56 protein-coding genes, 1 tRNA gene and 2 pseudogenes (1 of these 59 running past the window's edge) are annotated in these 57671 nt (G+C 44.9%); 37 read left to right on the forward strand and 22 right to left on the reverse strand.

Annotated elements, in window-relative coordinates; all coding sequences use genetic code 11:
• The first annotated feature begins 236 nt into the window (after positions 1-236).
• From JGK20_RS20000 to JGK20_RS20010, 3 genes are all read left to right on the forward strand, one after another.
• Positions 237-881: a cell division protein SepF gene (locus JGK20_RS20000; protein ID WP_293187004.1), complete on the forward strand. Its 645-nt coding sequence runs from the start codon at positions 237-239 to the stop codon at positions 879-881.
• Positions 882-1193: 312 nt separating this feature from the next.
• Entirely contained in the window at positions 1194-2039 is an 846-nt protein-coding gene (gene proC, locus JGK20_RS20005; protein ID WP_293231917.1) for a pyrroline-5-carboxylate reductase, read from the forward strand.
• Positions 2040-2050: 11 nt separating this feature from the next.
• A complete protein-coding gene (locus tag JGK20_RS20010) occupies positions 2051-2638 on the forward strand; it encodes a Uma2 family endonuclease (RefSeq protein WP_293187003.1) in 588 nt (195 codons plus the stop codon).
• A gap of 281 nt (positions 2639-2919) precedes the next feature.
• Here JGK20_RS20010 and plsY read toward each other — a convergent pair whose 3' ends face one another.
• The 4 genes from plsY to JGK20_RS20030 form a co-directional block, all read right to left on the reverse strand.
• The gene (plsY, locus tag JGK20_RS20015) at positions 2920-3600 is read right to left on the reverse strand and encodes a glycerol-3-phosphate 1-O-acyltransferase PlsY (RefSeq protein ID WP_293226695.1); all 681 of its coding nucleotides are present in this window, start codon (positions 3598-3600) and stop codon (positions 2920-2922) included.
• A gap of 190 nt (positions 3601-3790) precedes the next feature.
• Positions 3791-5110 (reverse strand): DUF3086 domain-containing protein, encoded by a 1320-nt coding sequence (locus JGK20_RS20020; RefSeq protein WP_293187001.1) that lies wholly within the window; start codon positions 5108-5110, stop codon positions 3791-3793.
• Between the two features lie 59 nt (positions 5111-5169).
• Positions 5170-5562: a DUF3119 family protein gene (locus JGK20_RS20025; protein WP_293187000.1), complete on the reverse strand. Its 393-nt coding sequence runs from the start codon at positions 5560-5562 to the stop codon at positions 5170-5172.
• Between the two features lie 64 nt (positions 5563-5626).
• On the reverse strand, positions 5627-6421 hold the full coding sequence (locus JGK20_RS20030; protein ID WP_293186999.1) for an MlaE family lipid ABC transporter permease subunit: 795 nt from the start codon (positions 6419-6421) through the stop codon (positions 5627-5629).
• Positions 6422-6605: 184 nt separating this feature from the next.
• On the opposite strand from JGK20_RS20030, the gene JGK20_RS20035 reads away from it, so the two are divergent.
• From JGK20_RS20035 to JGK20_RS20065, 7 genes and pseudogenes are all read left to right on the forward strand, one after another.
• Positions 6606-6893, forward strand: coding sequence for a hypothetical protein (locus tag JGK20_RS20035; RefSeq protein WP_293186998.1), 288 nt, complete (start codon positions 6606-6608; stop codon positions 6891-6893).
• Between the two features lie 470 nt (positions 6894-7363).
• Positions 7364-7802, forward strand: a pseudogene (locus tag JGK20_RS20040) (Hsp20/alpha crystallin family protein); the annotation flags it as partial.
• A 46-nt stretch (positions 7803-7848) separates the two neighbouring features.
• The gene (locus JGK20_RS20045; RefSeq protein ID WP_293186997.1) at positions 7849-8130 is read left to right on the forward strand and encodes a hypothetical protein; all 282 of its coding nucleotides are present in this window, start codon (positions 7849-7851) and stop codon (positions 8128-8130) included.
• Complete coding sequence (locus JGK20_RS20050) at positions 8123-8518, forward strand: hypothetical protein (RefSeq protein ID WP_293186996.1); 396 nt, start codon at positions 8123-8125, stop codon at positions 8516-8518. Before JGK20_RS20045 ends, JGK20_RS20050 begins: the two co-directional genes overlap by 8 nt.
• Before the next feature lie 226 nt (positions 8519-8744).
• Positions 8745-9146, forward strand: a complete 402-nt coding sequence (locus tag JGK20_RS20055; protein ID WP_194011615.1) for a fasciclin domain-containing protein — start codon at positions 8745-8747, stop codon at positions 9144-9146.
• 204 nt (positions 9147-9350) lie between these two features.
• Positions 9351-14489, forward strand: coding sequence for a PAS domain S-box protein (locus tag JGK20_RS20060; RefSeq protein WP_293231919.1), 5139 nt, complete (start codon positions 9351-9353; stop codon positions 14487-14489).
• Positions 14490-14908: 419 nt separating this feature from the next.
• Positions 14909-15136: a hypothetical protein gene (locus JGK20_RS20065; protein ID WP_293148799.1), complete on the forward strand. Its 228-nt coding sequence runs from the start codon at positions 14909-14911 to the stop codon at positions 15134-15136.
• 119 nt (positions 15137-15255) lie between these two features.
• Here the strand turns inward: JGK20_RS20065 and JGK20_RS20070 are convergent, their stop codons facing one another.
• A complete protein-coding gene (locus tag JGK20_RS20070; RefSeq protein ID WP_293201250.1) occupies positions 15256-15402 on the reverse strand; it encodes a hypothetical protein in 147 nt (48 codons plus the stop codon).
• Here JGK20_RS20070 and JGK20_RS20075 point away from each other — a divergent pair.
• The 11 genes from JGK20_RS20075 (at position 15354) to JGK20_RS20125 (ending at position 25809) form a co-directional block, all read left to right on the forward strand.
• Positions 15354-16436: an amino acid ABC transporter substrate-binding protein gene (locus JGK20_RS20075; protein ID WP_293186995.1), complete on the forward strand. Its 1083-nt coding sequence runs from the start codon at positions 15354-15356 to the stop codon at positions 16434-16436. The two genes, JGK20_RS20070 and JGK20_RS20075, sit on opposite strands and share 49 nt — an antisense overlap.
• 370 nt (positions 16437-16806) lie before the next feature.
• Positions 16807-18021, forward strand: a complete 1215-nt coding sequence (locus tag JGK20_RS20080; protein WP_293231875.1) for an ABC transporter permease subunit — start codon at positions 16807-16809, stop codon at positions 18019-18021.
• A gap of 87 nt (positions 18022-18108) precedes the next feature.
• On the forward strand, positions 18109-18717 hold the full coding sequence (locus JGK20_RS20085) for a hypothetical protein (protein WP_293186316.1): 609 nt from the start codon (positions 18109-18111) through the stop codon (positions 18715-18717).
• A gap of 19 nt (positions 18718-18736) precedes the next feature.
• Positions 18737-19969, forward strand: a complete 1233-nt coding sequence (locus JGK20_RS20090) for an amino acid ABC transporter permease (protein ID WP_293226464.1) — start codon at positions 18737-18739, stop codon at positions 19967-19969.
• Positions 19970-20130: 161 nt separating this feature from the next.
• Positions 20131-20883: an amino acid ABC transporter ATP-binding protein gene (locus JGK20_RS20095; protein ID WP_293186314.1), complete on the forward strand. Its 753-nt coding sequence runs from the start codon at positions 20131-20133 to the stop codon at positions 20881-20883.
• 17 nt (positions 20884-20900) lie between these two features.
• A complete protein-coding gene (locus JGK20_RS20100; RefSeq protein ID WP_293186312.1) occupies positions 20901-21263 on the forward strand; it encodes a papain fold toxin domain-containing protein in 363 nt (120 codons plus the stop codon).
• A gap of 31 nt (positions 21264-21294) precedes the next feature.
• On the forward strand, positions 21295-21648 hold the full coding sequence (locus tag JGK20_RS20105) for a hypothetical protein (RefSeq protein WP_293186311.1): 354 nt from the start codon (positions 21295-21297) through the stop codon (positions 21646-21648).
• A gap of 62 nt (positions 21649-21710) precedes the next feature.
• A complete protein-coding gene (gene uvrC / locus JGK20_RS20110; RefSeq protein WP_293231877.1) occupies positions 21711-23795 on the forward strand; it encodes an excinuclease ABC subunit UvrC in 2085 nt (694 codons plus the stop codon).
• A 138-nt stretch (positions 23796-23933) separates the two neighbouring features.
• A tRNA-Gly gene (locus tag JGK20_RS20115) sits at positions 23934-24004 on the forward strand.
• Positions 24005-24355: 351 nt separating this feature from the next.
• On the forward strand, positions 24356-25072 hold the full coding sequence (locus tag JGK20_RS20120) for an actin-binding WH2 domain-containing protein (protein ID WP_293231879.1): 717 nt from the start codon (positions 24356-24358) through the stop codon (positions 25070-25072).
• A gap of 29 nt (positions 25073-25101) precedes the next feature.
• Positions 25102-25809, forward strand: coding sequence for a hypothetical protein (locus tag JGK20_RS20125; RefSeq protein WP_293213105.1), 708 nt, complete (start codon positions 25102-25104; stop codon positions 25807-25809).
• A gap of 118 nt (positions 25810-25927) precedes the next feature.
• Here JGK20_RS20125 and mutS read toward each other — a convergent pair whose 3' ends face one another.
• On the reverse strand, positions 25928-28555 hold the full coding sequence (gene mutS / locus JGK20_RS20130) for a DNA mismatch repair protein MutS (RefSeq protein ID WP_293186320.1): 2628 nt from the start codon (positions 28553-28555) through the stop codon (positions 25928-25930).
• 714 nt (positions 28556-29269) lie between these two features.
• Between mutS and JGK20_RS20135 the strand changes: the two genes are divergently transcribed.
• The 3 genes from JGK20_RS20135 (at position 29270) to JGK20_RS20145 (ending at position 30199) form a co-directional block, all read left to right on the forward strand.
• Complete coding sequence (locus tag JGK20_RS20135; protein ID WP_366039216.1) at positions 29270-29458, forward strand: hypothetical protein; 189 nt, start codon at positions 29270-29272, stop codon at positions 29456-29458.
• A 27-nt stretch (positions 29459-29485) separates the two neighbouring features.
• Positions 29486-29701, forward strand: coding sequence for an acetyltransferase (locus tag JGK20_RS20140; protein ID WP_293231881.1), 216 nt, complete (start codon positions 29486-29488; stop codon positions 29699-29701).
• A 297-nt stretch (positions 29702-29998) separates the two neighbouring features.
• The gene (locus JGK20_RS20145; RefSeq protein WP_293231883.1) at positions 29999-30199 is read left to right on the forward strand and encodes a hypothetical protein; all 201 of its coding nucleotides are present in this window, start codon (positions 29999-30001) and stop codon (positions 30197-30199) included.
• Here the strand turns inward: JGK20_RS20145 and JGK20_RS20150 are convergent, their stop codons facing one another.
• Both JGK20_RS20150 and JGK20_RS20155 read right to left on the reverse strand, forming a co-directional pair.
• On the reverse strand, positions 30200-31369 hold the full coding sequence (locus tag JGK20_RS20150) for an AAA family ATPase (RefSeq protein WP_293231885.1): 1170 nt from the start codon (positions 31367-31369) through the stop codon (positions 30200-30202).
• Between the two features lie 85 nt (positions 31370-31454).
• Complete coding sequence (locus JGK20_RS20155) at positions 31455-32243, reverse strand: RNA ligase family protein (RefSeq protein WP_293231887.1); 789 nt, start codon at positions 32241-32243, stop codon at positions 31455-31457.
• 144 nt (positions 32244-32387) lie between these two features.
• Between JGK20_RS20155 and JGK20_RS20160 the strand changes: the two genes are divergently transcribed.
• Positions 32388-33257: a prohibitin family protein gene (locus JGK20_RS20160; protein WP_293198819.1), complete on the forward strand. Its 870-nt coding sequence runs from the start codon at positions 32388-32390 to the stop codon at positions 33255-33257.
• 236 nt (positions 33258-33493) lie between these two features.
• Positions 33494-33913 carry a peptidylprolyl isomerase gene (locus JGK20_RS20165; RefSeq protein WP_293198821.1) on the forward strand — a complete coding sequence of 140 codons (420 nt, stop codon included), beginning with the start codon at positions 33494-33496 and terminating at the stop codon, positions 33911-33913.
• Positions 33914-33984: 71 nt separating this feature from the next.
• Here the strand turns inward: JGK20_RS20165 and JGK20_RS20170 are convergent, their stop codons facing one another.
• From JGK20_RS20170 to JGK20_RS20180, 3 genes are all read right to left on the reverse strand, one after another.
• Positions 33985-35130: a restriction endonuclease gene (locus JGK20_RS20170; RefSeq protein ID WP_293198823.1), complete on the reverse strand. Its 1146-nt coding sequence runs from the start codon at positions 35128-35130 to the stop codon at positions 33985-33987.
• 4 nt (positions 35131-35134) lie between these two features.
• Positions 35135-35986 (reverse strand): adenine-specific DNA-methyltransferase, encoded by an 852-nt coding sequence (yhdJ, locus tag JGK20_RS20175; protein WP_293186295.1) that lies wholly within the window; start codon positions 35984-35986, stop codon positions 35135-35137.
• A 65-nt stretch (positions 35987-36051) separates the two neighbouring features.
• Positions 36052-37176 carry a THUMP domain-containing protein gene (locus JGK20_RS20180; RefSeq protein WP_293231889.1) on the reverse strand — a complete coding sequence of 375 codons (1125 nt, stop codon included), beginning with the start codon at positions 37174-37176 and terminating at the stop codon, positions 36052-36054.
• Positions 37177-37825: 649 nt separating this feature from the next.
• Here JGK20_RS20180 and JGK20_RS20185 point away from each other — a divergent pair.
• From JGK20_RS20185 to JGK20_RS20195, 3 genes are all read left to right on the forward strand, one after another.
• Positions 37826-37978 (forward strand): hypothetical protein, encoded by a 153-nt coding sequence (locus JGK20_RS20185; protein WP_293186292.1) that lies wholly within the window; start codon positions 37826-37828, stop codon positions 37976-37978.
• Positions 37979-38137: 159 nt separating this feature from the next.
• The gene (locus JGK20_RS20190) at positions 38138-39286 is read left to right on the forward strand and encodes a cupin domain-containing protein (RefSeq protein ID WP_293192573.1); all 1149 of its coding nucleotides are present in this window, start codon (positions 38138-38140) and stop codon (positions 39284-39286) included.
• A gap of 73 nt (positions 39287-39359) precedes the next feature.
• On the forward strand, positions 39360-40421 hold the full coding sequence (locus JGK20_RS20195; protein ID WP_293226271.1) for a sucrase ferredoxin: 1062 nt from the start codon (positions 39360-39362) through the stop codon (positions 40419-40421).
• A 29-nt stretch (positions 40422-40450) separates the two neighbouring features.
• Here JGK20_RS20195 and JGK20_RS20200 read toward each other — a convergent pair whose 3' ends face one another.
• Both JGK20_RS20200 and JGK20_RS20205 read right to left on the reverse strand, forming a co-directional pair.
• On the reverse strand, positions 40451-40930 hold the full coding sequence (locus JGK20_RS20200; RefSeq protein WP_293192577.1) for a GNAT family N-acetyltransferase: 480 nt from the start codon (positions 40928-40930) through the stop codon (positions 40451-40453).
• Positions 40931-41135: 205 nt separating this feature from the next.
• Entirely contained in the window at positions 41136-42482 is a 1347-nt protein-coding gene (locus JGK20_RS20205; RefSeq protein ID WP_293231891.1) for a TldD/PmbA family protein, read from the reverse strand.
• A gap of 69 nt (positions 42483-42551) precedes the next feature.
• Here JGK20_RS20205 and JGK20_RS20210 point away from each other — a divergent pair, with 69 nt between their 5' ends.
• Positions 42552-42680, forward strand: coding sequence for a hypothetical protein (locus JGK20_RS20210; protein ID WP_293192581.1), 129 nt, complete (start codon positions 42552-42554; stop codon positions 42678-42680).
• Here JGK20_RS20210 and JGK20_RS20215 read toward each other — a convergent pair.
• Entirely contained in the window at positions 42658-44136 is a 1479-nt protein-coding gene (locus JGK20_RS20215; protein WP_293186282.1) for a TldD/PmbA family protein, read from the reverse strand. The two genes, JGK20_RS20210 and JGK20_RS20215, sit on opposite strands and share 23 nt — an antisense overlap.
• Positions 44137-44180: 44 nt before the next feature.
• A complete protein-coding gene (locus JGK20_RS20220) occupies positions 44181-45635 on the reverse strand; it encodes a hypothetical protein (protein WP_293192585.1) in 1455 nt (484 codons plus the stop codon).
• Positions 45636-46118: 483 nt separating this feature from the next.
• Between JGK20_RS20220 and tnpA the strand changes: the two genes are divergently transcribed.
• Positions 46119-46562 carry an IS200/IS605 family transposase gene (tnpA, locus tag JGK20_RS20225; protein WP_293192587.1) on the forward strand — a complete coding sequence of 148 codons (444 nt, stop codon included), beginning with the start codon at positions 46119-46121 and terminating at the stop codon, positions 46560-46562.
• A 237-nt stretch (positions 46563-46799) separates the two neighbouring features.
• On the opposite strand, the gene JGK20_RS20230 is transcribed toward tnpA, so the two are convergent.
• From JGK20_RS20230 to JGK20_RS20255, 6 genes and pseudogenes are all read right to left on the reverse strand, one after another.
• Positions 46800-49109, reverse strand: coding sequence for a CHAT domain-containing tetratricopeptide repeat protein (locus JGK20_RS20230; protein WP_293231893.1), 2310 nt, complete (start codon positions 49107-49109; stop codon positions 46800-46802).
• Positions 49043-49597 carry a tetratricopeptide repeat protein gene (locus JGK20_RS20235; RefSeq protein WP_293231895.1) on the reverse strand — a complete coding sequence of 185 codons (555 nt, stop codon included), beginning with the start codon at positions 49595-49597 and terminating at the stop codon, positions 49043-49045. The genes JGK20_RS20230 and JGK20_RS20235 overlap by 67 nt, the downstream gene beginning before the upstream one ends.
• A 411-nt stretch (positions 49598-50008) precedes the next feature.
• Positions 50009-50368, reverse strand: coding sequence for a DUF5615 family PIN-like protein (locus JGK20_RS20240; RefSeq protein ID WP_293206068.1), 360 nt, complete (start codon positions 50366-50368; stop codon positions 50009-50011).
• Entirely contained in the window at positions 50365-50700 is a 336-nt protein-coding gene (locus JGK20_RS20245) for a DUF433 domain-containing protein (RefSeq protein ID WP_293186907.1), read from the reverse strand. The genes JGK20_RS20240 and JGK20_RS20245 overlap by 4 nt, the downstream gene beginning before the upstream one ends.
• A 146-nt stretch (positions 50701-50846) precedes the next feature.
• Complete coding sequence (locus tag JGK20_RS20250; RefSeq protein ID WP_293231897.1) at positions 50847-52151, reverse strand: aspartate aminotransferase family protein; 1305 nt, start codon at positions 52149-52151, stop codon at positions 50847-50849.
• A 206-nt stretch (positions 52152-52357) separates the two neighbouring features.
• Positions 52358-53309 (reverse strand): annotated as a pseudogene (locus JGK20_RS20255) (adenosine deaminase).
• A gap of 450 nt (positions 53310-53759) precedes the next feature.
• On the opposite strand from JGK20_RS20255, the gene JGK20_RS20260 reads away from it, so the two are divergent.
• From JGK20_RS20260 to JGK20_RS20285, 6 genes are all read left to right on the forward strand, one after another.
• Positions 53760-55100, forward strand: coding sequence for an adenylosuccinate synthase (locus tag JGK20_RS20260; RefSeq protein ID WP_293186910.1), 1341 nt, complete (start codon positions 53760-53762; stop codon positions 55098-55100).
• A gap of 186 nt (positions 55101-55286) precedes the next feature.
• Entirely contained in the window at positions 55287-55493 is a 207-nt protein-coding gene (locus JGK20_RS20265; protein ID WP_293186911.1) for a hypothetical protein, read from the forward strand.
• Positions 55494-55517: 24 nt separating this feature from the next.
• Complete coding sequence (locus tag JGK20_RS20270; RefSeq protein WP_293192599.1) at positions 55518-55736, forward strand: hypothetical protein; 219 nt, start codon at positions 55518-55520, stop codon at positions 55734-55736.
• The gene (locus JGK20_RS20275; RefSeq protein ID WP_293203406.1) at positions 55736-56107 is read left to right on the forward strand and encodes a hypothetical protein; all 372 of its coding nucleotides are present in this window, start codon (positions 55736-55738) and stop codon (positions 56105-56107) included. Before JGK20_RS20270 ends, JGK20_RS20275 begins: the two co-directional genes overlap by 1 nt.
• Positions 56108-56174: 67 nt before the next feature.
• Positions 56175-56369 (forward strand): hypothetical protein, encoded by a 195-nt coding sequence (locus JGK20_RS20280; RefSeq protein WP_293186914.1) that lies wholly within the window; start codon positions 56175-56177, stop codon positions 56367-56369.
• 238 nt (positions 56370-56607) lie between these two features.
• Entirely contained in the window at positions 56608-57207 is a 600-nt protein-coding gene (locus tag JGK20_RS20285) for a 50S ribosomal protein L25/general stress protein Ctc (protein WP_293186915.1), read from the forward strand.
• Between the two features lie 121 nt (positions 57208-57328).
• Here JGK20_RS20285 and JGK20_RS20290 read toward each other — a convergent pair whose 3' ends face one another.
• Positions 57329-57671 carry the 3' portion of a Uma2 family endonuclease gene (locus tag JGK20_RS20290; RefSeq protein WP_293206062.1) on the reverse strand. Its footprint extends 113 nt past the window's final position, so the window shows 343 of its 456 coding nt (coding positions 114-456); the start codon falls outside the window, past its right edge — the gene reads right to left on this strand; it ends in the stop codon at positions 57329-57331.

Genomic DNA, 57671 nt, shown 5'->3' on the forward strand with positions numbered 1-57671 from the left:
GCGACCGCTAGAATTGTTTTTTGGATTAGGATGGGCTACATCCGAATTTACGCCTGTGGACAAGTTGCGAGCCGACTCCCTTGGGTGAAGCAGGAAGCAAACCCTTCAAGAGCAATCTTGATTGAATAGTGAGACTTGAGAAAGTTTAGCTAAGTTTTGTGTAGCAGTAGTTAACGACCCGCGGCTAACCCGCAACGCGAGTATAGTCGGGGCAGCACAGTCGTGAAGGAGCTTAAATGGTGAACATTTTTTCTAAGCTACGAGATTTTGTAGGCTTCAACAATGAGCCTGAATACGATTACGAGTACGACGAAACCGAAAGCGAGCGCTTTGCGAACGCCTACCAACAGCCTGAACCAAACTCCGCCACTTCCACTTCTGCTGCTGCTGTCGCCGCAGCAGAAGAAGAACGCCGCCAAAATCGCAGAATGCGGGAGCGGTCAGTAGTAGGATCGACAGGTACAGATGTTGTTGCACCAACCGGGGGAGTAGGATCAGTAATGAATAACGTGATTGGAATGCCTGGATCTATGAACGGGATTTCGGAAGTAGTAGTAATGGAGCCGCGCACTTTTGAAGAGATGCCGGCAGCAATTCGAGCTCTTAAAGAACGCAAATCTGTTGTTTTGAACCTAACGGTGATGGATCCAGACCAAGCGCAAAGAGCTGTGGACTTTGTGGCGGGCGGTACTTATGCCCTTGACGGTCATCAAGAGCGTATTGGCGAAAGCATTTTCTTGTTTACGCCTAGCTGCGTGCAAGTAAGAACTCAGTCTGGTGTGGTTCACGAAGTGCCCCCAGCTCAAGGCCGCCCGCGCCCTGCTGCGGCTGCTCCCGCACCGACAGTCTGGCCGGCTGAACAAGCTCAAATGGCTCAGTAGTCAGTTGACAGTTGACAGTTGACAGTTGATTCCGAAAGCTGTTGGCTGTTGACAGTTGACTCCAAAAGTTGTTGACAGAAATTCATTCAAAAAACCAGTATAGTAAGGTGCGTCGCTACCAGATGAGAAATGGAAGTTTTAGATAGTCGAAAGTGACGCATCCTACAAACAACGCACTGTTAACTAATAACTAATAACTAATAACCAATAACTAATAACTAATAACTAATAACCAATAACCAATAACCAATAACTAATAACTAATAACTAATAACCAATAACCAATAACCAATAACCAATAACCAATAACCAATAACTATGATAAAATTTGGTACGATCGGCGGCGGAGTAATGGGAGAAGCTCTCTTATCCCGCTTAATAGCACAAAAAGTTTATTTACCATCAGAAATATTGGTGAGCGATCCGCAACCGCAACGGCGCGAATTTTTGACGGCAACCTACGGAATTGGAACAACAGCCAGCAATCTAGAAGTTGCTACCGCTACAGAAGTGCTGTTTTTGGCGATTAAACCGCAAATTTTTGAGAAAGTAGCTTTGGAATTGGCCGTGGGGATCGATCGCCAACAAGGAAATAATGGAGAAACAGCTAATTCTCAGCCAGAAGCTGCGATCGTGTCGATTTTGGCAGGAGTTCCCCTGAGCAAGCTCGAAGCAGCGTTTCCGGGGCGAGTAGTGCTGCGGGTGATGCCAAATACTCCGGCAACGGTAGGCGCGGGAATGAGTGCGATCGCCCCAGGAAAACTTGTGCAACCAGCCGATTTAGAATTGGTAAAGCGGATCTTTGAGGCTGTGGGAGAAGTGGTCGAAGTGCCCGAAAGTATGCTGGATGCGGTGACAGGGCTTTCGGGTTCCGGCCCTGGTTATGTGGCGATTTTTATCGAAGCCTTGACAGATGGCGGAGTTTGTGCTGGACTGCCGCGGGCGATCGCCTCCCAATTAGCCATCCAAACAGTATTCGGTACAGCGAAGCTATTGCAAGAAACGGGGATGCACCCAGCAGAATTGAAAGATCGGGTGACAAGTCCCGGCGGCACAACTATTGCCGGAATTGCTAAATTAGAGAGCAGTGGCTTTCGTTCTGCCGCGATCGAAGCAGTGAAAGCAGCTTGTTTGCGCTCTCAAGAATTAGGGAAATAGGTGTTAATGCCATGATGACTTTAAAATTAGATTTAAGTCCGTGGATCGAGTTAACAGACGATCAGTTTTACGAACTGTGCCAACATCACCGCGATTATAAATTTGAACGAAATGCCAAAGGAGAACTGCTGATGGTTCCACCGACGGGAGGAGAAACGGGAAATCGCAATATGGATTTATCCTATCAACTGCAATCCTGGAGTCGCCGAAATCCAAATTTAGGAATTGCTTTTGATTCTTCTACTTGCTTTAAACTGCCAAATGGTGGTAATCGCTCTCCCGATGCTTCTTGGGTAAAACGCGAAAGGTGGGAAGCTTTAACTGCTGAGGAAAGAAGAAAATTTCCCCCACTGTGTCCTGATTTTGTTGTGGAATTGCGCTCTCCTACTGATTCTATCAAAGAAACGCGAGAAAAAATGCAGGAATATCGGGAAAATGGCGCTTGTTTGGGGTGGTTGATTGACCCGCAAACCCGGAGTGTGGAGATTTATAGGAGCGATCGAGAAATAGAAATATTGCAGTCTCCTGTTACGCTCTCAGGGGAAGATATTTTGCCCGGATTTGTGCTGGAATTACGGTCTGTTATGGGGACTAATTGATATCTAATCCGCTAACTAGGGAATTATACCACAGTGCGATTCTCCTCGCTCGCGAGGATGACAGCCGCGAGATATAGCCTTTCTAAGTAACAGTGCGGTGCTCATAGGGTATGGGCATTGACCAAATAGGGCGAAGCGGAGGGATTGGGCGAAGCGAAGCGGAGGGATTGGGCATACCTCATTTATTTGAGAAAGGCTATATTAAGCTCACACTGCATTCGGAATGATATTATTCCTATGACAGCAGAAACGATATAAAAAGCGATCGCACTCTGGTCTAATTAATCGCTAGCTGCTGTTTCCAGTTTCTGTCCAATTTTCGGTTCCGTACCATTTAACAGACGCTGAATGTTGCTGCGGTGCCGCACGATTACAAATACGCCGCCCGCCAGTCCAAACAATACATAAGCTAGCGGCTGATTTAACACAAACATCAATCCAGCTACGCTAATTGATCCGACAATCGAACTCAAAGAAACAATTCGCGATAGGGCAAAAACTATCCCGAAAATTCCGAAAGTTCCCAAGCCGACTGGCCAGTACAAACCGAGCAAAACTCCCAAACTTGTAGCGACAGATTTGCCGCCGGTAAACCCCAGCCAGATTGATTTGCTGTGGCCCAAAACTGCAAATAAACCCGCTAAAGTTGCCATCCAAGGAATGACTGTTGCTGTATTTTCTAAATGGGCGCCGATCGCGAGCTGACTGGTAAACTCTAGAGAGTAGATGTAGCGGATCAGAGCGATCGCACTTACGCCCTTCAACACATCAACCAGCAACACCGCCAACCCCGGCCCCTTCCCCAAAGTCCTGAGTACATTAGTCGCCCCCGTCGAACCAGAACCTACTTCCCGAATATCAATCCCCAGCATCCATTTACCCAAAGCGTACCCAGTTGGAATCGAACCCAGCAAGTAAGCTGCGATTAACAATGCTGCATTTAAACTCAACCACACACCCATAATAAATTCCCTCTTTCATTACTTTTGAGGACTAAAGTCCTCACTACAAACTTAACGATTATTCTTTAATCTCCCGCCCTCTGACATCTCCCTAAATTAATTTTTAGTTATTGGATAGCAAGAAATTAAAACTAATTTCTGAAGATGTCTTTTCTTCCTTCTTCCTTCTTCCTTCTTCCTTCTTCCTTCTTTAAAAATCCTTAGAAGTCGTTAAAGTTTGCGGATCGGAAGCAAAGGCCAACCACAGCGGAAATTGCAGCATCGACAAACTGATTAAATCTTCTGTTTCGTCTATCACAATTAAAGGCAACTTACCATCTCTCACGAGTCGATCGGCTTTTTGGGCCAAAGCCTCCGCAGACTCAAACATAATAATGCCACCTTCCGGGCCAAAATCGGTGCGAGTAATCCCCAAACAATCCTGCAAACCCCGGCGCCACTCACCCAAACGTTCGGGACTGTTCGCGAGCACCAATGTCCGCACCCGTGGGCCGTAGACGCTTCTGAGTACAGAAATAATCGTCGAACTAATCAAGATATTTTGCAACCGCGAACCCATTGTTCGCAATGCACCCCTTCCTCCTTGGGTGAAAAACCAGTTAGAAACTCGTTCGGCGTGGATGGGCTCAAAAGTGCGCCGGAGTTGCCAAGGCGGGCCGTAATAGTCGGGGAGAGTGCGATATTGGTCTAGGGTGCGGCGAATTTGTTTGGCTTGTTCTTGAAATCCTTGTTCAGCAAATCTGGGATTTACGGGGGAAGAGGATTGAGACTCCTCAACAGAGATTTGCTTGGAAGTTTCTTGCACCGGCGGCGTCATATCTAAGAGTTCGGCGGTAGCTGCTAAATCCTGCAAACTGCCGACTAGATAGTCTTTGAAACCTTGAACTCTGATTGCTAAATCTTGGGAAACTCCGGCGAAAGTAGTTCGCATTTCCTTTTGAATTCGATCGCGCCTGCGTTCGAGTTTTTCTACTTCAATTTGCAGCGCTTGTTTGCGATGATCTAGCTGTATCAAGCCGTCTTGTACCAAACGCCCGATCGATGCTTGAGCCTCGCCCAATGCTTCTAACGCCTTAGCTTTGTCAGCTTCCAAGGTGGCAATTCTGGCGGTCAAATCTTGTTCTTGCTGTTGCAATGCTTTGACTCTATTTGCCAAACTTTCGGTAACATTTTCTGGTACGGGCGTTACCGTTTCTGCGGTTGCTGTTGGCTGGGAGTCTGTTTCGGGTTCGATTCGATCGATCGCACTTTCAGATTCGCTATCCTCAGTTTCTGGCGAACTTTGGGCAATCGCGCCCGCTTCGTCCACCACAGGGGTGATTTGGGGGTTTTCCTCGTCCCAGGGGTCTATTTCGGGAGGAATTTGCGATGTGAGATCGTTTTGGGCGATCGACAATTTCCGTATTTGAGATGGCAATTGGTTTTCCGTCTCATTCACGGGCAAATTTGGTTCGCCATCAGCGGCTGGTTGCGATTGCGGTTTTTGGGTGGGAGATTCGTCTGAATTCATAGGAAATTTGTTCGGCGTGGGGCACAGAAGAAGTTAAAAATTTAAAATTAACAACTTGTTTAGTCTTGACGGGGACAGCGCTGTTCTAAGCAGGTCTGTAGCATTTTACGATCGAACAGAACCGGCAGAAAGTGAATGCTGTTAATTTCTTTGAAATAGAACAAAATCGGCACAGCAGGCCAAAATATCCGCCAATTTTGCCATTGTCGGTAAGGAAAGCGGCGGATTAAGTTTTGCGATCGATAAATGTCCAAATCCGTTGGAGTAAACTGTAGCCGGATAGTGGCGGCTTGGTACATCAGAAACAAGCCGAACACCGAAAGCGGCAAACTCACCCACTTCTGCACGAACAGCAGCGGTACAGAGGCCAGTACCAGCACTAGGGGAATCGCATAACTCGGTGCAAGTTCGATCGTATCTGTGGGCGCAGTCCCAGAGGTAGTTGTAGTCACGGGTTTAAATCAGGGGGTAGTAAAGTAATGTTGCCAATTATTTATATTTTATCCATTTCCTAGCTTACAAGCCTTTGAGTACGCTAGAGCCAGTACCCTGAAACATCAGCCAAGTCAGGAAAAAGTTAACAATAAAAATAGCCAGCAAAGCCGTCACCACCGCTGTGGTAGTCGATTGGCCGACGCCTTTGGCGCCGCCGGTAGTCGTCAAACCCCAGCTAGTGCCGATGACAGCAATCAAACCACCGAACACAAAAGCCTTAATACCAGCGCTGCAAATGTCCCACAGACTCAGGAAATGGCGGACTGATTCTAAAAACACATTTTGAGAGATGCCGTACATTGTCGTCGCAATCAGCATCCCGCCGGCGATGCCCGTGACGAGGGACAATATTGTCAGAATTGGCAGCATCAAGCAGCAAGCTAAAACGCGGGGAATTACTAAATAGTCGATCGGGTCTGTTCTGAGCATCAGCATGGCATCTATCTGCTCTGTGACTTGCATCGTGCCAATTTCCGCAGCAAAAGCCGAACCAACCCGTCCCGTAACGATTACGGCTGTTAACACCGGGCCGAGTTCGCGAGTCAAAGACAAAGCCAAAACGCCACCGACGACATTACCGGCACCGAGGTTAATAAACTCCCTGGCTACCTGAACCGTAAATACCATGCCGACAAAACCCGCAGTCAGCAAAGAAATCAGCAGCGATTCCGGGCCAACTGCTGCCATTTGGTCAAGGGTGTTGCGACGGTTAATTTTGCGAGTTAGCAAGTGCAGCATGACTTGGCCGCCCAATAAAATGGCTGCCAGTAACCGCTGACTCCACAAACTGAGGCTTGATGGTGTAGTTGTGCTCAAGGGACTTTGACTGTAGAACAACTGCAAAAATGAAATCTATCTACAAATCTTAAACAAGTTTCTTCTCTAAGATTTAAGATTTCTGACAGAATTGGCCACTGAGGGCGATCGCTGCCTATCGTAGAAAAGGACAAGTTTATTTTACTTGCACCTTTCGGCAGTTTAGCTGAATTTACTGACTCTTATGAGCATATTTCCTAATTTTCTTCGCTCTTTACTGCTGACGGGCCTCTTGAGCTTTGTCGCTCCCTTATTGTTAATCGGCGCGGGATTGACTAGCTTTTCGTTGATCGGTCTTGTGCCTGCTTTGCAAGCAGTCGGTCGTTCTGGAGAAGACCAGATTTTGCAGTTTTTAGCCACTTTCGGCAGCGGCTGTCCTCTCCAGGGATTTTTGGTGATTGGTCTAGCTTTTAGTTTAGTGGGTGCTTTGTTTGATACCTACGCTTCTTATCAGCATTCACGGTGGGGTTAATGGTGTTTCTATTTGAAATCTGGGATTTGAGATTTTAGGTGGGGAATTCTCGATCGCGCATCTAAAATCTCAAATTGTTGGGTTGCGCTGCGCTTGAATCGCGCCGCCTGCTGCGAAAAATTCTAGATGGAATTTCCTCGTCCTTTGATTCAGCAGTGGAGTCAAATCTTAAATCGACTGACTTCGCCTAAAAACGGATACTTGCTTTCCCACAGGAGTCGTGGAGAGCCAAAATGAGAGAGTTCAGTTCCAGCTACCAGATTCATCAGTCGAGTCACTGCTAAAATCTAAAATCTAAAATCTAAAATTGTTGGGCTGGCTCAGCATTAACCATCGCAAATGTTCGGAAATGCGATCGGCAAATTCCAGAAAACCGCATCCCACAGTTTCTGGATCTTAAATATATTAGATACAGGTTGAATCAAGTGTTTCTCAACCTTTAGAAACTTAAGAGATTTGAGGTATCAATTATGGCACTTATTCGTTGGGAACCTTTGCGGGAAATGGACTCCTTGCAGCGAGAAATGAATCGGTTGTTTGATAGCTTAACTCCGGCAACCGATCGCGCATCTAACGGTGTGGCTTTTGTACCGGCCGCCGAACTCGATGACCAAGAATTTCACAGGTGGTATCCGCCACGTGATTTATCCGTGGAATCAATCCCAAATCGAAAATCTAAAATCCTCTCTTCCCCCGAATTTATCCGTGGGGTCGCCTCTAAAATCTAAAATCCACCTTAAGTTAGAAATTCCGGGCATGGAAGCTTACGGTTCCTTCCGCCGGGTGATTCCCCTACCTGCACGAGTTCAAAATGACAGCGTACAAGCTGAGTACAAAAATGGGGTTTTAAACCTGACTTTGCCTAAAGCGGAAGCGGAAAAGAACCGCGTAGTCAAAGTTGAACTAGGGAGTTGGATGAAATGGAACTGCATCGGAATTTGGAGACTTAACCGGAATGACTCGCCAAGAAGTCGATGACTTTTTGCGTGGACTGGGTGCAGAAATCAGAACTACTAGAGATGGCTATGTTGCATATAAATTTCTGGATAAGTCAACACTCGCGATCCGTCCTAACGGTGAAGTGATTAGAACGCCAGCACCGAAATATGCCTCAGACGGCAGAAATATCAACAAAGGTTTCCGTCTCGATCGAGATGGTCATTTATTGCGAACGCGAGACGAATTTGGCAATTTCATTCCAGGTACTCACAATACGGGAGAAAAATTAAATGAATGATTGGAAGGATGACTATAACTTACTTGGTTTGGGTGGTTTTACATCTTTAATTACCAATGTCAAGGTCTCTTCGTGGGGAAACGAGGTATCGATCGAATGCGTCTACAATCCAGAAGAAAGATTGCCTTATGTTCTGGCATTTAAGGACTGTCGCGATATCGGGTGGACTGTACACGATGAAGAGGAAGTTGGCGAACTTGAAGCAGAATTTTTAGGAATTTCTTTGGGCGAACCGGAACACCGCAAGCCTGCTGTAATTACTACAGACATTTTTGAAATTTCAATTTTGTACGGCAGTTTCAGCATTTACAAGGAAGAAAACCTAAATTCTGAAATAGCAGATTTAGCAACAGAGATCTTGGTATCCCAACCGCAAGCAGTCTTGTAGCAATTTCAAAGTATCGCGCCGTTAAAGTGCAAATTGGTTAGTAATTTTATGTGTAAAATAACCATTATTAGGTTCGTAGTGAGGACTTCAGTCCGCAAAAAAAGAGAGGACTGAAGTCCGAACGATCAAACGAATTACAAAATTTTCAACAAATACAGTAGGTATTGTTGCACGCATCAGTTTACGATACTTAATAGAACTTTTTTGCCAAACGAGGTAGAACCAAATGCCTGATATTGTTGATATTGCCGTAGGTGCGGGTTCGTTCCAAACCCTGGTAACGGCGGTGCAAGTAGCTAATTTAGTAGATGCGCTCAAAAGTCCGGGCCCTTTCACTGTCTTTGCACCTACTGACGATGCTTTTGCGAAATTGCCACCGGGAACTATCACAACCCTAGTGCAGAATGTCCCCCAACTGAGCAGGATTTTGATGTTTCACGTCGTCTCCGGCAAGTTTATGAAGGCAGATTTGGCAAAACTCGGTTTTGTTACTTCCTTAGAAGGTTCGCCGATTAAAATTGATTGTTCAGACGGTTTTGAGGTGAAGAATGCTACTGTTGTCGCGGCCGATATCGAAGCTGACAACGGTGTCATTCACGTGATCGATAACGTGATTTTAATGGGATAATTTCGCCTTTAAACCTCGCTGCTGGAGCGAAGCAGGTGCCTTGCGGTGTCGCTTCGCTCCCGATCGCGCTTTTGGTTTTTTAGCAATTAAAAGTTATATAAATATAAAAAAGTTGTCTTTTTGCCGGATGTATTTTAAGATGATTGTTTAAAAAACTTTGAAGATGAATAATTATAATATAAGGAAACCAGTGTGGTGAGCACTATGCAAATCCTAGCCGCCAGCCTCAAGGCCAAAGTCCGCCAGCGTACCTTGGAACTGCAAGTTCTCAACGAACTTACGGAGAATGTACAACTTGCTGCGGTTGCTGATGAAATTTGGTCTGCTTGTCTGGCACATCTCGGGCGCCTGATTCCTGCTGAGACGATCCTCTTCGAGGGCTTCGCTAACGCACTTTTAACTCTACCGGACGATCGCATCTACCTGCAACACTTACACCCGTTAACTGAATCGGTCAAATCTGAAATAGCAGCCTGCTTGCAAGCTACTCGCACCCAATGGCTGGCCGGAAGTCGAGACTGGGCGTACAACATCGCTGGCGGGCCAATTGCTCAGTTTAAGTCGGTGTTGATGGCACCGGCTAACCCGGAGGACAGTGAAGAATTGTTGGGAGTATTTTTCATCGGTGCAGAGCAGGGAACTGCTTTTAATTTTGAACACCTTTGTTTGCTCCACACTGTCGCTCAAATTTGTGTTAAATCGTTAACTAATTTAGCAGCTAAACAGACGGATGTCAAGGGAACTGTTCAAAATAATTTTGCTCTAGATGGGTCAAGCCAAGAGCTATTGTTGCGGGCTTTAATGGACGGTGCGCCGGATAGAGTTTTTGCGAAAGATCGAAATTTTAGATACATTTTTGTCAATCAAAGTTTTGCTGCATATTTGGGGAAAAAGGTTGAAGAAATTATTGGCAAAGATGATATCGAATTAGGTTTTTCAGAACCAGCAGTATTTGGCGATCGCCACGGCTCAATTAGAGGCATTCGCGAGGACGATCGAGCTGTGCTGGGGGGGGAGACGGTTCGCAATCCCTACCAGGCGATCGCCTGTGCAGGTGGCAAACAGCAGGTCTTTGACACGCAAAAACTGCCCCTGCGCGATGCGGATGGCAGTATATTTGGGATTTTGGGTATTTCTCGGGAGATTGCTCAATTGCAGGCGACAGATGAAGCCCGGAATCAAAGCCAAGCCAAACTGCAAAAAATTACTGCTAGCGTACCCGGTACGGTATATCAAGTTGACTTGCATCTAGATGGCTCGATAGCCTTCTCGTTTGTGAGCGCGGGCTGCCGAGAATTGTATGAAATAGAACCGGAGGTGGCTCAGCAGGATATTCGTGCAATTGTTGACATGATTCATCCCGAAGATAGAGATGATTTTCGGAACTCGGTAAGGCTGGCTGCGGAAAATTTGCAGCCTTGGCGGTGGGAAGGCAGAATTATCACTCCCTCTGGAAAACTTAAATGGATTCAAGGGGCTGCACAACCGGAAATGCAAGGATCGGGAGAGATAGTTTATTATGGCTTGTTCACGGATATTAGCGATCGCAAACAAGCTGAGTTAAAACTGCAACTTTATCAAGAAATATTTTTAAAGTCTAACGATGCGATCGCCATTTTAGACCCGCAAGGCTATTATTTGGAAACAAATCAAGCTCACACGGCTTTGCTGGGTTACAGTGAATCAAAATTGTGGGGTAAAACCCCTGCAATTCATACGGGAGAAGAGACATTTGCATCGGTGCTGCAAATCTTGGTCGCAACAGGGAGTTACCGAGGCGAAATGACCTGTGTTAAGGATTTGCAAGGGGGAATAGTTGAGGTGGAACTTTCGGCTTTTGCGGTTCTCAATGATGCTGGGGAAGTAGTTTGTTACGTCAGCGTCAAAAGGGATATCACCGAACGCAAGCAAGCTGAGGAAAAACTCAAACTTTACCGAGAAATATTTTTAAACTCCAACGATGCGATGGTGATTATCGATGCTGATGGGTTTTTCCTGGAACAAAATCGCGCTCACCAATCGCTATTAGAATATACAGACGCCGAATTAGAAATAGAAACGCCGCCGCTGGTGGCGGGGGAACGCTTTTCTGCGATTTCCAAAAGTTTAGCGAAAACTGGAACTTTTCGGGGCGAAATTACTAACTTTACTAAAAAAGGTCGCACGCTGGCGATCGAGGTGGCGGCATACTCTGTGATTAACAACAGCGGCGATATAATTTGTCACGTCTGCGTTAAGCGCGATATTACTGAACGCAAAAAAGGTGAAGAAGAACGACAAAAATTTGTGTCGCTGATTGAAAATAGCAGCGATTTTATTGGTATGGCTACTCTCGAAGGGCAAACGCTGTTTGTTAATGAAGCCGGACGAAAACTGGTGGGAATAGAGAATATTTCGGAATTGCTTTATACGGAAATATGGGATTATATCGGCGAAACTTTTAAACAGGAATTTAGTCAAGAGATTTTGCCAAAAATTATCAGTCAGGGTCAGTGGCAAGGAGAAGGTAAAATGCAGCACTTGCGTACTGGAAAACACATTGATGTTGTGATGAATGCTTTTCTGGTCAAGCACCCTCAAACCAGCGAACCGCTGTGCTTTGCTGCGGTAATTCGCGATGTCACAGAACGCAAGCAAGCTGAAAGAATGCTGCTGGAACAGGCAGAACAGGAACGGCTAGTTTCGGCGATCGCCCAGCGAGTGCGACAGTCTCTCAACCTCACTCAAACTCTGAGCACGGCTGTACAAGAGGTACGGCAATTACTGGCAACCGATCGCACGGTAATTTATCGTTTTGATTCCGATGACACAGGGATTGTGGTTGTCGAATCTGTAGGATCTGATTGGATGCCTATGCTGGGCAGAAAACTTCAGGAAAAATCTTTTGGGGAAAGTTACAAAGCGATGTACCGGGCTGGCAAGATTCAAGCAGTTGAAGATATTTATAATGCTAATTTGAGCCAGATTCACCGAGATTTACTGGTGAAATTGCAGGTAAGGGCTAATTTAGTTGTACCAATTTTTATCGGCGACGAAAGTCAGGAATTAGCAATAGAATATTCGCCAGAAACTCCTAGAATTAAGTCGCAGATCGAGAGTTTGGACAAGCGTCAAAATCGGTTGTGGGGGTTGCTGGTTGCCCACCAGTGCAGTGCCCCGCGCGCTTGGACTGATTCTGAGGTGGATTTGCTGGGAAGGTTGAGCGTGCAGTTGGCGATCGCCATTCAGCAATCTACTCTGTTTGAGCAAGCGCAGCAAGCCCGAGAAGCCGCTTTGGAAGCGTCTCGAATGAAGTCACTATTTTTAGCAAATATGAGTCACGAAATCCGCACTCCGATGAATGGAGTGATGGGGATGACAGATTTGCTGCTGAAAACAAATCTTACTCCCGAACAGCTAGACTTTGTGCAGACGCTGAAACTCAGCGGTCAAAATTTGCTGTCCATCATTAACGATATTCTTGACCTTTCCAAACTGGAAGCTGGAGAAATGCGCTTAGAAACCATCGAATTTGACCTCAGTATCTGTCTGGATGAAGTGCTGGATTTGTTGGCAACTCCCGCACAAACTAAAGGTATAGAATTGGTGGCGCTGATTGATACCGACGTGCCGCTGCAAATTAAAGGGGATGCAGCACGATTGCGGCAAATCCTCACTAATTTAATTAACAATGCGATTAAGTTCACGGAAGCAGGAGAAATAGTAATTGAGGTTTCAACTGGCAGGATTCCTGGGATATTGGCAGCCAGCGACGACCAGAAAAAATTAGAGAATATCCAACCATTAAAACTAGGAATCAATCGCTCGCTATTCCTACTGTTCAAGGTCACAGATACAGGGATTGGGATTGCTGCCGAAGACCAAAAAAAGCTGTTTCAATCTTTTACTCAAGTTGATGCTTCTACTACGAGAAAGTACGGTGGAACAGGTTTGGGTCTGGCTATTTCTAAGCAGTTGGTGGAGCTGCTAGGGGGTAAAATTGGTGTGGAAAGTACCCCCGGTAAAGGCTCGACTTTTTGGTTTACTGTGCCGGCACTTAAGGAAAATTTAACTGGGGCTGGGACAGCGTGCTCAGTGAATTTGCAAACGGTGCTGGCGGGGCAGAAAATGTTAGTTGCTAGCGACAAGCCCACAGTGCGAAAAGTGCTGCTGAGAATGGCTGTTTTGTGGGGGATGGAAGTTGATGAGGTTGAGAATGGTTGGATGGCGATCGCATCTCTGTACAAAGCTGTCAGCATAAAATCCCCTTACGATATTGTTTTGGTTGATATTCAGTTGCCGGAAATGGTGGCGGGAAGTCTGGAACGTTTGATGATTGCTGAGCCGGCAATGCAGCAGACGCATTGGGTGGTGCTGACTTCAATTACTCAGACATCGGAGGCTAAACGTTTGGTAGATATTGGTTTTAGCGGTTATTTAACTAAACCTGTGAAAGCTCACCGGCTGTTTGAGTGCTTGGTAAATGCGATCGCCCCGGGTGCAGTGGTTGACTCGCGGCTGGCAAATCCAACGACAAATCCAGACTCCTCTATTGACAACCGGGAGTTAGCTAGCTTAAAGATTTTGTTAGTTGAAGATACTCCGATCAATCAAAAAGTTGGTCTGAATCAACTCAAGGTTTTGGGATGTGCGGCGGATGTGGCAAATAACGGCGCTGAGGCGCTATCCATGCTGGCTATCAAAAAGTATGATATTGTGCTGATGGACTGTCAGATGCCGATTTTGGACGGTTACGAAGCTACGCTGGAATTGCGCCGCATGGAAGCGACAGGCACTGCTGCTGGTTCGAGGGAGCCCGATCGCAAGACGGTGGTGATTGCGATGACGGCAAATGCTTTGAAGGGCGATCGGGAAAAGTGTCTGGCGGCGGGTATGGATGATTATATTAGCAAACCTATTTCCATCGAAAAGTTAAAATCTGTACTAGAAAATTGGTCGGTACAGTTAAAAGTTGAAATTCCTCAGTTTAAGGGTGAGGAAGTCCAAAACTCTGCTTCGGATCTAGAATGCGTAGTTGATATGGCACGCTTGCACGAAATTGCCGGCACTGATTTAGATTTTGAGCGGGAAATACTGCAAGCTTTTGTGGTGGATACTGGCAGTTATTTAGAATCTGCTAAAAGTGCGATCGCCTCGGGAGACTTGGAGACACTGGCCCGCCGCGCGCATCAAATTAAAGGTGTCAGCGCTACGGCGGCGGTGCGGTTAATGCCCCAGATGGCTGCTCAGCTTCAAACTCTGGCCGAATCCAACGATTTGGAGGGCGCTACGAAAATCATCGCTGAATTAGAAATAATTCTAGCGGGGGTTAAAAAGTTGGCCGCTGCTGAATTATCTGCTTAATCGCTCAATTTTCTCAGGACGGCGGTTGGAAACCGCATCTACACAAACGATGTCCGCCTCCGCGGACGGAATTTGAGAGAATGTGCGTGCGATGGATGGATCCCCGCTACGCTACGACTCTTCAACCCGCGTCGGCGGGTTTTGTTTGTGTAGACGCGGTTTCAACCGCCCGGTCTTTATGTAAAGATTCTTAAAAATTTATCAAGATATTTATCTCTATGTGACGAGATTGGAAATTCTTATAACATCTTGTGTGTTGTAGCTTTTGACACTACTATATTAAGTTATTGTGGTCAAATATAAAATAATCATTAAGCCGATGACAAGACGGCTACTTTTCGTCTATCGGCTTGAAACACTAAGACCAACCCATCGCCCAGCCAGCCCACTAAGTGCGTATTTACGCTCAACGAGGTTTTATGACTCCAGTCATGTTACGCCAACTCTGGTCTTTAATTGAAACTACCCAAGCGACTCTGTTAGTCAATTTGGACGATGCAACCCTGGTACAGTGGCTGCTGAAGCAATTGAAGATGAACTCTGCGCTCAATGGCAACGAAACAGATTTGTTGAACGAGTACATCGAGTCTCGGCTGTCGCTAATCCGCGATTTAGCCGAGCAGCGCCTAGCACCAGAGCGGTTCTGAGCGCATTAAATCAAAATTGGATAAATATTACAGGAAAGGTCGATCGCCCGCAGCGGGCAAAAAAATAATAGGCGGTTAGCCGGTGCGCTTTTCAGGGTGCGACACCGGGTTGAGAATGGTTAATTTGAAATGGTGAGGTTTTCTAGATTGCCGATCGCAACAGTTCTCGACACCGACAAGTTAGGATCGTCGAGAAAGTGTTCTACTGGTAAAATGTATGCGTAAATTGGGATTTCTGTTGCTGGCAAGTGTGTTGTTTGTGGCACCGCTGGCATCTTGTAGGGATCGATCGGCACAAGTCGGTCAAACACCAGCCACCACTGCTGAAGGCAAATCGCAACAAGGCCCGAGTCGCATAGATACAATTGTCAGCCGCGGCAAATTGATTTGCGGCGTTAGTGGCGAACTGCCGGGTTTTAGCTTTGTAGACGAAAAAGGCAAATACTCCGGCTTGGATGTAGATGTTTGCAGGGCGATCGCTGCGGCTATATTTGACGATCCCGAAAAAGTCGAATACCGAAAGCTCAACGCCAAAGATAGGTTTACAGTTTTGCAGGCTGGAGAAATCGATATTCTCAGCCGAAATACCACCTACACGGCGAGTCGCGACAGCACTACCGGCTTGGAATTTGCCCCGATAATCTTTTATGACTCTCAAAGCATCATGGTCAAAAAAGATAGCGGCATTAAAAGTTTAAAAGATTTTGCGGGCAAATCTATCTGCGTGCAGACAGGTACGAGTACCGAACAAAATTTGTCCGACCAAATGCGAAAATTAGGAGTTAAATACACTCCTGTGGTGTTTGAAGATGCGAATACTACCTTTGGCACTTATCAAGAAGGTCGCTGTCAAGGTGTTACAGCCGATCGATCGCAACTCGTGTCGAAGCGCACAACTCTACCGAATCCTGAGAATAATGTTGTTTTGCCGATCGTAATGTCAAAAGAACCGTTAGCCCCAGCGGTGAAAAGCGGCGATCCGAAATGGTCGGATGCGGTGAGATGGATTATTTTTGCGGCGATTGAAGCTGAAGATTTAGGAATTAATTCAGGAAATGTAGACCAAACTGTCGCCAGCACTACAGACCCAAACGTCAAACGTTTGCTAGGAAAAGAAGGAGATTTAGGTAAAGGTTTCGGACTCCCCAACGACTACGCTGTCCGCGTTGTGAAGAAAGTGGGGAATTACGGGGAAATGTACGATCGCAACCTCGGCCCGAAAAGTACACTTAAGTTAGACCGGGGTCAAAACAAACTCTGGAAAGATGGCGGTTTACTGTACTCGCCACCCTTCCGCTAATCAACAGGTTTGTAGTTGCGCTTGAGCCCTGTTGTCTGCGCCACTACAAACAGAAAAATCCACTTAAACAAAGGTAAGTAGTTGCGCTTCAGCGCTCTTAGGTAAGTAGTTGCGCTTCAGCGCTCTTAGGTACGTAGTTGCGCTTCAGCGCTCTTAGGTACGTAGTTGCGCTTCAGGCGCTCTTAGGTAAGTAGTTGCGCTTCAGCGCTCTTAGGTACGTAGTTGCGCTTCAGCGCTCTTAGGTACGTAGTTGCGCTTCAGCGCTCTTTGGTAAGTAGTTGCGCTTCAGCGCTCTTAGGTACGTAGTTGCGCTTCAGCGCTCTTTGGTACACAACATACGCAGCAGATTGAATGAAATATAATTTAAGTTATGAATACAGAACCTCAACCGGGCAAATCCGAGAAATCATCCAAAATTAAAGATATATCAACACTGCTGCGGGACGATCGCTTCTGGAAAATAACCGGACAGGCGATCGCCCTAATTTTAGTAATAACAGTCATCGCTATTCTTTGGGACAACCTCACCGCCAATTACGCGCAACTAGGAATTGCATTTGGATTTGACTTTCTCAATTCCCAAGCATCCTTCGACATCGGCGAAAGCGTAATTCCCTACAGTCCCGAAAACAGTTACAGACAAGCTTATTTTGTTGGTTTGATCAACACGCTGCGGGTAATGGGCCTGGGGATTGTTTTCGCAACAATTGCGGGTTTGACTGTAGGAATTGCCCGCCTTTCCGACAATTGGATCTTGCGTAATTTAGCAGCTTTGTACGTGGAGATTTTGAGGAATACACCGTTATTGCTGCAATTATTTTTCTGGTATTTTGCAGTATTCATTTCCATGCCAAAACTGGAAGACAATCAACAGATGCGCGGCCCAATTTACTTGACAAATCGCGGGATTGCTGTACCTTGGCCTGCGCCTTTGCCAGGTTTTGAGATTTGGTTGATTTTGTTAACTGTGGGAGTTTTGGCTGCGGCGGGGCTGTGGATGTGGCGGGCGCGGGTGATGGTGGAAGAAGCTAAGCCGGGAAGACAGTTGTTTTGGGCTGCTGGTGCGATCGTCCTGAGTGCAATTTTAGCTTTGATTATCACCAAAAATCTGCCTTTGGGCCTCGATTTCCCGCGCCTGACACCAGCATTGCAACTCGAAGGAGGATTAAAATTAACTCCAGAATTTGCAGCCCTAGTGACAGGACTCAGCTTGTATACTGGCAGTTACATTGCAGAAATTGTCCGCGGCGGAATTCAGTCAGTCTCGCGAGGCCAGTGGGAAGCGGGAAAGTCTTTGGGACTTAAATCTGGAACCCTGATGCGGATGGTAATTTTGCCGCAAGCTTTGCGGGTAATTGTGCCGCCGTTAACCAGTCAGTATCTGAATTTAGCGAAGAATTCGAGTTTAGCCGTGGCGGTGGCTTATCCCGACGTTTACTTTGTGGTGGGTTCTCCGACGTTGAATCAGACCGGAAGGGCGATCGAAACAATGCTAATTATCATGGTAACATACCTAACAATTAGTTTGATAGTTTCTCTGTTTATGAATTGGTACAATCACACGGTACAAATCAAGGAAAGGTAAATAACAGTTGACAGTTGACAGTTGACAGTTGACAGTGGATAGCGAAGTCAAAAGTTAAGTTTATTATAATCTGGAACTAAAGTTGAAATGACTTACAGAGATTTTAACTTAAAAACAGTAACAAAAAAATTCGGTTTGACGATTAGCGATCGCATCAATATGTTCTCTCCTGTGCCAGAATTAGAACCAAGTCCCTTACTTGTAGAAATTCTCAAAGAGAACGCAGGCATTGCCTTAAGCAGCAATACTGACAAGTCTCGCTCGTCCATGATAACCGCACCGATTTTAATCGAACTTAGAAAACTGTTTAACCATCAAATTGGTCTTTTTTGTGGAATAGATTTTACAGTTGATGCCGAAAAAGGATTAGCTGGAAATTGCGATTTTTTGATTAGTCGTTCTTCATACTTATTAATGCTTACCGAACCAGTAATTGCGATCGTAGAAGCACAAAACGAAGATATTAATGCAAGCTTGGGGCCATGTGTAGCCCAAATGTTAGCAGCTAGAATATTTAACGAATGCGAAGGCAACACAAATGCAACAATAAATTATGGGGCTGTTACTAGCGGCCAAACCTGGAGATTCTTAAGACTCAAAGAACAAGTAATTGAAATTGACTTGACAGAATATTACGTAACAGATGTCAAGAAAATATTAGGAATATTAGCAAGTGCAATTCAGCAAGCAATCTAAAATCTAACATCTAAAATACATGGAAACAACCCCCGTACTGCCGCCTCCCGCCACCGAATCGCCCACCCCTTGGAATTGGGCGCGCAAAAACCTATTTAGTACCTGGTACAACAGCATTCTGACAATAGTTTGCTTAATTGTCGCCTTCCAAACAGTTAAAGGAATTATCGTTTGGGCAACTACAAAAGCTAAATGGCGCGTGTTAGAAGCCAACTTGCCACTATTTTTTGTGGGCAGATTTCCCAGCGAATCCTACTGGCGGCTGTGGATAGTAGCCGGAATAATTGCCTTGTTGGGCGGTTTAACTTGGGGAAATATTCAGCGAGATGAACGTCTTTGGAATCGGCCTACACTGATTTTACTTGGTGCAGCGGTTGTTGGTGCGGTCATTACGCCGATCGACCTTACCTCTCGCTTCTACCTCTTAGGAATTATTATCGCAACCGCCGCCAGCTATGTCGCCGCGAGACAAATTAATCCCAACCCCCCCCAACCCCCCCTTGGTAAGGGGGGGCGAGGGGGGGTTAGCTGGATACCCGGAATTTGGGCTCTTTCCTTCCCGCTGATTCTGTGGCTAATTAAAGGCGGATTAGGTTTGACAGAAGTCTCGACAAATGACTGGGGCGGTTTAGTGCTGACGCTGTTTTTAGCAATTATTAGCATTGTGCTTTCATTTCCCCTGGGAGTATTGCTTGCCCTCGGGAGACAAAGTTCTTTGCCAGTCGTCAAACTGCTGTCAACATTGTACATTGAAATAGTGCGCGGCTTGCCTTTAATTGGCATTTTGTTTTTAGGTCAAGTCATGCTGCAATTATTCTTACCGCCGGAATATCCCAAATTGGATAGAGTGATTCGGGCGATCGCCGGATTAACATTATTCAGTGCGGCATACTTGGCTGAAAACGTGCGCGGCGGTTTGCAGGCTGTGCCCAGAGGACAAATAGAAGCAGCAAGGTCGATCGGGCTAAACACACCACTATTGACCATTCTGATTGTACTACCTCAAGCACTGCGAACAGTCATTCCGGCGATCGGCGGTCAATTCATCGGATTATTCATGGATACATCCCTGCTATCGCTATTTGGAATGTTAGAATTAATCGGCATATCCCGCGCCGTTTTAGCAAATCCATCCTACATCGGCAGGTACGCCGAAGTTTACATATTCGTCGGCATCATCTATTGGGTATTTTGCTACTCAATGTCACTGGCCAGCCGCAAAATAGAGAAAAGTTTAGAAAAAAGTCATTAGTCCACAGTCTGTAGGGGCGGGTTCACCAACAAAATAGAACTCCCAACCCAAATATATATAAACCCGCCCTCCCAACCCAAATATATATAAACCCCCCCTCCACTGAAGTAGTCAACAGTCATCAGGCAATAATTATTCGTCATTATTTAAAGGAGAAAATTATGCAAGATACACTAACAGTTCCAGAAACAGTAATCGTCGCAGAAAACGTCCACAAATGGTACGGACAATTTCACGTACTGCGCGGCGTCAGCATGAACGTCAACCGAGGCGAAGTGGTCGTCGTGATGGGGCCCTCAGGTTCCGGCAAATCCACGTTTATTCGGACTTTCAACGCTTTAGAAGCCTATCAACAGGGTAAAATTACGATCGACGGAATCGAACTTTCCCACGACTTGCGAAACATCGAAAAAATTCGCCAGGAAGTAGGAATGGTGTTTCAGCAATTCAACCTATTTCCCCACCTATCAGTCCTGCAAAACGTCATGCTAGCGCCCGTATGGGTGCGCCGCTGGCCGAAGAAAAAAGCAGAAGAAGTAGCAATGCAACTGTTAGAAAGAGTCGGGATTTTGTCCCAAGCCCAAAAATATCCCGGACAATTATCTGGCGGACAGCAGCAGCGGGTTGCTATTGCACGTTCCCTAGCAATGCAGCCGAAAATCATGCTATTTGACGAACCGACATCAGCATTAGACCCGGAAATGGTGCGGGAAGTTTTAGATGTCATGCGAAATTTAGCGCAAACAGGAATTACAATGGTAGTGGTGACTCACGAAGTCGGATTTGCGCGCGAAGTTGCCGATCGCATTGTATTGATGGACGGCGGCGTTTTAGTGGAAGAAGCGAAGCCAGAAGAGTTTTTTCAGAACCCGAAGGAAGAACGCACACGCAAGTTTCTATCTCAGATATTGTAAACTAGAGATAGGATATAATGTCAAGCAATTCACAATTTTGTGATGAAGAAATCTATCAAGAGATAGCCTCGATCGTAAGGAAGTTTAAGCTATTGCAGTGCGCTGAATGTGCTGAAACTATTAAACATTGGTTAAAGGCGAACGGCATTAACGGGATTCATCTTCAACTAAAGTTGGTAGGACGAGGATATTTTATTGTGAGTCAACGCTGGGAAGAAGGCAGAACACCGATTACTCAGAATGGTACACACTATGGGATTGAGGTTCGCAGCAAAGTATTTGATAATTTGTCAACTACCGGACTGACTAGAGAAGAATGGATAAAAGACTTTGACTGTCCGAGTGGTCAGTTTATTATCGAAGAAATTGACAGCTTTTAATTGTATATTGTCACAAGGGAAGGAATAAATAATGACTACATTTTACGAATTACTCGATCGCATTCAAAAGAAACCGGGAATGTACATCGGTTCCCGTTCAATCAGCAACCTATTTATGTTCTTGTGTGGCTATCAACACGCCCGCGATTTGCTGGAAACCCCTGTCACACAACAAGAGGAAGAGTTTGCCGAATTTCAGCCTTGGCTGCAAAAAAGATTTGTTGTTAACACCTCCGCTTCTTGGGCTAAAGTTATTCTGTTTTATTCAACAGATGAAAGTCAGGCTTTTGATACTTTTTTTGATTTGCTGCAAGAATTTATTAAGGATAAATATCCGTTGGACAAGGTAGATAATAATAAATCTGCGGTTTTGATTTGTGATTGATTCGCTTGACCCAGATAACAGCGTTACAATAGTAGATATAAGTCATAAAATCTCAAATTTATATGCCGTCCACAAAAACGCTGCCACTAATTAAAGATGCAGAACGCCTAGAAAGCCGCCTCAAAGAAATTCCGGCAGTTCCTGGTGTATACTTAATGCGCGACGAGAGCGATCGCATCCTGTACATCGGCAAATCCAAAAAACTCCGAAACCGAGTCCGTTCCTACTTCCGCGAAAGCCAAAACCTCAGTCCCCGCATCGCGATGATGGTACAGCAAGTGCGCGAAATCGAATTCATCGCCACCGACACAGAAGCAGAAGCTTTGGCCTTAGAAGCCAACCTCGTCAAACAGCATCAACCTCACTTTAATGTCCTCCTCAAAGATGATAAAAAATATCCTTATTTGTGCATAACTTGGTCGGAAAAATACCCGCGCATTTTCATCACCCGCAAACGCCGCGCGGGTAGTGCGAAAGACCGCTACTACGGCCCCTACGTCGATACAGGGGCGCTGCGGAGTACGCTGCATTTAATTAAGCGGATTTTCCCCTTGCGACAGCGCCCTCAACCGCTATTTAAAGACCGTCCCTGTCTGAACTACGATATCGGCCGCTGCGTCGGTGTTTGTCAAGGGTTAATGTCTGCGGAAGATTACCAAAAAATCATCCAAAAGGTAGCCATGATTTTCCAGGGAAGGACTCAGGAATTGCTGGATATTCTGGAACCACAAATGGAACAAGCAGCCGAAGATTTGAACTTTGAAACTGCGGCCAGGATTCGCGATCAAATTAAGGGTTTGCAATCTTTGAGCGCGGGTCAAAAAGTGTCTTTACCAGATGATACCGTTTCCAGGGATGCGATCGCCCTGGCAGCAGACACGCAGCACGCCTGCATTCAATTATTCCAGATTCGTGCAGGTCAATTAGTCGGCAGACTGGGCTTTATGGCGGAGATACCCCCCCAACCCCCCCTTGCTAAGGGGGGGCAAGAGTTGTCTCAACCCCTTACGAAGGAGACGCAAGAGTTGTCTCAACCCGCGATCGATGGGGGACAAGAATTATCTCAACCTTCTCTTACCTCCCCCCCTTACCAAGGGGGGGAACGAGGGGGGGTAGAAGCGGGAGCGATTTTGCAGCGAGTTTTGGAGGAACATTATCAAAATGTCGAAGCCGTAGAAATTCCCAGCGAAATTTCTGTGCAGTACGACTTACCAGAAGGCGAAATATTAGCAGATTGGTTGAGCAATCGCAAGGGGCGAAAAGTGACTATTTTGACTCCGCAGCGCCAAACTAAGGCGGAGTTAATTGAGATGGTGGAACGCAATGCTGAGTATGAATTGGCGAGAATGCAACGATTGAGCGATCGCAATTCTCAAGCAATGCAAGATTTAGCCGAAATTCTCGATTTACCAGAAATGCCGCACCGCATAGAAGGTTACGATATTTCTCACATTCAAGGTTCGGATGCGGTAGCTTCCCGTGTGGTATTTATAGATGGTTTACCAGCAAATCAACACTACCGCCACTACAAAATTAAAAATCCTGAAATTAAATCCGGTCATTCTGACGACTTTGCTAGTTTAGCAGAAGTTATCGGCAGACGATTTAGGCTTAAAGAAGCAGAAGGAAACAGCAAGAAGCAAGATGAATTTAGCGATTTAGGAGAAGCGGAAAAAGTCAGTAATTTGTCTTCAGTTTCTCCTAATATTGCTGACAAACCGGATTTGATTATGATAGACGGTGGCAAAGGTCAACTGTCAGCAGTTGTGGCTGTTTTGCGGGAGATGAATTTGTTAGAGGAGTTGCGGGTTGTGAGTTTGGCGAAGCAGCGAGAGGAGATATTTTTGCCGGGGGAATCTTTGCCGCTGCCAACTAATTCTGAGCAACCGGGTGTACAATTACTGCGGCGGGTACGGGATGAGGCGCACAGGTTTGCTGTGAGTTTTCACCGAGATCAAAGAAGTCAGAGAATGAAGCGATCGCGCTTAGATGACATTCCGGGATTGGGGCACCACCGCCAAAAACTGTTGTTAGCGCATTTTCGGTCGATCGACTACCTGCGTTTAGCAACTCCCGAACAGTTGGCGGAAGTTTCTGGGATTGGCCCGCGTCTGGCGCAGCAAATCTACGCTTATTTCCATCCGTAAAGCCTTTAGTAGCGTGGAAGAGGGGATTTGGGAGGCTACGAGTCCCTATTCAACCACTTTCAAGGAGAACTTGAGAAATTTTGCACGGGCCTATTGCAATTCTCAGAAGCTTGTGGTATGTTTAGGTTCTGTGTGAATGCGGGTGTAGTTTAGTGGTAAAACTTTAGCCTTCCAAGCTAACTATGCGGGTTCGATTCCCGCCACCCGCTTATTAAACAAAAAGCCTCAAACCAACGAGAAATCAACGGTTTGGGGTTTTTTATTGCCGATTTTTTGGCTGGGTGGGGCGTCAAAAAGACTAGAAATTGGATACAAATTGACGACAAAACGACCAAACTGAGTATCAAGTGACTGCCCGATCGCCCTTTTTGAACACAATTTGACTAGAATTTGAATACAATTTGACTAGAAATATCCAGCCGAGAGTCAATAGCGGTATGGTGTGGCGTGCATGGAACCCTAGATAATGGGAGTTGTCTGAGTCCCGTATCTGGAAGAATAATCGGTTAACATAGAGTGCCTCCAGTTGGCAAGATTGTCGATCGCACTCAGCTTGAGTTATGACTGATTCGGAGTCGCATCAGTCACAAGGAGAACCCGTGAAATATTTTTCAGTAGTAATGTATTTGCTGCGGGAACGGCAACAATTTCTCGAAGAAATTCGCGACGGTGTTAAGCTCAAATCTAAAATTTTTGGTTTGTTAATTTCCAGTACCATATTTTTTGGGATTTACGGAGCGATATTAGGCGCATCTAGTACGTGGATGCAATGTCTGGTTTCAGCAATCAAGCTGCCAGCGCTTTACTTACTGACGCTGATTATCTGCTTTCCTACACTGTACTTTTTTAATGTCATGTTTGGTTCAAAACGAACTTTTGAACAGTATTTGACATTGTTGATGACAGCAATGGCGATGATTAGCGTTTTGCTGTTTGGATTTGCACCTGTCAGCCTATTTTTTCTGATCAGCAGTACCAATTACAATTTTTATCTGCTGCTAAATGTTGCTATCATGGCAATCACAGGATTTTTGGGGGTCAGCTTCATTTATCAAGGAATGCACTTTCTGTCCGAACAAGATGCGGAAGGAAAAGACATCAGGCTAAATATTTTGCGGTTTTGGTTGGGACTGTATGCGTTTGTGGGCAGTCAGTTGGGATGGACGCTGAGACCGTTTTTTGGCGCACCGGGACAAGCTTTTCAACTGTTCCGAAGCCGAGACAGCAATTTTTATATGAGTCTGTGGGATTCAATTAGGTCTCTGGGAGGATTTTAATTAATGCTAATTTAAGGAGATTTGCCCTAGTGATACAAGCGGATTTGGATGAGTTGATAATTCCTGAAAAGGAGTTGGAAGATTTGAGCGGAATAGCTTTGAGCGACGGTTTTTCAGGGAATTTTTATCGCCCTGCTACACTCCGGGACGGCAAAAATCTGTTTGCTCTTTTGTTGCACGAGTTGCTGATATTTTGCGTGACGCTTGTTGTCTCGCTCCCGGTTGCTTTGCTGGCCAATAGAAATCAAGTTGGTTTTAGCGATGCTGAGATATTTGTCCGGGTTTTACAAATAACTTTGGGTTTGTCCCTGGCGATTACTGTTGTTTGGAATGTCTATAAATGGGTAAAAGCAAAGCCTTTAGCAACCCTGGCGGGTCTCTTGGATGAAGTTGAGAAGTATCATGAGGTGATTAAGGCTTTAGATATTATCGATCGCCTAACGGCTGCTGGCAATTTACAAGCCAATTTAATTAATCGACAAGATGCAATTGAGGCCTTAAAAATTACTAGAGAAAGTTTAGTCTGTGCTTTGAAAACAGAAAGGATTCTCAGGGAAAATCAGAAATTCATTGGTCGCCGTTACGAGTTATTTGCTAATATTGAAAGTAATTTGGCGGCTTTGATGGCGCTGGATGTGAGCGATCGGGCGAGCGAATACGGCCGGTTGCTAAATGAGGCTCTAGAAATTGGGATGAGCGTGCACAAAGAGGTAAGAAAGTTGCAAAATGGCAAATAATTTGAAGTATGTTGTTGCGCTTTAGCGCTCTTTCATGTATATACAGAAAGAGCGCTGAAGCGCAACAACGTACCTTTATTGAATCTGTAGGAACTACGAACCTTTTTTGGGGACAATTTTAATCGTCAAATATATCCAACTGTTGTCCCTCCGACTCTTTTTTACCATCTTTCTTAACACCCTTCCGCAGCCCGATCGCAATTTTGCTATGTTTCTCAATCTGCTTCATCACCTGTCTCGCCCTATCAATCACCGACGGCGGTAAACCAGCCAACCTCCCCGCTTCAATTCCGTAGGACTTATCAGCACCGCCGGGGTGAACTTCGTGCAAAAATACAATTTGATCCGGCAATTCCTTCACAGTCACCTGATAATTTGCCACATTATCCAAAATAGAAGCTAACTCATTTAACTCGTGATAGTGAGTCGCAAAAATCGTCCGCGCGCGAATCTCGCTGGCTAAATATTCTGCCACAGACCAAGCAATCGAAAGCCCGTCAAACGTTGCCGTTCCCCTACCAATTTCATCCAACAAAACCAATGATTTCGGCGTCGCGTGATTGAGAATATTGGCAGTTTCGTTCATTTCTACCATAAACGTAGACTGACCGGTTGCTAAATCGTCCACGGCGCCGACACGGGTAAAAATGCGATCGCAAATTCCCAAAGTCGCAGCCTTCGCCGGGACAAAACTGCCCATCTGCGCCATTAACTGGATCAAACCAACCTGGCGCAAATAACAACTCTTGCCGCTAGCATTCGGCCCAGTTAAAATAATTAAATCTGGGCGACTTAGCGCTGCTTCCCGACCCAAAAAAGCCGAATTAGGGACAAAAAATCCCGGCGGTAAAGACTTTTCCACCACCGGATGACAACCTTCAATAATTTTAATTTCCCGACTTTCTGTCATCATCGGGCGACAGTAATCTTGATAAACCGCTACTTCCGCCAAACCGCACAAAATATCCGCCGCCGCCACCGCGCGGGAAACGTTGCGAATAATTTCGGCGTGTTCTCCTACCTCCGATCGCAATTTCGCAAAAATATCGTACTCCAAGTGATTTAAATCTTCCCGCGCCGTCAGAATTCGCACTTCCCTTTCTTTTAATTCTTCTGTGCTGTAGCGTTCTTCATTGGTGAGAGTTTGCTTGCGGGTGTAGTCGTTCGGTACTTGGTCAACTTTCGATTTGGTAATGCTGATGTAATAGCCGAAAGCTTTATTGTAGCCGACTTTTAAATTAGAAATTCCGGTGCGTTGCCGTTCGTTAGCCTCTAAACGGGCAATCCATTCTTGATCGGCTGATGCAGTGTGGCGCATCTCATCAAGCATGGGATTAATGCCCGATCGAATCAAACCTCCTTCTTTTAAATGAATCGGCGGTTCCTCAACTAAATAAGCGTGAATTTGAGTTGCTAACTCTTCTAAAATGGGCGGGACATTTTGCAGCGCTTTTAAATAGGGCGAGATTCCTTCAGTTGCGATCGCCGCCAGTTGGGGTAATTTTGAGAGAGAATCGGCTAAAGCGACCAAATCCCGCGCGCTAGCGGTTCCAGAACCGGCGCGCCCCGTGAGTCTTTCGATGTCGTAAATTTGGCGCAGCAACTGCTGCAAATCTTGGCGCAGCGGATTGTTTTCTACTAATTCTTGAATCGTATCGTGGCGGGCGCAAATACCTTTAATGCTGAGCAAAGGTTGCAGCACCCAGCGGCGCAAAGCCCGGCCTCCCATGGCGGTGCTGGTTTTGTCTATAGCCCACAGCAGCGAACCGTGAAACACGCCATCTCTGACTGTTTGAGTAATTTCGAGATTGCGGCGGGTTTGATAGTCTAGTATCAGAAAATCGGTGAGTGTGTAAGTGTGCAATCTTTGCAAAGCAACTGCTTTTTCTTTTTGAGTTTCTTCGAGATATTGCAGCAAACCGCCGGCGGCGCGCACTGCGAGGGAAAGGTGCGCGCATCCGAGGCCTTCGAGCGATCGCACTTTGAACTTTTGCAGGATTCGCTGTTTTGCTTCGGACAAAGTAAACGGGATTTGCGATCGCAAAGAATAGCAAAACGAATTCGGCAAACAATCGGGTAAATGCTCGGATTTCTCTCCGGGTCTCAACATCGTCACCAAATCCGGCGCATTAGTCGGAACCAGGACTTCCGAAGGCTGCAAACGGAGCAATTCTAATGTTAATTGTTCTAAACTGTCGGCTTGGGTAGTGACGAATTCTCCCGTAGAAATATCAGTATAAGCCAATCCCCAATGTTCCCCAGCGATGACGACTGCTGCTAAAAAGTTATTTTGTCGGGGTTTGAGCATTCCATCATCCGTCAAAGTTCCTGGAGTGAGAATGCGGGTGATTTCGCGCTTGACTTGGCGGCCTTCGCGGGCGGCGATCGAGGCATCTTCAACTTGGTCGCAAACTACTACAGCATAGCCTTTTTCTACTAACACAGAAGTGTAGCGATCGAGGGCGTGATGCGGCACTCCTGTCATCGGCACTCGACCGATTTCTTTGCCGCTTTCTTTGCTAGTGCAAACAAGTTCTAATTCCCGCGAAATCGTCACTGCATCTTGAAAAAAACACTCAAAAAAATCTCCGACTCGAAACAATAAAAGTGCGTGGGGATACTGTTCTTTCACTTCCACATACCGCTGCATCATCGGCGTCAGCTTAGTGAATTCTAATAGGCGGTGGTCGGCATTGGGGATGTTGGCTTGACTGGGGTCTGTTGGGGTAGATGCAGTGTAAGGCATAAAAGGCGATCGATAAATTTTGATCTTTAACAACTTTAGCGCAAGCTCGGCTTTTAGCTATAGCTAATGATACAATTTTTGACGATTAATCCTCCTCCAGCAGGGTGCGCGATTCTCAAGATGCGAGCCCAGTTATATGGTTCGTAGTGCCGTTCGTAGTGCCGTTCGTAGTGCGGACTTCAGTCCGCTCTTATCCTGCGGACTGAAGTCCGCACTACAAACCGCGCGTGCGGTTAATCGAGCGGACACGATATGAGAGAGCAGCGACTGGCGATCGCCAAAAACAACCTCAGCCATCCCTGTTAGCTGTTAAAACAATAATGCTAAATTTATTGCAATTTACTCTGGGATAAACTCTACCTTTTTTACAACTTAAAACAGCCGAAAGATAGATTTATAAATTATACCTCGGATAGAGAGATGCCACATCTTATATGCTTAAAATTAAAGCATCCAGCCAAGTGATTTAGCTGCGGAGTAAATTTAAGATTTAGAATCAAAAATCTGGGAGTTAAGTAGAGGAGAACACAATAATGAAAGCTCTTTGCTGGCACGGAGCAAATGACGTGCGAGTTGATAATAGACATCTTGCAAAAATAGGGAGTTCCTGATTCACGGTATGAAAGGCTAATATGCCAGTCAGAGAAACCAGTATCGACAAAGCTTGGGGATTTTCAACTGATTTTTTTCATACCCTGATTAAGCAACGCCGGCTTGACCATCAAAATGGGACAGACGCACGTTCACCGCTATTTGCGCCCTTTGCTCGATCGCGTTCAAAAAGGCGAAATTGACCCAACCTTCGTGATTACGCACCGTATGAAATTGGATCGAGCGCCCGACGCTTACGAGATTTTCAAACACAAAAAAGACAAGTGCATCAAAGTTGTTCTCAAACCATAATTCACCATTAATTCACAAGGAGAAACTATGCTTTTACAAGAAAAAGAATCCGGCGACTTGATAGAAATCATCGATATCGCGACTTTAGTCAGCCCTACAAAAACAGAGGTGGGCGGCAAAAGTCAAGCAGGTGAAGAGGAGCAAGAGCCGACTACTTTTGAGAAGAATAAATTGGTTTTTCCCTCCGGGGAAGTCCTGCCGCGCTGCTGGACAGAGGAAAGTTATAAAACTCAAGGTTCGTAGTAGGGACTTCAGCCCTCGATTGACTCATTAAGTCTTGGACGCAACTGTCACCTTAATAAAGGTACGTAGTTGCGCTTCAGCGCTCTTTGCTTATATCTATGAAAGAGCGCTGAAGCGCAACTACGTACCTAAGAAAGATTTGAGTCCCTGATTTGTTAATTATTTAAGGACTTAAGTCCTTACTACAAACGAGATTTTTGCAATAATTATTGTCATCACTAACAGCCAATAAGTTATGGAATTGCAAGCAGTAATTCTCGATGTTGACAAGCGAATTTCACAGGTGGTACCCGCCACGTGATTTATCCGTGGAATCAATCCCAAATCGAAAATCGAAAATCCTCTCTTCCCCCGAATTTATCCCTCATACTCAGCAAAGATGCTCACGCTCAAGCTTGGGTAGAGGCGTTTGCTGCTTACGGATACGAGGTGCCTTTTGAGAAAGTTCGCCCGCTAATTGGGATGGGAGGCGACCAACTTATACCTACTAACATTTGATTAAAAGGACTTTTGCAAGAAGTCTACAATCCACTCTACCTGATGCGCTTCCGTGCGATCGGGAATGTCGAGGCGATTAGCCAATCGTTGAATGGCTGCTTCTGGGACTGCTGCTGTGCGCGATCGATTCCGCCGCAATACTTCTTGTAGGGGAACTTCCAGGTAAACAATCCGAATACGCGCTTGATAACCAGCAAAGAAATTAATTAATTGCTGGCGCATTTGTTTAGTCGTATTGGTGGCATTCCACACAAAAGAACGTCCCGATTTCATGTATTCCCGCGCACGATTTTTAGCTTCTACGATGACATTTCCGGGAGTTCGATCGGGAGGAACGTTCATCTCTCTTCGCAGCGCATCCAAGGAAATAACAGGCCAATTGGGTAGATTTTCTTTAATCCAATAATCTTTACCGCTTCCGGGTAATCCCGACATCAAAACAACTTCGCATCGAGTATCATCAAATGCTTCATAATCGGGGTTTCCGTTGTCTTTGCGGAAGTAGATAAATCGGCTGTGGTCTGAGGCGAATTGTCGCGGAGAATCCAAACAATTATTTTCTTGACAAAACTCCCGAAATAGCTGTATTTTATCTAGGATTTCTTGTCTGTCGCTACACTCGCGGCCGCGCACGTCTGCTTCTGCTAAAAGTGCGAGGAAATCGCAGCGGACAACTTGACTAGCCTTAATTACAGACTGCTGCGGGTTGGGTTTGTCTAGCAGCCAGATGGGTAAACTGCCGAATTGGACGATCGCGCAAACAGTCTCCCGAATGATAAACTGCACCGGCGGGTCAAATTGAGCTAAAATTTGTCTGACCATCCTCGCACCTTGACGGGCGTGACCTTTCGAGCTAATTCTGCCATTTTCTTCTATCTTTGTAAAAGCAGGTTTTGCGACATCGTGCAGCAAAGCCGCAGCAAAAACCATTGAACGTTCTGGCGCAGAAAGCTGTCGCCACTTGGGGGAGGATATTAAGGCTTCGCAGACCATTTTGGTATGAATTAAGACATCACCTTCAGCGTGATAAATCGGATCTTGCTGGCATCCTTCTAAGTTTTGAATCCAATCGAAATGATTGTAAATGCTTTCCCAATCTAGGAACCAATCGGGCGGTTCTGGACAAAAGGGAAAAGTCCAAGTTGCAGAGTGTGATAATAAAGCAGTCATAGTTTCACCTATTTATTAATAACGCAATTTCTTCGTCCGCGGAGGCGGACATTGTTTGTGTAGCAGCGGTTTCAACCGCCGACTCTTAGCTAAAATTAAATAAATCAGCACCCGGACGCAAAATATTCGGTATAATCGGGCGATTCAGCCAATGTCCCTCCGCATTTTTAATCGCAGTCAAAAAGCTAGCGCGCACGTACTTGTAACGCGCCTTGACAATTCCATCTGCTTCGACTTTAATATACAGACCCTCCATGCGATCGCTATTGTCAGTCTCCTTCAAAGACCGCTCTTCATCTAACCCCAATTCCCGACACTGCAAGCGCAACCGCTCCAAATGTCCAGGTTGAATAAAATTAGATTTGTCCATAAACTGCATCATGTGCTTGGGCGATTTGACTACTCCTGAAAAAAGAACAGGAACTGACACTAACGGCACTCTGCTTAACAACTGACGGCGGGCTTCTGTACTCAAAAATTGACTGGTTTCCAAGTCCAGCACGTCGTATTCCATAAAATAGTGCGGCAGAAAATCATAAAAAACTGTGTGTTTGGCATAAAGCCATTCCCCGTACAAAATATAACGATTTCCCAGCACTTCTCCCAGGACTCCGCTGAGACTGAAAGCCCACTGTTTGAATAAGTTAAAATGCTTTTCTCGCGGGCCGCCGGTGAGATAGTGGCCGCGACTTTGCAGCAGCATTTGCCCGTCTGGCGCGAAGCTGATGCCTGTATTGGCGCCGTCTACCTTTTCTTCGATAATTAAAGGGCGATCGGCAATAGCGCTAAAAGGCACGCTGTCGAGGTCTTCATCTCCCGGCTGGAAACGCGAACCTTCGATGTGATAAGTTCTAGGATATTTGACAATTTCCATAACCGATTTTATATTTGAGATTTTAGAGGCCAGCCAATTCATTAGACTAGATTGTAAAAGTCTTTTGAATCAAATTTTCGGACAATGATTTTCACAATAGGTATATTACCATTATAATAGATGTATCACAAAGGAGCGTATATTTTGAAAAGTCAAAGTTTCCAGAGCGTAACGTCAGCGATCGCTGGAATTCTATTAGTAGTCGCGCTACTCCTGGGCTTCAACTCTTTTGTTGTCATCAATCCAGGTGAAGCAGGGGTGGTTAGCATTTTAGGAAAAGCGACTGATGGAGCGTTGTTAGAGGGATTTCACTTCAGACCCCCGCTGATATCTAAGGTAGATGTCTACGATGTCACAGTGCAAAAATTTGAAGTTCCCGCCCAGAGTGCTACTAAAGACCTTCAGGATTTAAATGCTAGTTTTGCGATCAATTTTCGCCTCGATCCTGCCAAAGTAGTAGATGTCAGAAGGACTCAAGGAACTTTAGAGAATATAGTTTCTAAAATTATTGCTCCTCAGACGCAAGAAGCATTTAAAACAGCCGCTGCGCTGAGAACCGCCGAACAATCTATTACTCAAAGAAGCGAACTGAAACGAGACTTTGATAGTGCACTTAAGGAAAGGTTATCAAAGTATGATGTAATCGTGCTTGATACTAGCGTTGTTAACATTAGATTCTCCACAGATTTTGCGAAGGCGGTTGAGGAGAAACAGGTTGCTGAACAGCGGGCGCAAAGGGCTGTTTATGTTGCTCAAGAAGCTGAACAGCAGGCTCAAGCTGATATTAACCGCGCTCAAGGTAGGGCTGAAGCTCAAAGACTTTTGGCGGAAACTCTGAAGGCTCAAGGCGGCGATTTGGTTCTGCAAAAAGAGGCGATCGAAGCTTGGAGAAGCGGCGGCGCTCAGATGCCAAAGGTATTGGTTATGGGTAGCAATTCGAGTCGGGTTCCTTTCATTTTTAATATGAACGATATGCAGGAAGAACCCGATCGCCCAAAAGCGATCGACAATTAAAATAGCACTTACCCTCTGAAACCTTGTTTCTGGGAAAATGTTGGCTTTGCTAACCACAAATCTCGCCCGAAACCGGGTTTGCTCAGAAAGCCTGCCGAAGTCCTATGAGATTTGCCGGAGTATGCTACACTTCTGAAAGTCAAAATATAGCGACAGCTTAAAACCTTTCGCTATTAAACCAAAGTCCGCAATTAAAACGCAGACAGCACACTCATTTTAGGAAGCAAGGAGAAATTATGACCCGCGCTATTATGGAAACCGACAAAGGTACAATCAATTTAGAACTGTTCGATGCGGATGCGCCGAATACAGTGAAAAATTTTGTTGACTTGGCGGAAAAAGGTTTTTACGACGGACTATTGTTTCACCGAGTCATTCCTAACTTTATGGTTCAAGGCGGCTGTCCCAAAGGCACTGGAATAGGCGGGCCCGGCTACAAAATCAAGTGTGAAATCAACTCAAACAAACATTTGGCAGGCACTTTATCGATGGCTCACGCAGGCCGCGATACGGGTGGGAGCCAATTCTTTATTTGCCATTCTCCCCAGTCTCATTTAGATGGAGTTCACACAACTTTTGGCAAAACTGAGGATATGTCTGTCGTGAATGCGATCCGCCAAGGCGACAAGATTATTTCGCTCAAAATCGAGCATTAATTTTCAGTAATTAGTGATGTTTGTAGTAAGGACTTTAGTCCTTATTGCAAACAATATTAGTTGAAATTGAATCATTCATCTTCGAGGGAAGTGTCTAACAGTTCAATTTCTAAATTTTCTTCATCATCCTCATAATTAAATTCCAATTTGCTCTGCTTGATAATTTCATTTAATATATTATTTAAATACCCTTTGGCAACAGCTTCTTCAAATCTGTCTATCAGAATAGCAACATTGATTATTTCTTCTATACATTCCATATAACGCGAGACGATCGCATTTATTGAATACTGTTTTCGAGCCTGCGCTTCAATTTTACGTCTAATCTCAATATCGGAATCTGAAGATTTAACTACAAATGTTATCGGATACCTTTCAATTTTATCAATGTCTAGGAAATATTTATTCATGTCTACAGTTTCTGTTACCTGAAAAAAACGTCCTAGAGGCTTCATTACAAAATCAATTCCGCCATCATTTGCATTTGTCCGACCTGTTTTAAACAGTTGTAAATTTTCTTGCTGGAGCCTATCAAGCTCATAACCCCAATAGATACATATGTCACTATAGTAGTATTTTAAGATACTGTAGCTGACTATCTCGAATATTCTAGCATCTACAGTTGGTGCAACTATTTGTTTGATAAATTGTATTACTTGCTTCTGGGTCAATGCTTGAGCCTCTTTACAAAGTTGAAGAAATTTTTCAAAGCTATCTCTCTTAGCTTCAACGTAGGCATCAATGATTTGAATTACTGTTTCTGCTATGTTATGTACATTTTCCTGAATTTTAACTTTTAATAAATTTTCGTTAAACCAATACCTGTTAGTTTTGGGATTTCTCAGAACTGGGATAAAGTCACAAGTAGGAAAATATCTTTTAAATTCTTCATTAAGCCTGTGGTTCAAAGCATGGTTTTGAAGCTTTTGTCCAAACGGTAATTCGCGCTGTCTCTTAAAAATATTTGTATAAACTGCACCTGCATAATCTGAATACATATCGCTTTGATGAAAACCTCTTAAAAAATAGTCTTCAACTAAAACATAGATAGCATATAAATTCGCAAAACTCCCTCTTGATTTTGAGCCTCTATTTGCAGATTTAGTTTTGATATTCAAATATTGAATTAGCTCGCTTCCAGTAAATATTTGCTCGCCAGACGCGCCCAAATTTTCTGCTAAAATTTGCTTGATTGTTTTAGTAAACTCGTGTTCCATTGAATCAAAGTTGTAAGTTAAGTGTTAACTGTGTGGGTGAAGTTTCACCAGGATTTATTTCCGATGTTTGCTGCTCTTTTTTGTCATTATAAGTAGCTTGTAACCTATTTAATCCTATTTCTACATACTTGTTTTGTAATTCTATTCCGATTGACTTTCTCTTAAGCTGTTTGGCAACAAATGATGTGGTAAAAGTCCCAGAAAATACGTCTAATACAACGTCTCCCTCATTACTACTTGCTTTGACAATTCGTTCTAACAAAGATGTTGGTTTTTGGGTAGGGTGATCTTCGTACTCAGGCATACGATATCTGACTCTCGGAAACTCCCATACATTACCTGGAACTTTTTGAGAATTATATACTGATGGTGTAGACTTGCGGTAATCAATTAGTTTTCTGACTGAGCCGGTTTTTGCCTCTACCAGAATATCGGAGGAATTAAATGTATAATTTCGTTTGTCTTTGACACAATATAAAATAGGTTCGTACAGAGAACCGTAGTATTTTTTTGCTTGGACTCCCGAACTGTCATAGTACCACACTATTCGTGAAAGAATTGTCAAACGATCGCGCAAATATAAATCGAAGTAAGGCATACATTGAGTTGAAGCCATCAGATACAAGCTGCCGTTGTGCTTGAGCTTATCAATACATAAATTCAACCAGGTATAACTCCATTCTAAATAATCGCTCTCTGATTCCCACTTGTCTTTAAAACCATTGAAGTCTTTGCCAATATTATAGGGAGGATCGGCAAAAATCAAATCGACTGAGTTGTCTTTAATTTCATGAGAAAGGACTTCTAACACATCTCCCAATATGAGCTTGTGTCTGTCTACTTCAAAGATTTTCATTTTGCCTAATCTTTTCCAATCAATACGTCATTTTGTCAGCTAGAGTTGATATTTACTAGAACTCCTCAATACAGTTCATATTTGAGCAAAGTACAGGGAATCGAGCCATTGAAAACCGGAATTCGCTTCGATGTTCTGAGTCCAACCTGTTTACCCAACTCCTTATTTCCAGTCAAAATAAACGCATTCCAACCTTTAAAACGCTGCTTGAAAATATCGCCCAACATCTTGTACAAATCTCCCAATTCGCTAGCATCTCCCAGGCGCTCTCCGTAGGGAGGATTGCAAATCAGAACGCCTCTATCTGTCGGTGCTTCCAACTCGGATAACTCGGTACGAGCAAACTTAATTTTACCTGAAATACCTGCTTGTTGGGCGTTGGTGCGAGCTTGATCTAACATATCAGAATCGCGATCGCACCCGGCGATTATTTCTTTAAGTTCGGGCAATTCGCTGTTTTCAGCTTCAGCCCACAATTTATCCCACAAAGGTTCGTCAAAATCGCGCCACGTCATAAATCCAAACTTGTCTCGAAACAATCCAGGCGCAATGTTCAAAGCCTTTAAACTGGCTTCCAGGGGCAATGTTCCCGAACCGCACATCGGGTCTAAAAATGGTAAATCTGCCGTCCATTCTGCCATCTCTAACAAAGCCGCAGCCAGGGTTTCTTTGAGCGGAGCCAGCCCCATTGCGGGGCGATATCCCCGCCTGTGCAAACTGCCGCCGGAACTGTCTAAGCTCAAGATAGCGCGGTCTCGATGGATGTGAAGGTTAATTAGTAAGTCGGGATTTTCGACATCAACATTGGAACGTTTGTTAAATTGCAGGCGCTGTTGGTCGGCGATCGCATTTTTGACCTGCAAAGCTGTAAAGTGGGTGTGATTTAAATTTTCGTTGCCACCGGTACAGTTGACTGCTAATGTATTGTGAGGCTCTAGGTATTCGTCCCAAGGAATTTTCTGGACTTCGCGGTAGAGCATATTTGAGTCGTAACACCGGAATTCGGCGATCGGCATTAGCACTCGAAAAATAGTTCTCGACCACAGATTGACGCGGTACAATAAAGCGCGATCGCCCGCGAAGTAAACTCCTGTAAAATCGGGCTTGACATCTTGCGCCCCTAAACTTTCTAATTCTTGGGCGGCAATGGTTTCTAAACCGCGCGCAACTGTAGCAAAATATTGATTCATTGATGATTACGAAGGAAGTTCGGCAGCGAGCAATGTACGGGATGTAACGGATGTAACGGATGTAACGGATGTTAACGGATGTTAACGGATGTAGGAGGGAAGAAATAGCTATAGCCTTTCTCAAAAAGATGAGGTATGACTGACAGCTTATTATCACCCTTAAGCTAAGAGGGCTAAAGCCCAACAACATACCTCATCTTTCTGATAACCGCTATAGGTGGTTGGGGATTGGGAATCGGTTTTTCTCGATCGCCCAAATTAGATAGTAGCTCGTTTTAATCCTAAGTCTCACAAACAACACTCTACCTTAAGGTAGATGCCTCTGTTTCAAAAGACTGATATTTTTACTACTTATTGTCAAGAGTGGATTGCCGGTTTAGCAGTATGTGCGTAAGGGCGATCGGGCTAGCCCGCGACTACTGAATGTCCAGAATCAATAGCTAGAGAGGATTTGTGCTTAATTGTCAACTGGGTTAGCAAGGGGTCTGAAGTACCCTTGCAGCCCGCTTGTTGAAAAGTATTCTTAACTACTTGCACATTTTATTGACTTCATGTTAGGCTTCTAGTCAAAGTTGAGAATTCAAGCCCTAACGTCACAGTCAGGGAAAATTTCAGCTAAATGGGTGTCATACAACAATTGGAGACCATTATGTCAAAGGCAATCAACGGATCTGCTCTCAAACTGTCCCGCGCTAGCAAAATCCAAGTAGAAGTCAAGGAAATTGCCAAGCACGCCACAGCTAAAAATATCTCTTCTGCGCTTAATGTTGATGCCGATGGCAGCGATGTTACCAACGAGTAATAGCAGGTTTTTCAGTTAGACTTCGCATCCCCAAGCAACAAGTAGTAGATTTTACTGTTGTCTGTCGGGAAATGTGGAGTAATTGAGGGCAAGCGTAAAGCATTGTCCTCAATTATTCAATTGTTCAAAATTTATTGAGAAGTTTTATCAATAGAATTTATGCGATCGATCGCCAATTTAATCAAACCATACAATCTCGAAGATTTTCTAAATAACAACTGGACAAACAAAGCAGTTGTCATTCCCAGCGAAGGGAAAAAAGACTTTGCACATTTATTTTCCTGGGAAAAACTCAACTACCTGCTCAACTTTCACGAATTAAAATATCCCGACATTCGCTTAGCAGTAGCAGGAAAAGTTCTCGACGCCAGCGAAAACGTCAATCTCATAAAACTGTGCCAATCGGGAGCAACTTTAATCGTCAATCAAGTTCACAAACTCATCCCAGAAATAGCTGAATTTGCAGCAGAAATAAAAGCAGACTTAGGTTATCCAAACCAAGTAAATGCCTATTGTTCTTGGCCAGAAAAACAGGGGTTTTCTTCCCACTACGATACCCACGAAGTTTTCATCTTGCAAACAGACGGGATTAAGCAGTGGTATGTATTTGCCGACACAATTAAATACCCGCTGATCGACCAAAAATCCTCCGCATTTTCGCCACCAGAAACTCCACCGTATTTAACCTGCACTTTGCATCCCGGAGATATGCTTTACATACCGCGCGGACATTGGCATTATGCAGTTGCTTCAGATGAACCGTCGCTGCATTTAACATTAGGAATTCACTGCAAAACTGGAATTGACGTTTTAGAATGGTTGGTGGGCGAATTGCGACAACAAGAAGAGTGGCGTCAAAGTTTACCGCTGCGAATAAATCCAGATTCCATTGATGTAAGTGTAAATAATTTAATTACTGAATTGCACCGCTACGCAAATAGTAAAAATCTTGGAGAAGAGTACAGCAGCTACCTTGACAGTTTAGCAAAACCAGTGGCGAAATACTCTCTCCCTTATCAAGCAGGGTTCAACATTTTCCCCTACGGGATTCAAACTAAGTTTAGGATTCCCAAGTTTCTGCGGGTGAGAATTCGCGAATTGCCTGACGGGTGTGGATACAAAGTTGTTGTTGGAGGTAAAGAAGTATCTCTGAAAGGAGTAACGGAGAAATTTATGGACAATCTATTCAGTACAGAATTTTTTACAGGAGAAGATGTGATGGATTGGTTGCCAGATTATGATTGGGAAATAGATGTAGTGCCACTTTTGTCTAAGTTAGTAGTTGACGGAGTGATTTTTGTTGGTTAAAACTAGAGAAGGGTACTAGCTGTAATGAATGGGTTGTTAAAAGAGTAATTTATGACACATAACGAGGTAAAAAATGCCGGATACTTTTTTTTGCGCCGATGCTTCTAAATGCGTTGAAGAGGATATTATTGGGAGTGGTACTAATTACCAAACCTATATATTGATTGAATGCTGCTTGCCTTGGGAATCAGAAGCTTTTGATTCCAAACAAGTGCCCCAGAATCTCAGGGATTTGGTGGAGGAAGTAGAGCATTCAAAGCAAAAAATTAGATTTTTGTTGATAAATAGCGACCAAACTAAATGTGCCGATCAGCGCAAAGTGTTGATTTATGATAACAAAAGTCAAGCACTTTTTGAGGGCTACGAAAAATACGAATTTAACGCGAGTAATATTGAGCAAGTAGCGGCAATTGTCAAAAGCTATTTAGCTGGAGAAGTCCCGGATTGCGAAGTTGAAAATAACCCAAGTAGAGATATTTTGGTTTGCACTCACGGGAGTCATGATAGATGTTGCGCGAGATATGGCAATCCTTTTTATGCCCAAGCAACGGCTTTGGTTTCGGAGTTAGAATTGAGTGATGTTCGTCTTTGGAAATCTAGTCATTTTGGCGGACACCGCATGGCGCCGACTGCGATTGATTTGCGTGACGGTAGATATTACGGAAATCTCGATCGCATTTCGTTCAAATCTATTCTAACGCGATCGGGCGATATTGAATGTTTGAATCAGGTTTATCGGGGTTGGGGGATTTTGCCGAACCAAATTCAGGTTTTGGAACGAGAATTCATCATCCGCTACGGGTGGGATTGGTTCAACTACAAAGTCTCAGGCTGTATTGTAGATAAAAATCCTGAAAATGATGATTTTGTTGCTGAATTAACTTTTGAAAACGTAGATGGCACTTATATCTATCGGGCTGAGTTGGTTAAAGATGAAGCTAAAACAGTCAGGTTGAAAGGTTCCTGCGGCGCTAAGCAAGAGTCAGAGTTTGTCAAATATTTGGTAAAATATTCTTACTTTTACTCGAAGAAAGAGGAGTCAAGGTTTGTGATTTATCCTTTTCGGGATTTTCGTAGAGATAAGACGGCGGTTGAAACCGCGTCTACACAAACGATGTCCGCCTCCGCGGACTAAATAAAATAACCTAATTTCAACCGTTGTGTTCAACCCGCGGAGGCGGGTTTTGTCTGTATAGACGCGGTTTCAACCGCCGTCTTCAACTCCATGAATATGTGCGGGATTCCCAGGTAGTCAAAGGGATTGTCTTTTTCTATAAATCCGAGGTTTTTGTAAAATTTAACGGCGTTAATACGAGACATTAATCTAACAGTTTTGAAATTCTTTTCCTTAGCTTGTGCGATCAGTTTTTCCATCAGTTTAGTGCCGATTCCCTGGTTTTGAAATTCAGGAAGTACAGCAATATAAGAGATGCTTCCCAATTCAGGGGATAATTCTCGGAGTCTGCCCGATCCGATAATTGTACGATCGCCCTTTGCTATGATATGACAAGCACCGTTTTCGCGATCGTCCCTTTCGCTACCTCTTTCCATGCCCAGGGGCGATCGCAAAACCAACCACCGCTGATCGAACATTTCTGCTAATTCTTGTTGGTTGTTGACTTCACGGATGTCTAGTTGCAGCATTTTTCGATCGGATTGAAGAGGTAGATTATAATTTGTCGTTGGGCGGGGGCGGGTTTACGAGATTGTGGGTTTTGGGCAATTATTGTTGGTGAACCCGCCCCTACATATTATGGGGAATTTTGGGTGGGGGCGGGTTTACGAGATTATGGGTTTTAGGCAATTATTGTTGGTGAACCCGCCCCTACAAATTATGGGAAATATGGAGTTACAAACTATCAGTAATACTGGTGAAATTAAAAGCTTTCACGCGCACTCCGGGCACGACATTACCGCCGTAACGTTTCGCCTCGGTAACTGCATCGACATCGCGCAACATATCAGGTAAAACTTGATTGAAACGGAAATTTTTAATCGGATAAACAATCTTACCATTTTCAATCCAGAAAGTACCGTCGCGAGTCATGCCGGTTACTTCCGATGTCTTGGGATTGACATAGTTGACATACCATGCCCGACTAACTAAAATTCCTCGCTCGGTTTGAGCAATCAAATGTGCTAAACTTTGGTCGGAACCTGTCATCGCGATCGGGTAATAAGCACCTTTTGATTCTTTGCCTTTTTGTGCTGCCCAGTAGCGGGAATAAGATAAACTTTGAGGAACGCCATTTTTGATGATTTCCAAATAGCTATTACTCAATCCATCGCCGAAAAAATTATTCGATCGCAACAAAGGATGACTCGGATCGCGCTGTACCTGCACTAACGGGCTGAAAAGTTGTTCACCAGCGCGGTTTCCAGCGGGTTTCCCGGCTGCATCTGCGATCGACATAAACGATCGCCCTTCATCCGCCGCCCGCGCATCCATACCCCAAATAATCCACGGTAACAAATCCGCAAACGCAGCGCCATCAAAGATTACAGGATACACGCCCGGAGTGATTTCGCGGGGGTTGCGGGATGCTTTCGCGCGATCGACAACTTGCGCTGCTAATGCCGCTACTGGTAGTTGATTGATACCCCAAGCCGTGCTTTCCGTCCAGCTAGAACCGTCTCCGATGCGGGCTGTAAAGCCGAAATTCGCCTCTGTAGAATGGTTGCAGGCGCGGAGTCCGGTTGACGAGGCGATCGCGTACAGCGAAGTTTCAGCGCTCAAAGTACCGGAAGCATCTGCACCTTCCTGAGATGCGATCGCACAAGCTTGTCGCACCATTTCAGCGCGGGCTAGAGGCGATACAGCCGCCGTTGCTTCATCAAACGCGGGCAGGGGTAAATCGTAGGTTTGAGGGGGCAGCAAGGGCATCCATTCGGGGTCTGCGGGGGCAATTTTGGCTAATTCCTGCGATCGTTTGACCGTTTGGGCGATCGTATCTTCATCAAAATCTGTCACAGATGCAGAAGCGCTTTTATTGCCGAAATAGCTAGTAATGTTGAGCCTAAATACAGTCTTGCTAATATTTTGGCTGATTTGATTTTCCGAAAATCTGGAGAGAGATTCTTCGCCAGTATAGAGACTGACAAATACCGCTTCGGCTTCCGATTGTTTGACTGCCTTTTCTACCAAAGATAAGGCTTGGTCTTCACTTAAAATTGCGGAAGATGTTGTTAAAATCATGATGGAATGGGGAATAGGTAATGGGGAATGGGGAATGGGGAATAGGTAATGGGGAATGGGGAATAGGTAATGGGGAATTCGGAATTAGAAATTGATAATTGGGGATTGATAATTTTGAATTGGTTATTTGTTACTTCCAATTACCAATTACCAATTACCAATTACCAATTACCAATTACCCAATTTGAATATCCCTAACCCGCACCGGCACACAAGCGTGAGTCATTTGAGCAACCTGCATCGGTTCACCTTTACCGCACATATTAGTACCGCATTGAACCCGTTCCGAAGCAGGCCCGATCGCATCTACTTGATTCCAAAAATCAGTGCTCATCGAATGATAAGTTACATCCTTCAACATTCCGACAACTTTACCCTTTTCCACCTTCCAGAAAGCATTGCCGCCGAATTGGAAATTGCGCCGTTGTTGGTCAATCGAAAAACTGCCAATACCGTCAATTAAAATCCCATCTTCCGTATCAGCAATCATCTGATCCAAAGTAGCAGTATGACTGCCGCCATCCGGGCCTGGTTCCAATCCCAAATTCGGAATTCTCACCATCGGTACACTCGACCAACTGTCAGCGCAAGCAGAACCGTTGCTGCTACCGCGTCCGAGGCGATAAGCTGTTTCTCTATCAGTGAGATAATCAACTAAAATTCCATCCTTGACAACGTACCAATCCTGTGATTTTACGCCCTCATCGTCGTAACCCATTGTACCGCGGCCGGCCGGTTGAGTGCGATCGCACTTAAAGTTCACCCAAGGTGCAGCGTATTGCAGCTTATTCAATTTATCAGTAGTAGCAAAACTCGTGCCAGCAAAATTTGACTCGTAGCCGTAAACTCGGTCTAATTCCGTGGGATGCCCGACTGATTCGTGGATTGTCAGAAACAAATTTGTAGGTTTGAGAATCAGGGATTTGCAAATACCAGCCGGAACTTTCGGCGCAGCGACTTTCTCAATCGCTTCGGCTGCAACTCTGTCTATTTGACTAAGCAAATCATCGGGATTAATGTGTTCGTAACCGATGTTTAGGGGCGGGCGTTCGTAACTGCGACTTTGGGCATCGCCGCCCGCAATTGCGGTACAGCCCAAACCCGGATAGCTGCGGTAGATTGTTTGTTCGATTAGCGAGCCTTCTGTGGAAGCAAAAACCTTGTCTTCGCGGTTTGCCTGCAAAAAAGAATAAGCTTTTTTGATGCCTTGTGAATCGTGGGCTAGCAGTCGCTCGTTGATGGTTAATAAAAGTTCGGCTTTGTCAGCAACGGGTACAGAAAATGGGTCAATTGCGATCGGAGTAATGTAAGTATCGACATATTTTTCGACGGGAACTAAGCGCACCGGTTCCTTTTGAGTCAAGCGGCTGCCTTTAGCGATTTCAACAGCCAAAGCGACTATTCTGGCAACCTCTGCGGGTGTTTTGCTGTGACTGGCGGCAAAGCCCCAAGCGCCGTCTAGCAGCACTCGCACGCCAAAACCGGAACTTACATTATCAGAGATATTGCTTAAAGATCGATCGCGCGCATACAAACTTTGCCGTCGGTAACTGCAAAAACGCACATCACCGTATTCGCAACCTGTTTTCCGAATCAAACTTACGGCTAAATTTGCTAATTCCTTGGCGGATATTTTTGCGGTTAATTGTACCATAGTTATTAGTCGTTTGTCATTAGTTATTAACCATTATAGCGCTACTATCGAAATATTTTCCTAATCAACGGGGCGACGATACCCAGCATTAACCAGCCAAATACTAAGCCAAATAGCAGACTCCAGAGAATTGTCGCAGCAAAGGGATGTAGCGGGAGAGAAAAATCCGGTTGCCATTTAATCGGTGTATCCTTGATGAGAGGATAGGCTGCGGAGAAGATTTGGCCACCACCGATCGCAGTTCCGACAAAAAAGATGATATTCTCAAGTTGGCGATCGCGCTTTTTCTCATTGTCTTCTTGTTCGCGATCGAAATCCACCTGTTCGATTTCCACCATCCCGCGCACAGTAGATATCGACTGCTGGAACAAATCTTGACTAGCAATCAGATAATTCAAATCAATTTCAATTTGCCGCTGATACTTACCCTCAGCCAAATCTAGAAACTTCTGCCAAAAATCCAGATTATCGCCTGGGATGGACAAACTTTTAATTCTGGTCAAACTCTCGCCATAATTTTCAGCATTAATGTCGATCGTATTTCTGTCTTCCTGCAAATACCGCACTTGCTGAGCACAAGCTAACATTTTAGTCCTAACTTCAGCCAACAAATCCTTTAACTTCAGCAACTTAACTTGTCTATCTTGTTCCCTTTCAATTTCACTGAATTCAGGAAGCTTCTTCTCTAACTCGCCCACAATTTTCTGTGCATTGCGATATCTTTTCCGAGCTTCGCGATACACAAATACAATTTTAGCACGAGAACACAACAGATTCATCAAATAAGAATTAAACGTTGGGGTTGCGAATTGCAAAGTTTGGGGATTCTCTTGTAACCATACTAGAATGTGACATCGTTTAGACGCATCATCTTCGCGGCTGTTATACTCAAAAATCGGACTCCCAAATAATATCCCTGACGCGCGAAACTCTGGTAATGCTTGCTGTTGATTGTGGACAAAAGCTGTAACGGATTCGTCAGCTAGCTTGCGGTAAGTACCATAAACTGCTGGTGCGGCGTACAACAATAAAGTTTGTCCTAGGGACGGTTTAATTGCGTTTGGTAACAAACAACCTTGGGGATTTAATTGATTTAAGTCAGCTACTTTGATTGTCGCATTTCGATAGTAAAATGTCAAATCTGCGGTATAAGTATCGTGAATTCGCAGGGCATAAATTGAACCATCAAGTTTCTGGTTATCTGGCTGAGTAATTGGTTGTAAATCCAGAGTTTTGCCATCGGGAATCAGCAGTTCGCGATTATTGGGTTTTTCCTGTTCGCCTTGAGGATAATACTGTTTGTCTTTGTAACAAACTAGCTTGTCTCTGAGAGATTTTAGTTCGTTGCTGTTAAATTGTGTGCCGACATTATCTGCTAAATTTTCCCACAGGGATTGAGCATTTTTGGCTACTTCGCCGTAGCCTTCATCGCTATCATACCGCAGGTGGAAAGGATAGAGAGTAATGCTGGGATTTTTAATTTGCGGTGGTTCCTGCATAATCGAATCCGGGATGAAACGTGATATTAATTCAATCTTAGTCCGCGGAGGCGGACATTGTTTGTGTAGCCGCGGTTTCAACCGCCGGGGCCTAATCGCCGAATTCCTCAATCGCCAGATTCCTAATCTCCGAATACCCTCTTAGTCCGCGGAGGCGGACATTGTTTGTGTAGCCGCGGTTTCAACCGCCGGGGCCTAATCTCCGAATTCCTCAATCGCCGATTCCTAATCTCCGAATACCCTCTTAGTCCGCGGAGGCGGACATTGTTTGTGTAGCCGCGATTTCCAATCGCCGGGGCCTCAATTAGAATATAATTATTATGATTTCATTGTGCCGTCAATCAATCCCGGAGGTTTCTAATCACCCGGCGGTTGAAACCGCGGCTACACAGACAAAACCCGCCTCCGCGGGTTGAAGATTCTACCCGGTGATTTTTCATTTGGTACGCGGGTTGAAGATAAATTTTATATATTGTACGAGAAATGAGAGATAATTTCACGCAGTTGTATGTACACTATGTTTGGGCAACCTGGGATAGATTGCCTTTGATTACTCCCGATATTCAAGAAGCAATTTATGCGGTGATTATTGGAAAATGTAATAATTTAAAATGCACTGTAATTGCTATTGGCGGTATAGAGGATCATGTACATTTGCTAGTCGGTTTTCCGTCAACTTTGACAATAGCTGAAATTATTAAGGAAGTTAAGGGTAGTTCTTCTCATTTAGTAACTCACGAACTTAAACCTGGTGTTTTTTTTAAATGGCAAGGTAGCTATGGGGCGTTTACGGTTAGCCGTGATGCGATCGACAATGTAGCCAACTATATCAGAAATCAGGCTGTTCACCACCGTCAAAAATCAATGATTCCTGAATGGGAATGGGTTTCCAATCATCCCATGATTTCCCATCCACCCGGCGGTTGAAACCGCGTCTACACAAACCAAACCCGCCTCCGCGGGTTGAAGATTCCAATCGGTGATTTCTAATTACCCGGCGGTTGAAACCGCGGCTACACAGACAAAACCCGGATGGTGCGCGGGTTGAAGATTCTACACAATGATTTCTCATCTCCGAATACCATCTTCGTCCGCGGAGGCGGACATCGTTTGTGTAGCCGCGGTTTCAACCGCCGGGGCCTTCTTCACCCACCGCCGGGGCCTTCAACCACCGCCGGGGCCCTGTTCACCCACCGCCGGGGCCGGGTTCTCAACCGCCACAGAATTCCTAGACAAACCCAATCGAATCTGATTTTCCTTCAACGTCTCATAAAACTCCCTCACCACTTCCTCCGGCGCATCACTATCAGTCCCCCCCGCACCCATTTGATAAATCTCATTCTCCAAATTCTCTTCAATCTGAGGCTTAGTTTCGCACCAATCCTTGATTCTTTCAGCTATAACATTCACATTATCCATCGCACCAACATCAATCGCGGATAATTCTGCCACAAATTGCGGTTCTGATATTTTCAATAACTTACTAAAAGCCGCCACAATTTCTTCAGGTTTCGCATCATCGGGAAGTGACATTTTCAGACTCCTTAAATCTATTTTTTCAGTTGACAGCGGTAAAGTTTCGGTTTCGCCAATTAGCGTAAATGCAGCCCAAGCTATGGGACTCGGAAATCGAGCTTTTGTGGTTAGCATAGCACACCGCAAGGCCGCTGCTCGATTGTCGCCCCGTGCTAAATTTTCGTAAAATTCAGTCATTAGCAATTTGGCTGAAATCACTCCCATATTCCACAGGGAAACGATGATGCTGGGGACTCCCGCGAGGATGAAGCAGCGCGACAATCCGATGACTCCATCTCCCGTGATTTTACCGCGCCCGGTGCTGCACGCGCTCAATACTACGAGTTCGGAATCGAGTTTTAATTGCAGGATATCCACAGCATGAATTGCGCCGTCGTCGTCTCCTGATGGTGCTAAAATAATCGCGCCGGGAATGCCGGAACCTTGGAAATCGTCGAGGAGTCCGTGGGCGGATAAATGGACGATGCGCGTGTTTAGCATCCTGTCTAAAATGGCGACTTTTGTGGCATTTTCGCCGCTAATTGCTTGGGTTCCTAAAGTTGCGGCGATGGCTTCGGCGGCTTCTTTTGCCCTGGGGATTTGGCGGAGTTTGTAGGGGTTTTCGTTGAATTTGGCGGCGATAGTTGGATCGCCGACAATCAGGGCGGCTTGTCTCAATCCTCGCACTCGGTTTTGATGTTCGCGGGTGAGTTCTAATACTTGGATGGATGGGCTGGTGAGGATGGTATGATTTTCTATTAGGTAGCGGTTGTTGCTATCTTGCAAGGCGGGGAAGGGTACTAAAAATAAGTCGTAGTGGGGGACGAAGATGATGGGGTTATTGGCATCAGTGGGTAGCAAGTCGATTATCGGTTCGAGCAGGATTTGATGGAGGAGTTGCAGTAGGGGAAAGCGGCCTGTTTCGTCTCGATTGTACTGGGATTCTAGCTGAATTTTGTTGCCTGCGTCGTCGGTTTCTACGGTGCCGATGGAGACGCGGGTTTGGAGGATGATTTGTTTGAGGGTTTGGTTTTGTTGGTTCAGGGGTTGGAGGTTGGCGGCGCGATGGGTGATGTTGCCGTTTGGTTGGATTACCCAGATGTAAATTTCTGAAAAGACAATGGAATATTCAATTATTGTGGAGTTTCTGTCGCGGGCGATTTGTTGGATTTTGGGGATTGATAATTTATTTGTTTTGTCATTTGTTGGGACATCATTTGTTAATAGGGTTTGTTGCAATAACTCGACGAAGGCACGGGTGCGGGACATTTCTGATATTTCTAAGGCTTCATCGAATTTAGATTGGGTGACTAGGACTTTTTGTAGAATGTGGTACGCAGATAATTGGGTTTCAAAAAATGATATTTTATGGTCATCATTGACTAATTCAGAACGCAGACTTTCATGAATTTCAATTGAGGCACGAAATGCTGTTTCAGCTTCAGCAAGTTGATTTTTTTTTATGAAACTCAGTCCCAAATTGCAGAGGGAATTAGCTTCCCATTGGCGATTTCCGATTTTCCGTGCAATCCCTAAAGACTGTTCGCGAAATTCGATCGCCTTGTCGTATTCCCCTAGGTAATAGTAGCTATTGCCCAAATTGCAAAGGGAACCAGCTTCTCCATCGCGATCGCCTATTTCTCGATTAATCTCTAAAGACTGTTCGTGAAATTCGATCGCCTTGTCGTATTGTCCTAGGAAATCGTAAGCATTCCCCAAACCGACAATGGCGGCAGTTTCTCCATCGCGATGTCCTGTTTTACGTGCAATCTTTAAAGACTGTTCGTGAAATTCGATCGCCTTATCGTATTGTCCTAGGGACGTGTAAGCATTGCCCAAACCGACGAGGGAAGCAGCTTCTCCTTTGTGATTTCCGATTTCCCGTTTAATCTTTAAAGACTGTTGGTGAAATTCGATCGCCTTGTCGTACCCAAACCGTCGAGGGAATTGGATTCCCATTGGCGATGTCCTGTTTTTCGTGAAATCTCTAAAGACTGTTCATGAAATTCGATCGCCCTGTCGTATTGCCTTAAAGAATTGTAAGCAATACCCAAATTGCAGAGGGAAGCAGCTTCTCCATCGCGATTTTCGATTTCCCGATAGATAGTTAATGCCTGCTCCCAAGACTGCAAAGCTTCTCGAAATTGACTGATATCATTCTGCTGAATCCCTTGTTCTAACAGTCTATCTGCTTCCGCTTTCAGTGCAATTCCCGCTAGAAAATCGCCATCCACCTTACCCAGTAACCCTGCAAAAATTTTCAACCAATTAGCCTTCTTTAATTTACCTTGTTCTCTGAGATTATCCGCCTCTTCTAGCATTGCCGCCACCAAGCCATCATCCAGCAATTCCGGGTGAGTTTTCAATATCTGGGCTTCATCACCGCTGGGACTATTTAGCAGTTGATTTATCAGGTTGAGATAGGCTTGTTGGCGTTCTGAGCTCATGGCGATTTGGGATTTGGGATGGTTCTATCTATTCATTTATTATCGGTGAAACTCATCTGTTTGGGGCGGGCGATGGCAAGATTGTTGTAGGTGTGGCGAGAAACCGGGTTTTTTCGAGAATCCTTCGTTACAGTCGAAGATTTCGGCAAAAACCCGGTTTCTGAGATTTTGGGTGTGGCCAGAAACCGGGTTTTTTCCGAGGATATCGATACACAGCCTAAAGACTGCGAAAAACCCGGTTTCTTTGGTTTATGTCGTAGTCTTGGATGCGCGGGGTGGCGAGAAACCGGGTTTTTTCCAGAATAGTTGGTTACAGTCGGTGATTTGGGCAAAAACCCGGTTTCTGAGATTTTGGGTTTTGGTCGATTCCCTACGGGATAGCTACGCTTAACGCACTTTTTCAACAATCTTTTATAATGGTATCCAATCCAACTTATCAATCCATTCTTCAGCCTCAGAAGTCTCCCAAACCATCACAATTTCTTCTGCCCATCTGCCTAAACTCGCACTTGGACGCACCCAAAAAAGTCCCCAAATTTGTCCTCCCGTCGCCCAATATTCTGTCAAATGTCCTGGAATACTTTTGCGGTTATCCGTTACCAATAGCCTTTGTGATGATTCCAAATAGCTGATAATTTCTGGATCGAGGGTTCCTAAGGTTGGTGCATTTGCGTCCCCCACCCGCAAAATATCTATCTCCGGCTGGAAGTGCAAAACAGCACTTTTGAGCTTAGGTGGCAAATTTTCATCGAGTAAAAAACGAATTTTCACTTTAGTAGAATTAACTCCTGTTCTCGTTGTGCTTTGATTGCTCTCAAACGTTTTACTACATCAGAAGGTTCTTTAGCTAACCATTCCTGATAGCGTTCTTCCCGCCACTTCGCCAGCCGCAACATATAAGCATCCATCTGTCTGCGATTTTGCAGATAATAGGTTAGCGTCGCGTAAATCTTCTCTAAATTCAGAGTGGGTAATTCCACCAGAATTTGGTCGGGAGAATATCCATCCAAGTAATATTTAATCACGTCATCGATGCCGATCCGATGTCCTTTGATGCGGATGTCATCGGGGTCGAGAAACTCAAAATAGTCTTCTAGTTGCATTGGTTTATCTCCGAATACTTATGTTGATAGCATTTTATCATAAAATTGGGATGTGCGGGGTGGCGAGAAACCGGGTTTTTTCGAGAATAGTTGATTACAGTCGGTGATTTGGGCAAAAACCCGGTTTCTGAGATTTTAGTTTAATCCTATTCCATCCCCTGCAAAACCCCAGTCAAAATCTCCACAATGCGATCGATATGTTCCTTCTCAATAATCAACGGCGGCGACAAAGCAATTATATCACCAGTCGTGCGAATCAACAAACCATTTTCGTAGCACTTTGTAAAACAATCAAAAGCTCGTTTCCCCGGCTTCCCAGCAATAGATTCCAACTCAATTCCTGCCACAAGACCGAGATTCCGCACATCAATCACGTGGCGCACTCCTTTGAAAGAATGCACCGCATCTTCCCAATAACCAGCCATCTTATCAGCCCGTTCAAATAACTTTTCTTCCTCATAAATATCCAGCGTCGCCAAAGCAGCAGCACAAGCCACTGGATGCCCGGAATAAGTATAACCGTGAAAAAGCTCGATCGCATTTTCAGGAGCATTCATGAAAGCATCATAAATTCCCTGCTTCACAAACACCGCCCCCATCGGCACAGTACCGTTAGTTATCCCTTTCGCCGTCGTCACAATATCGGGAATTACCCCAAAATATTCAGTCGCAAAACTCGAACCTAAACGCCCGAAGCCTGTAATTACTTCATCAAAAATCAGCAGAATCCCGTGCTTGTCACAAATCGCTCTAAGCCTTTCCAAATAACCTTTCGGCGGAATCAAAACGCCAGTCGAACCAGCCACCGGTTCCACAATTACCGCCGCAATATTCGACGCATCGTGCAAAGCCACAATCCCTTCCAATTCATCCGCCAAATGCGCTCCCCATTCCGGCTGTTTGCGGCTAAAAGCATTGTGTTCTAAATTGTGAGTGTGAGGTAAATGATCTACTCCGGTGAGCAAACTGCCGAAAAACTTGCGATTTGGGCCAATGCCGCCGACAGAAATTCCCCCAAAACCAACACCGTGATAACCGCGTGCCCTACCAATCAATCTTTGGCGAGTTCCTTCACCTCTAATTCGATGATAGGCGATCGCAATTTTTAACGCAGTCTCCACCGATTCCGATCCAGAATTAGTAAAGAAAACGCGATCGAAATTCCCTGGAATCAGCTTTACCAAACGTTCGGCTAATTCAAAAGCAGCCGGATGTCCCATCTGAAAAGGCGGCGCATAATCTAAGTTTAAAACTTGTTGTTTAACTGCTTCGGCAATTGTCTCGCGGGCGTGGCCAGCATTCACGCACCAAAGCCCCGCAGTACCATCGAGGATTGAGCGATTATCATCGCTGGTAAAGTGCATATCTTTTGCCGAAACTAACATTCGCGGATTCGCTTTAAACTGTCGGTTGGCAGTGAATGGCATCCAGTAAGCGTCCATATTTGTCATGTTTTTTATCCTTTTTTATTGATGTTTCTGTTTCCCAAATATAACTCAATACGGTTCAGATCAAACGGCGGTTGAAACCGCATCTATACAAACAAAACCCGCCTTCGCGGGTTAAAGATGAAACGGCGGTTGAAATTACCTTATTTTCTTCAGTCCGCGGAGGCGGACTTCCTTTGTGTAGACGCGGTTTCAACCGCCGTCTCATCTTAATTCACGATCGCACTCACAGACTCATTCTGCAACAAACCAGTCAGCATTTGCGCCGGTTGCTCCCCGTAAGGCCACGCGAAAGCATGGCGGAAAGCGGCATTTTGACAGGCTTGCAATTGCCGAAAATCAATGATATCCAAAGTCAATAAATTCTCGTATTCAAAAGGCAGTCGCACGTTGTGCAATCCCGCATTGTCAGTACAAATCGCAATATCGACACCGGCTTCAAAACATCGATCGAACACCATTGACCCCTGCGCGCGACCTCTGGCAGCAGTTCCGGATATTTGAGCGGAATTTGAATCCCGTGGCCGATACGCATCAGATAGGGCAGAAGTTCGGGGTAACAGCCCGAGGTAGTTTCGTAGAGATGGCCGGTAGTTTTGACGCCGATCGACCTTGCGTACTCATACAATCCCACAAATTCGTCCAGGCGATCGCCAATAGCAGCATCACCGCCCGCAAGATCGATCGCACAAACATATTCTCCCATTTGTGCAGCCAAATCTACGATCGCCCGATTCACCGCATACACAAAATTTGGCTAGTAACAATCGGACAATCACTAATTTGACTTGCCTTACCCACAACTTGGACAATTTCTGCCATCAAATCAATACGTTCAGATTGCGACAAATGTTCGGGAGTTCGCAAATAAGGCGTATAACGCAACTCCAAATAAGCCAGATTTTCAAACACGTAAGCGCCCCGCATCAACCGATAGATGAAATAAGGCAAAGTCTCAACAGTTTGCACGCTTTCCACCAGCGTGTGCAGTTCCAAATACTCGTCGAGAGTATTGCGCGGGCGAGTGTAAAACTCCTCAAATGCGGAATATTGTTGAAAGCGATCGACCATTTCGGCATTATGGCGATCGAAATACCGCCACAAAATTCGAGGAACCACAGAACCACCTAGATGTCGGTGCAACTCAGCGTGTAAAGTCATGCGATTTTAGATTTTAGATTTTAGATTTTAGATTGAAAGAATTGAAGGATTGAAGGAATTGAAGGATTGAAGGAATTGAAGGAATTTAAGGAATTTAAGGAATTTAAGGAATTTAAGAATTTGTAATTTAGTCCTAGACACATCAGTGGCCAGAAACCTGGTTTTCCCAAATACTAGCCAACAACCTCCAGCAGGTAAACTGTTCCCCATTTAAGCTACCCATTGGATTCCCATAAAAACTCATCAAATTCTCTCCCATTCTCCAATTCTCCCCCTCTCCCATTCTCCCCCTCTCCCCCTCTCCCCCTCTCCCCGGATCGTCCTGGTAGTCTTTTCTTGAGACCAATACAGCCTCACTTCTCTAAATTGTAACAAAAATTAATTTGACATCCGGGACGCATTCGTACATAATCGGAGTTTGTGTCAACCTGAACTGAACGCGAGAAACCCTTGGCTAACGTAGTTGTGATCGGCGCCCAGTGGGGCGATGAAGGAAAAGGCAAAATTACCGATTTGCTCAGCAAATCCGCAGATATCGTTGTCCGCTACCAAGGGGGCGTCAACGCCGGTCACACGGTAGTAGTCAACGGTCAAACTTTCAAGCTGCACTTAATTCCGTCCGGGATTCTCTACCCTGAGACAGAGTGTATCATCGGCTGCGGCACGGTAATCGACCCTAAAGTTTTAATAGCAGAATTAGATCAGTTAGAAAAACTGAATATTTCGACTGCCTCGCTGATGATTTCACAGACTGCTCACGTCACGATGCCCTATCACCGATTAATTGATGTAGCATCGGAAGAGCAGCGCGGAAATTATAAAATCGGCACGACGGGACGCGGTATCGGCCCGACTTACGCCGACAAATCCGAACGCACTGGCATTCGGATGCTCGATTTAATGGACTTGGAAGGTTTGCAAGAACAACTGGAATGGACGATCGAGCATAAAAACGTCATTCTGGAAAAACTCTACAATTTGCCGCCTCTAAATCCGCAAGAGGTAATTGATGAATATCGAGTTTATGCCGATCGTTTGCGGCCGCACGTAGTAGACAGTTCCCTAAAGATTTATGAGGGACTTCACAAGCGGAAAAATATTCTATTTGAAGGCGCCCAAGGCACTTTATTAGACTTAGATCACGGCACTTATCCTTACGTTACTTCCAGCAATCCCATCGCTGGCGGCGCTTGTGTAGGAACCGGAGTTGGCCCCACAGCGATCGATCGAGTAATTGGCGTAGCAAAAGCCTATACAACCCGCGTCGGAGAAGGCCCATTCCCTACCGAAATGGTCGATGGAATTGGTGCAGTTTTGGGCGAGAGAGGTGCAGAATTCGGCACCACAACCGGCCGCAAACGGCGCTGCGGCTGGTTCGACGCCGTAATCGGCCGCTACGCAGTCCGCATCAACGGCCTTGATTGTCTCGCTGTTACCAAACTAGATGTTTTGGATGAATTAGAAGAAATCAAGGTTTGCGTTGCTTACGAAATTGACGGGGAACGCTGCATTGATTTCCCGAAAAGTTCGCGGATATTTGCTCGCTGTAAACCGATTTACGAAACCCTTCCCGGTTGGAAACAGTCCACGGAAGAGTGCCGCAATTTGGAAGATTTGCCATCGCAAGCCTTGGATTATCTAAAGTTTTTGGCAGATTTGATGGAAGTGCCGATCGCCATTGTATCTCTCGGAGCCAGTCGCGACCAAACTATTATTGTCGAAGACCCGATTCACGGGCCGAAGCGGGGATTATTGTCGGTTGATGGCACGGCTGTAGTAGCACAATCATAAAACTCATGCAACAGTAGCTGTAGAGTGCGTCGCCATCAAAAATCCCAAAAAAGAGCCACAATCTCGCAGCGACGCACCGCTGCATACAGTCTTTCAGGAAACAACCCTCCGTTCCACGCTAGCCCAACACTCATGATTGTTGCAAGACGAGGCGAGAATTGGTATTATTTACAGGGAGTCAAGTAAATGACTGACGAGGATGAACAGATAGCACGGCTAGAAGTTCACAGGGACATGATTGGATGGCTTATAATGGAGTTGAGCAAAGAAGGAATAGAAGCCAAAAGAACAACCGGAAACAATCCCAAAGGTGATATTTTGATAGTCAACCAGCAAGATGTTCCGCGAATTAAACAGCTACTCCGTAATTTGCAGGTAGAATTCAATAGTTAATTTATCAAAAAAATATAAACAATAATGAATGAACCGCATATTGAAATTAAAGCCTGGAAAACCAAGAAAATAGATTCAACCAAAGCTAAGGAAATATGTCAAAAAGGAACTGTGATTGGAGTTATTACCACAGGAGGAATTACTAAACCTGCTAAAACTGTATTCGATCGAGCAGATATAGCTTGGGTAGAAAATTTTCCAGAAAGTAAGTTATTGAATCAGGAAGGTCAAGAGGAAAGCTAATGTTAGATCTTATTTTTTATACCTTCAAAACTGATCGACCGCCGCACTATATCGAAATGTCTGAAGACGTTTACGAGTGGTTGGCAAAATCAGAATTTTCCAAAATTGGCAAATCTGTTCCCAGAAATATTTTGATAGATGAAGAAGAGGAGAAACTACCTTTAGTTGAGTTAGATCGAGATATTCGCCAGAAGCTCAGAAGTTTTTTCCGCGATGCAATTATCTGCGAAAGCGATACCGTCCTCACCAAGCTGGGAGATTCTCCTCTCAAAGAAGAGTATCAATCAGCAACCTACCGTTTGAGGAAATTGCTAGACTTGCTAAAATGTGTTGAAAACGAAGATTATCAATATCTTCAACGAGTCCTTTAATTAAGTTAGTTCGATCGCCCTATCATAATAACGAGTTTTCAGATGTTTAGTGGGAGGAGCAATCCCAATGTTTGACATCAGTTTTTATTCAGCCAATGGTGAACCGTCTGATAGTGTAAGAATCACAGCAAATACTTACGAATGGTTGGCAAAGTCTGATTTTTCCAAAATAGGTGGCGCATCAATCGATACCGAAATTCACTTAGATGAAGAAAATGTAATTCTGCCTCTAGTTGAATTAAATCAGGAGATTCGCCAGTAGTTCAAGAAAATTTTCAGCGAAGCAATCATCAGTGAAAGCGATTTAGTTCTGACTAAGCTTGGTGATTCCCCTTCAAAAGAAGAGTATCAATCAGGAACGTACCGTTTGAGAAAAATGCTCGAATTGCTGAAGTGTGTGGAAAACGAAAATTATCAATACCTTCAGCGAATTTAATTGAACGCGATCGCACTACCACAATTCTGGTAAAATGTGAAAACAATCAACAGAAAGTCATAAAATGGAAATCGCAGTAGAATGTCAAAAGCGGGCAGAAGGCAGCAAACCTAACGCCCTCCGCCGCTCCGGATTGATTCCCGCCGTCCTTTACGGACACAAAGGCTCTGAATCCATTTCCCTTACCGTCAAAGCTAAAACAGTTGAAACCCTGCTCAAAAAACACGCAGTCAACAACACCCTAATTGATCTCAGCATTCCCGAACTCTCTTGGAGCGGAAAAACATTGCTCAGAGAAGTTCAAGTCCATCCTTGGAAAGGTTTTCCTTACCACCTGAGCTTTTTCTCCGTAGCAACTCAAGACAGCCTGGAAGTTGAAGTGTCTCTGCATTTTGTCGGCGAATCTGTCGGCGTCAAGTTAGAAGGTGGTATGTTGGAAACTGTGCTGACGCAAATCGCAGTTAAGTGCAAACCTGATAGCATTCCTGATGCAATTGAAGTAGATATTTCTAATTTGAAGGTAGGGGATGCGCTGCACATTCACGAATTAGTTTTACCTGCGGGAGCAGAAGCTCTCGGCGACCCAACTCAGGTGGTTGTTACCGTGTTGGGAACTAAAGCCAGCCCTGAAGAAGAAGCAGAAGAAGCAGCAGCCGCAGCTTGATCGGTAATTGATAAGATTTGCTAACTAATAGTTGACATCGAGGCGATCGCTTTCTCCAAAAAGGGCGATCGTTTTTTGCAAAAAAGCAGTTATAGTTTTTGGGCGATCGCACTTTCTCTACTCAGCCTTGAATCTGCTGTCGCACCCATTGACGAAAATCTATCTCTGCGGCAACTTCATCAATGAAAGCAGCTTCTAGAAACTGGTATAAATCAGTTTTTTCAATAATCGGAAAAGTCGGAGATCGATCGCGCTCGACATAAGCCCCATCGACTAATTGCAGAATTCGCCATACCCGCCCGTTAAACCGCCAAAACTCAGGCACTCCCATACTCGCATAGAGTGTATTTTTATTGAGATCCGTATGAGTAATATCCACTTCCACGACTAAATCCGGGGCAGGATCGACATTCAAATTAACCGGGCGATCGGCAACTAAGGCATAATTCTGGATATAGTACCCA

It is taken from the genome of Microcoleus sp. PH2017_05_CCC_O_A, assembly GCF_020738785.1.
In the GTDB taxonomy this organism is placed as follows: Bacteria; Cyanobacteriota; Cyanobacteriia; order Cyanobacteriales; family Microcoleaceae; genus Microcoleus.

Excerpts from the sequence above, each read along its gene's own strand:
- JGK20_RS20060 (WP_293231919.1), top strand. The coding sequence starts at position 9,351 with ATGCAAATCCTAGCCGCCAGCCTCAAGGCCAAAGTCCGCCAGCGTACC.
- JGK20_RS20215 (WP_293186282.1), bottom strand. The coding sequence starts at position 44,136 with ATGGTACAATTAACCGCAAAAATATCCGCCAAGGAATTAGCAAATTTA.
- JGK20_RS20090 (WP_293226464.1), top strand. The coding sequence starts at position 18,737 with ATGGAAACAACCCCCGTACTGCCGCCTCCCGCCACCGAATCGCCCACC.
- JGK20_RS20010 (WP_293187003.1), top strand. The coding sequence starts at position 2,051 with ATGATGACTTTAAAATTAGATTTAAGTCCGTGGATCGAGTTAACAGAC.
- JGK20_RS20180 (WP_293231889.1), bottom strand. The coding sequence starts at position 37,176 with ATGAATCAATATTTTGCTACAGTTGCGCGCGGTTTAGAAACCATTGCC.
- JGK20_RS20050 (WP_293186996.1), top strand. The coding sequence starts at position 8,123 with ATGAATGATTGGAAGGATGACTATAACTTACTTGGTTTGGGTGGTTTT.
- JGK20_RS20055 (WP_194011615.1), top strand. The coding sequence starts at position 8,745 with ATGCCTGATATTGTTGATATTGCCGTAGGTGCGGGTTCGTTCCAAACC.
- uvrC (WP_293231877.1), top strand. The coding sequence starts at position 21,711 with ATGCCGTCCACAAAAACGCTGCCACTAATTAAAGATGCAGAACGCCTA.
- JGK20_RS20000 (WP_293187004.1), top strand. The coding sequence starts at position 237 with ATGGTGAACATTTTTTCTAAGCTACGAGATTTTGTAGGCTTCAACAAT.
- JGK20_RS20065 (WP_293148799.1), top strand. The coding sequence starts at position 14,909 with ATGACTCCAGTCATGTTACGCCAACTCTGGTCTTTAATTGAAACTACC.
- JGK20_RS20280 (WP_293186914.1), top strand. The coding sequence starts at position 56,175 with ATGTTTGACATCAGTTTTTATTCAGCCAATGGTGAACCGTCTGATAGT.
- JGK20_RS20140 (WP_293231881.1), top strand. The coding sequence starts at position 29,486 with ATGCTTTTACAAGAAAAAGAATCCGGCGACTTGATAGAAATCATCGAT.
- JGK20_RS20235 (WP_293231895.1), bottom strand. The coding sequence starts at position 49,597 with ATGAGCTCAGAACGCCAACAAGCCTATCTCAACCTGATAAATCAACTG.
- JGK20_RS20230 (WP_293231893.1), bottom strand. The coding sequence starts at position 49,109 with ATGGGAATCCAATTCCCTCGACGGTTTGGGTACGACAAGGCGATCGAA.
- JGK20_RS20105 (WP_293186311.1), top strand. The coding sequence starts at position 21,295 with ATGACTACATTTTACGAATTACTCGATCGCATTCAAAAGAAACCGGGA.
- JGK20_RS20275 (WP_293203406.1), top strand. The coding sequence starts at position 55,736 with ATGTTAGATCTTATTTTTTATACCTTCAAAACTGATCGACCGCCGCAC.
- JGK20_RS20200 (WP_293192577.1), bottom strand. The coding sequence starts at position 40,930 with ATGCTGCAACTAGACATCCGTGAAGTCAACAACCAACAAGAATTAGCA.
- JGK20_RS20100 (WP_293186312.1), top strand. The coding sequence starts at position 20,901 with ATGTCAAGCAATTCACAATTTTGTGATGAAGAAATCTATCAAGAGATA.
- JGK20_RS20035 (WP_293186998.1), top strand. The coding sequence starts at position 6,606 with ATGAGCATATTTCCTAATTTTCTTCGCTCTTTACTGCTGACGGGCCTC.
- JGK20_RS20075 (WP_293186995.1), top strand. The coding sequence starts at position 15,354 with ATGCGTAAATTGGGATTTCTGTTGCTGGCAAGTGTGTTGTTTGTGGCA.
- JGK20_RS20155 (WP_293231887.1), bottom strand. The coding sequence starts at position 32,243 with ATGGAAATTGTCAAATATCCTAGAACTTATCACATCGAAGGTTCGCGT.
- mutS (WP_293186320.1), bottom strand. The coding sequence starts at position 28,555 with ATGCCTTACACTGCATCTACCCCAACAGACCCCAGTCAAGCCAACATC.
- JGK20_RS20285 (WP_293186915.1), top strand. The coding sequence starts at position 56,608 with ATGGAAATCGCAGTAGAATGTCAAAAGCGGGCAGAAGGCAGCAAACCT.
- JGK20_RS20185 (WP_293186292.1), top strand. The coding sequence starts at position 37,826 with ATGTCAAAGGCAATCAACGGATCTGCTCTCAAACTGTCCCGCGCTAGC.
- JGK20_RS20195 (WP_293226271.1), top strand. The coding sequence starts at position 39,360 with ATGCCGGATACTTTTTTTTGCGCCGATGCTTCTAAATGCGTTGAAGAG.
- JGK20_RS20020 (WP_293187001.1), bottom strand. The coding sequence starts at position 5,110 with ATGAATTCAGACGAATCTCCCACCCAAAAACCGCAATCGCAACCAGCC.
- JGK20_RS20250 (WP_293231897.1), bottom strand. The coding sequence starts at position 52,151 with ATGACAAATATGGACGCTTACTGGATGCCATTCACTGCCAACCGACAG.
- JGK20_RS20270 (WP_293192599.1), top strand. The coding sequence starts at position 55,518 with ATGAATGAACCGCATATTGAAATTAAAGCCTGGAAAACCAAGAAAATA.
- JGK20_RS20095 (WP_293186314.1), top strand. The coding sequence starts at position 20,131 with ATGCAAGATACACTAACAGTTCCAGAAACAGTAATCGTCGCAGAAAAC.
- yhdJ (WP_293186295.1), bottom strand. The coding sequence starts at position 35,986 with ATGAAAATCTTTGAAGTAGACAGACACAAGCTCATATTGGGAGATGTG.
- JGK20_RS20245 (WP_293186907.1), bottom strand. The coding sequence starts at position 50,700 with ATGCAACTAGAAGACTATTTTGAGTTTCTCGACCCCGATGACATCCGC.
- JGK20_RS20080 (WP_293231875.1), top strand. The coding sequence starts at position 16,807 with ATGAATACAGAACCTCAACCGGGCAAATCCGAGAAATCATCCAAAATT.
- JGK20_RS20265 (WP_293186911.1), top strand. The coding sequence starts at position 55,287 with ATGACTGACGAGGATGAACAGATAGCACGGCTAGAAGTTCACAGGGAC.
- JGK20_RS20045 (WP_293186997.1), top strand. The coding sequence starts at position 7,849 with ATGACTCGCCAAGAAGTCGATGACTTTTTGCGTGGACTGGGTGCAGAA.
- JGK20_RS20150 (WP_293231885.1), bottom strand. The coding sequence starts at position 31,369 with ATGACTGCTTTATTATCACACTCTGCAACTTGGACTTTTCCCTTTTGT.
- tnpA (WP_293192587.1), top strand. The coding sequence starts at position 46,119 with ATGAGAGATAATTTCACGCAGTTGTATGTACACTATGTTTGGGCAACC.
- JGK20_RS20120 (WP_293231879.1), top strand. The coding sequence starts at position 24,356 with ATGACTGATTCGGAGTCGCATCAGTCACAAGGAGAACCCGTGAAATAT.
- plsY (WP_293226695.1), bottom strand. The coding sequence starts at position 3,600 with ATGGGTGTGTGGTTGAGTTTAAATGCAGCATTGTTAATCGCAGCTTAC.
- JGK20_RS20205 (WP_293231891.1), bottom strand. The coding sequence starts at position 42,482 with ATGATTTTAACAACATCTTCCGCAATTTTAAGTGAAGACCAAGCCTTA.
- JGK20_RS20165 (WP_293198821.1), top strand. The coding sequence starts at position 33,494 with ATGACCCGCGCTATTATGGAAACCGACAAAGGTACAATCAATTTAGAA.
- JGK20_RS20220 (WP_293192585.1), bottom strand. The coding sequence starts at position 45,635 with ATGCAGGAACCACCGCAAATTAAAAATCCCAGCATTACTCTCTATCCT.
- JGK20_RS20210 (WP_293192581.1), top strand. The coding sequence starts at position 42,552 with ATGGGGAATTCGGAATTAGAAATTGATAATTGGGGATTGATAATTTTG.
- JGK20_RS20170 (WP_293198823.1), bottom strand. The coding sequence starts at position 35,130 with ATGGAACACGAGTTTACTAAAACAATCAAGCAAATTTTAGCAGAAAAT.
- JGK20_RS20085 (WP_293186316.1), top strand. The coding sequence starts at position 18,109 with ATGACTTACAGAGATTTTAACTTAAAAACAGTAACAAAAAAATTCGGT.
- JGK20_RS20190 (WP_293192573.1), top strand. The coding sequence starts at position 38,138 with ATGCGATCGATCGCCAATTTAATCAAACCATACAATCTCGAAGATTTT.